This is a genomic window from Streptomyces sp. NPDC055749 (genome assembly GCF_053617235.1).
The window spans coordinates 1-57,671 of record NZ_JBSHFH010000025.1 but is presented as its reverse complement, the minus strand read 5'-3'; the positions used below and the strand labels follow the sequence as shown (position 1 = coordinate 57,671).

Genomic DNA, 57,671 nt, shown 5'->3' with positions numbered 1-57,671 from the left:
AAGATCCGGTCGTAGTCCAGCCGCTCCAGGGTGTACGTCCGGCGGGCGCCGTCCTGGGCCGACGGCAGCGTGGAGACCAGGTCGGGGCGGATCGTGACGGGGATGTCGTGCCGGTGGTTCCACTCGTCGCGGGCGCGCAGGAACGGGAGCCAGCGGCCGGAGCGGAGCGGCAGCGTCCCGTCGTACGCGGGCATGGCGTCGGGTGTGAGGCGGGCGGTGAAGCGTCCGTTCCCGAACTCGGCGGGCAGCGGCTTGTCCTCGTTGCGGCCACTGTGGCGCAGGACGAACTTCATCGTCTCGGCCGGGCCCGTGTACGTACCGGAGAGGAGCAGTTCGCCGTTCTCGGACCATTCGGTCCGGTCGACGACCGGCTGGGTGGTGCGCAGCTGCGGGGTGAAGTTGCCCGCGCCGTCGGTGACCACGGCGAATTCGAGGTTGCCGGGCAGCTGCTGGACGGCGGTGCGCAGGGACTGGCCGATGGTGGCGCGACGGGTCTTGCCGTCCGCGAACACGATCTGTGCGCGGTACTTGCGGGACTTGCCCGGGACGACGCCCGCGACGGGGAGGTCACCGAAGGGGAGGCGTGCGGTGTACCGGTTCCAGCCGTCGATGCCCGGGTCGCCGGCCTCCATCGGGAGGTCCGTCGAGAATCCGCTGCCCTCGTGGTCGATGCGCAGGGCCGTCGGCGTCCTGCCCGCGCTCGCGGTCCCACGGGAGCGGAACGTCACCGTGAGGCCGTTGTCGTCCATCTCCTGGGACTCGGCCTCGGCCGGCACGATGTCGACGGAGAGCTTCAGACGGTTGCGGTCGTAGCCGGCGACGAGCCGTACGCCGTCGTCCAGCACGTGCACCTGGCTGTGGCCGGCGGCGCCGCTGTTGCTCTTGAGTACGCTGCCGACGGACATGCCGCCGGGTCGCGGGATACCGACGCCGAGGCGCCAGGTGCCCGCCTGCCACTGGCCGCGGGTCCGCAGGCGCGACGGGTCGATGGCGAGCTCGAAGCCGGACCAGTCGTAGGAGTGCAGGGCGCCCTTGGCCTCCGCCGTCGCCCTGGGCTCCAGGACGGTGCGCAGCCGCAGCGGGATGGTGCTCCTGCTGCCCTGGCGCCGCAGGACGGCCACGCGCAGAGAGCGCTTGCCCGTCGCAGAGGGAACGTTGGGGATGTACGCGTAGCCGCGGACGACCAGTCGCCCGTCCTGCCAGGCCAGGTCGGTCAGCTTGCCGCGTACGGGGAGCTCGCTGCGGGTGAAGTTGCGCACCGTGGGGGGCAGAGAGGAGCTCTCGACGCCGGGCAGCTCGATGCGGGCCCGCCGCAGGCCCTTGACCGCGAAGACGCCCGGGTTCTCGCGCTCGTAGTGCAGTACGTCGACGAGTTCGTCCCCGCGCCCGCTGGCCGCCAGATGCCACTTGACCCGGGCCATCGGGGAGAACTGCCGGACCAGCTTGGGTGCCGCCTGCGCCAGGAAGTCCTTGGCGGCCGTATGGAAGGCTGTGCGCTCCTCGACCGGTGTCTCGGGGAAGTACTTCATGAGACGGCTGAGCTCTGCGGGGATGGTTTCGACAGGTCGGGACGCCACGGCGAGAGGGCCTTTCCGGGGGGACTTTCAGACGTGAACCCCAGGAAGACGGGGCGTGAATGAGACTCTCACCAAGGTCTCATGGTTGCCCCACAGCATGGAGTGACGCCCGTCACAATTCCCTTGACGCGGCGGGTGTTTCACGGCACGTGCGTGCGGTTAGGGGCTCTTTGTTCGCTCCGCCCGAGCACGGAGCGCGCGAAGGTTCCGGAGCGCCGTTCTGCGGATCCTGCGCACCGCTCGGCGGACGAGGGAGACATACGGCCTCGGCTCCGGCGCCTCGATCCGCCGGCCGCCGATCCACTCGGTGACCGTCACCTCGTACGCCTCGTCGGGCAGTCCCGAACCGTCCCTGAAGTGCGGATACGCAAGGTACAACCGGCTCGGGCGGCTCGCGCGGACGAGCGCGGGCTCGCTCTTGGCCTTCATGAACCGCACGACGTCGAGGAGCAGATCGAGCCTGCCCTTCGCCACACAGAGCAGCCTGAGCCGCTCGTTCGCCTTCAGCCCGCGAGCCAGTCCGGGCGTCCAGTACGCCTTCATGAGCGGCGCCGCCAGCGCCATCTTCTTGTCGCGCACGGCCTCCGACTGCTTCAGCAGATTGGGTCCGAATTGTGGCAGCAATGTGATGACGAACGGCCGGACCATCAGCGAGTCGCGCCGCGGCCCCGGGGGTACGTGGGTGGCGATGAGGCGCATCAGCGCACGCGCCGAGTCGAACCGCAGTACGTAGCCGCCGCTCTTCGTCACGTGCTTGCCGTCGTCCCGGCCCACGAGGTAGTAGCAGGTGTAGTCCGCGACGACGGAGACGCCGGCGCCCCGCAGGTACGCCTCCATGGTGAACAGCGCGTCCTCACCGGTCTTCAGCTTCTCGTCGAAGGACATCCCGAGCCGCTGGAGAAGCGCGCGCCGGAAGAGCTTCTGGGCGCTCAAAGTGAACTTGACGTTGGACACGTACAGGTCGGCGCGCTCGACGGTCTCCTTCCACATCGACTTCGCCGCACCGCGGTTGACCCCGACGACCTTGCCGAGCACCACGTCCGTACCGGCGCGGTCGCCCATCGCGACCATCCGCTCCAGCGCTTCCGGGCCGAAATAGTCGTCCGCGTCGAGGAAGAACACGTAACGCCCGCGCGCCATACCGAGGCCGACGTTGCGCGGCCCGCTGGGTCCGCCGGAGTTGGCCTGGTGGACGACCCGCACAGGAATGTCCGTACGGGCGGCGAAGGCGTCCAGGTACTCCCCCGTGCCGTCCGTGGAGCCGTCGTCGACAGCGACGATCTCCATGCGTCCGGCCGGCAGCGTCTGCTCCTCGACGGACTCCAGGCAGCGGATCAGGTACGGCATGGCCTGGTAGGCCCCGATGACGACACTGACATCGGGTACGTCGACCTCGCTTTCGCTGGTCTCCCTCGACACCCGGAACTCACCCATCTCGTCAATTCTCATCACAAATGAGACAGAATGCCGATCAAGGGTGTCTTTTATGTATCAACACGCCGAACGGTCCGTACGTCCCTCTCCTGGAGAGACGTACGGACCGTCGGATGGGTTGCCTGGCCGCCGCAACGGCCGGATCACCGGATCACCGGATCACCGGATCACTCGGGAAGGTCAGCGGACCGCCGAGGGTCCGGTGCCGACCTCGGCATCGGCGTCGGCCGCCGCCACGGCGTCGGCGACGATCTGCTCCTCGCCGTCCCCCGCGCCGCTGGACTCGTCCTCCAGGTCGGGCGACGCCACGCTCTGCTCCCCGATCCGCTGGCTGACCCCGGCGTTGCGGGCCTCGGCCTTGGCGGCGAGCGCGCGCACCGCGGAGTTGAACTGCTCCAGGGAGGTCGGCTCGTCCGGGCCGAGCAGGTAACTCTTCAGCTCGTACCGGGCGTTCGCCAGCGGGTCGGCCGCGCTGTCGGTGACCGCGTCCAGCAGCTCGCCGATCTCCTCGGCGCTGTTGGAGAGGATGACCGCGGCCCGTACGGCGGTGTTCTGCCGCTTGAACTCCTCGGCGCCGAGGACCGCAGAGTCGGTGACCGCGTACGGCTTGCCGCTCGCGATGAAGTCGGACACCACGCTGGAGATGTCCGAGACCATGGCGTCGGACTCGTTGAAGCAGTCGTACAGCTTGGGCTCGGCGCCCGTCACCGTCTTGTGCTCCCACCAGCCGAAGGAACGCCAGTAGGCGTCGTTCCACTCGGCCCGCAGCGCCTCGACGTGCTCCTGGCGCGACGGGTCGGCGAGCGAGACGCGCGACTCCTCGGCGTCGTCACCACCGGACCGGCCGGACTTCACCAGGCCGGCGAGTGCCGCCTCGATCCGTGCGAGCTCGGCCTTCGCCGCCTGCTGCCCTGCGGCAGCGGCGGCTGCCTGCTCGGCCCAGTGCGGCTCGGCGGCACGCTCCGCGGCCGCCTTGCTGAGCAGGTTCTGGATCCGCGCGTGGACGGCCTTGGCCTTGGCGCTGCGGATGCCGGTGAAGGGGTGCGGCTTGTAGATGACCCGTACCGGCTTCTCGGCCTTCAGCAGGCGGCGCACGATGTTCTCGCCGGCCAGCAGCAGGGAGGTGTTGCCGGGGTTGTCGTCCCAGCCCTCCCAGGTGGGGGCGTAGAGCACGGTCGGGATGGGGTTCTTCGCGGTGCCGGTCCAGGTCTTGATCGGCGCGAGCTGCGGCCGTCCGACCTCGACGATGTCCTCGTCGCGGATGCCGACGTCGGCGAGCGCGTAGCGGTCGCGGCCCGCGCGGCCCGCCGTCCACACCTCGTCGTACACCTTGGAGTACGGGTTGACGCTGGCGAGCTTGTCGCTGTCGCCGTGCCCGATGAAGACGTGCTTCATCGTCGGGACGCGCAGCATGTGGATGTTCTTGCCGACGTTGGCCGGGTAGAGGCAGACCCGGACGCTGGCGAGGTCCAGATTCATCAGGTGCGTACCAGCGGGGACGCAGAGCACCGGCACGGAGGTCTCGGCGAGCTGGGGCACGAGACCGCGCTCACGCATGATGATCAGCGGGCGGCCTTCGGCCTTCGCCATGGTGTCGAGCCACATGTTGCCCTGGTACGCCGACTCGTTGGAGCCGGAGAAGTAGAGCACGACGGTCGGCTGGTAGTCCCGCAGCCAGCCGTCCACGGCCTTGAGCACGGCGGCGGCCGGGGGCGCCAGCCGGCCGCGGCGCAGATACGGGACGAGCGCCGCGTTGAAGGCGAGCGCCAGCAGCAGGGTGAGCGCGGCGCCGGCGTAGCCGATGACGTCCACCCCGGTCCCGGCGGCGATCAGGATGCCGACCACCGCGGGGATGTCGAGGTGGAGCATCTTCTCGGCCGAGCGGTGCAGCAGCGCGCGCGGCGGCGCGTCGGGAATGCGCACGGCGTGCAGGTCCACGTTGCGGGTGACGACCGGCATGGTGCGGCGCATCCGGACCAGGGTGGTCATGGCGCCGTGCGGGGCCTGAAGACTGTAGAAGAGCAGGAAGCAGGCGACCGCCGTGTAGAAGAGCGGTTCCGACGCGAGGTCCAGCCGGGCGAGCAGCAGGATGACCATCAACTGGCGGAGCAGGAAGCGGATGGACAGTCCCGCCCGCACCTTTCCGAGCCGGTTGACGAGATAGCTGCCGCGCTGATGCAGATACCAGTCCGCGATATACGTGACAGCCGTGGCCGCCGCGAAGAACCAGATATTGGGCACGAGCGCGGCCAGCATGATGAGGGGATATCCCAGCAGCATCAGTACGGCCGCCGCCAGTTCTGACCGGCTGCCCACTCGGGCCAGGCGAATGGCTGTCGAAATCACGAAGAACCTGCTCCAGGGGGGGGTGCCGGTTGATTCACGTATTGAGGGAAATGTGAAGGCGGGGCTTCACGCATTCGGGCCTTTGTGTTCGCGCAATGCGATCACAAAGGCCCGAGAAGAACATTTGCCGAGAATTATTACACATCTTCCTGGCGGTCGAGCACGGACGCCAGGGCCTGCTCGAAACCGGAGGATTCGGACACGTCACTGGTCGGGTCCTGCTGCCGGACGTCGATGACGTGACCGGTCATCGCGGACAGCAGCACGTCCAGCGAGGTACGGGCCACGGCCTCCGAGGAGAGCAGCGAACCCTCCGGCTCCTGACCGAACGCCTTGGTACGCATCGGGGTCGCCGTGCGCTCCGGGTTCACGCAGTTCACGCGGATGCCTTCGCCCGCCCACTCGTCGGCGAGCGCCTGGGTGAGGTTCACCATCGCGGCCTTGGTGGAGGAGTAGAGGCTGTACTCGGCGCGACCGCGCGTGTAGCTGCTGGAGGTGTAGAGCAGCAGCTGACCCTTGGTCTCCGCCAGGTACTTGTACGAGGCGCGGGCGATCTGGACCGGCGCCAGGTAGTTGACGTTCAGCGCTTCCTGGATCGTCGCGGTGTCGGTCTCCGCAAGCTTGCCGATGCGCAGCACGCCCGCGGTGTTGATGACGTAGTCGATCCGGCCGGTCTCCGCGTACGCCTTGGAGAGCGCCTCGTCGACATGCTCGGGATTCTCGACGTGCGTACCGGTGGTGGAGCGGCCCAGCGCGTAGACAGTCGCGCCGTACTGCTCGGCCAGCGTGGCGATGTCGGCGCCGATGCCGTACGAACCGCCGAAGACCACCAGCGTCTTGCCCGAGAGCAACTCGCGGTAGGCGGCCTCGTCGGCCTGGCGGGGGGCGGCGGTGGAGGCCAGCTGGAAGAGCTTGTCGGTGATGAAGACGTCGACCGGCTGGGTCACCTTCATGTTGTACTCGTCGCCCGCGACCACGTAGATCGGCACATCGGGGAGGTACCGCAGGACCACCGAACAGTCGTCGGTGGCCTGGAAGTTGGGGTCACCGGCCGCGATCCTGTACGCCTTGCGGATCGTCGACAGCTTGAACGCCTGCGGAGTCTGGCCGCGGCGCAGCCGGGACCTGTCCGGGACCTCGGTGATGAACTCGCCGTCCTCGCCGTGGGTGCGGGTCACGATGATCGTGTCCGCGGACGGGATGGCGACATCGACGGCCTGGTAGCGGTCGAGGGCGTCGACGCAGTCCTTGATGACGCGCTGTGACAGCAGCGGTCGGACGGCGTCGTGGAAGAGGACGTTGCGGTCCTCGCCCTCGGCAAGGCCCTCGCCGAGGGCCGCGATGGCGCGCTCGGTGGTCTCGTTACGGGTGCTGCCACCCTCGATGACCTTGATGACCTTGGTCAGTCCGGCCTTGGCGACGATCTTCTCGACGTCGGGCACGAATCCGGGGGCCATCAGCACGATCACATCGTCGATGTCCTCGGCGTTCTGGAAGATGGTCAGCGTGTGCTCGATGACTGCCTTGCCGGCGATCTTCAGCAGCTGCTTGGGGATCGACAGTCCGACGCGCTGACCGGTACCACCGGCGAGTACGACAGCAGTGGTCCGGGGCTTGGCGTGGTGCGGCACAGACACAGACGACCTACCTTGCGATGACGAGGGAACAGTGTGATGGTCGCACTCTCCGTGACCGTCTCGCAAGGCGGACGTCGGTCGGTGCATGCCCCCCGGAAACCCGTAGTTCACCGCCTGGCCAGGGAGGTTGGGCTCCGGTGGAGCCGTACGGGGGTGACCGACTCCACAGACGCGTCACCCGATCCGCACACCTCGGGCGCCCGACAGGGGCCGCCACCAGGCAATTGTGGCGAGTGTGACGGTGAGTGGCCGCTGCGACACGGTTGACGCGATGCCTGCGTGGTGCGCGCGAGGCCCGCCGAGCACCGCTTTCGACGGCACTGCGACGGGCCTCAGTCACTCACTCAGGAAATCAACTCGCCCGGTCCTAGAAGGGATCGAACTCGTCGTACTCGCGCTGCGGGTCGTCGCGCTCGCCCTCCCGGTCCCGGCGGCGCTGCGCGGCGGGCCGCGGCGCCTCAAGGCGGTGGTCCTCGCCACGACGGCCCAGCATCTCGGCACCGGCCATCATGGTCGGCTCCCAGTCGAAGACGACCGCGTTCTCCGCGGAGCCGATGGCCACGGCGTCGCCGGCGTGGGCACCCGCCTTCCGCAGCGCCTCCTCGACACCGAGGCGGCTGAGCCGGTCGGCGAGGTAGCCGACGGCCTCGTCGTTGTTGAAGTCGGTCTGCTGGATCCAGCGCTCGGGCTTCTCGCCGCGCACCCGGTAGATGCCCTCGTCGTCGAGCTTGACGGTGAAGCCGGAGTCGTCGACGGCCTTCGGGCGGATGACCACGCGGGTCGACTCCTCGGCCGGCTTGGTGGCGCGCGCCTCGGCGATGATCCCGCCGAGGGCGTACGAGAGCTCGTTCAGGCCCTTGTGCGCGATCGCCGAGACCTCGAAGACGCGGTATCCGCGCGCCTCCAGGTCCGGGCGGATGATGTCGGCGAGGTCCTGGCCGTCCGGGATGTCGACCTTGTTGAGGGCGACGATGCGCGGCCGGTCCTCCAGACCGCCGTACAGCCGGAGCTCCTCCTCGATCATGTCGAGGTCGGAGAGCGGGTCACGGTCGGACTCGAGAGTCGCGGTGTCGAGTACGTGCACGAGCACCGAGCACCGCTCGACGTGACGCAGGAACTCGAGCCCGAGCCCCTTGCCCTGGCTGGCACCGGGAATGAGCCCCGGCACATCGGCGATGGTGTAGACGGTCGACCCGGCGGTGACGACACCCAGGTTCGGCACAAGGGTCGTGAACGGATAGTCCGCGATCTTCGGCTTGGCGGCCGAGAGCACCGAGATCAGCGAGGACTTGCCGGCGCTCGGATAGCCCACGAGTGCGACGTCCGCGACGGTCTTGAGCTCCAGGACGATGTCCCGGCTCACGCCCGCCTCGCCCAGCAGGGCGAAGCCGGGGGCCTTGCGGCGGGCGGAGGCCAGCGCGGCGTTGCCGAGGCCGCCACGGCCGCCCTGGCCCGCGACGAAGGTGGTCCCCTGGCCGATCAGGTCGGCCAGCACGTTGCCTTCCGTGTCGAGGACGACCGTGCCGTCGGGCACCGGCAGCACGAGGTCCTGACCGTCCTTGCCGGAACGGTTGTCACCCGCACCGGGCTGGCCGTTGGTGGCCTTGCGGTGAGGGCTGTGGTGATAGTCCAGCAGCGTGGTGACGGCCTGCTCGACGACCAGGATCACGTCGCCGCCACGGCCGCCGTTGCCCCCGTCGGGGCCTCCCAGCGGCTTGAACTTCTCACGGTGGACGGAGGCGCAGCCGTGGCCCCCGTTACCCGCGGCGGCATGCAGCTCGACGCGGTCCACGAAGGTGGTCATGGTTGGTGCCTCCAGGTAAATACGGGAATGTCTCTCTACGTAACACGCCGAGGGCGGACCCGCTTCCCCGATTACCGGGAAAGCTGAGATCCGCCCTCGGAAGGTGCTGTGTGTCGTTCTGCGCGTGCCTGAATCAGACGGCGAGCGGAACGATGTTCACGACCTTGCGGCCACGGTGCGTACCGAACTCCACCGCACCGGCGGTAAGCGCGAACAGCGTGTCGTCGCCGCCACGGCCGACGCCCGTGCCCGGGTGGAAGTGGGTGCCGCGCTGGCGGACCAGGATCTCACCGGCGTTGACGGCCTGACCGCCGAAGCGCTTCACGCCGAGCCGCTGAGCATTGGAATCGCGCCCGTTCCGAGTGGACGATGCGCCCTTCTTATGTGCCATGTCTCCTCAGTCCCTTACTTCGCAGCCGCGGGGATACCGGTGACCTTGATCGCCGTGTACTGCTGGCGGTGACCCTGGCGACGGCGGTAGCCGGTCTTGTTCTTGTAGCGAAGGATGTCGATCTTCGCGCCCTTGTGGTGGTCCACGATCTCGGCCTGAACCTTGATCCCGGCAAGCACCCACGGGTCGCTGGTGACGGCGTCGCCGTCGACCACGAGCAGCGTAGAGAGCTCTACGGTGTCGCCGACCTGGGCGGTGGGAATCTTGTCAACCTCAACGATGTCGCCGACAGCTACCTTGTGCTGGCGACCACCGCTGCGCACGATGGCGTACACGCGGATCTCTCTTTCGCTCGGAACGGATCCCCTGATGCCAGCCGCTCGCACAGGCCGAAGCCCGCGACGATCCGGAAGGATGAGCGGCCTCTCCGCGACGTACGGCGCGAACGCCGTGGCCGGGAGGGATGTGCTCAGGGGTAGGCGCACAGAAACACGCCGAGGGTCAAGGTTACGGGGCGGGGTGCGGGGGGTCAAACCGGGTGGGGCGGGGCGGGCGGGGGCGTCGACTCGTACGCCGTCCTGAGGTGCGCCACCGGCGGACCCACCGGCCGGCCGGGATCGTAAGCTCTCCGGGCAAGTCCGCTCTTCGGAAGGCGCACCACGTGAACTACAGAGTCCAGCCCACCGCCCAGGTCGACGAGAGCGCCGAGATCGGCGACGGCAGCAGTGTCTGGGAGCTCGCGCAGATCCGCGAAGGTGCCCGGCTCGGCGAGGGCTGTGTGGTCGGCCGCGGTGCGTACGTCGGTACCGGTGTGCAGATCGGCGACAACGTCAAGATCCAGAACTACGCGCTGGTGTACGAGCCGGCCGAGCTCGGCGACGGCGTCTTCATCGGCCCCGCCGTGGTGCTCACCAACGACCACAACCCGCGCTCCGTGGACCCCGAGGGCAAGCAGAAGCGCGGCGGGGACTGGGAGGCCGTCGGAGTGAAGGTCGCCGAGGGTGCTTCGCTCGGGGCCCGTTCCGTCTGCGTCGCGCCGGTACGGATCGGGCGCTGGGCCATGGTCGCCGCGGGTGCCGTGGTGACCAAGGACGTACCGGACTTCGGTCTGGTCGTCGGTGTCCCGGCCCGTCGGATCGGCTGGGTCGGGCGCGTCGGCGTGAAGCTCGTCGAGCGCGCGGGCGAGGCCGGAGTGTGGGAGTGCCCGCAGACGGGTGCCGTGTACGAGGAGCAGGACGGGGTCCTCAACGAACGCGCGGCCTGAACCGGCAGCCATGTCTCACGGCCAGATGCCTTCCGACCCGTACTTCGAAGATGGTGACACCCATGCCGGCCAGCCAGACAGCCGTTCCGGACACACGTGCCCGGCTGGATTCCCTCACGGGGCTGCGCTTCTGGGCGGCTCTGGTCGTCGTCCTGTACCACCTGTCGCGGCTGACGGGAAAGCTCCCGTGGATCAGTGACATCACCTGGTACGGGCGCAGCGGGGTGACCTTCTTCTTCGTACTCTCGGGCTTCGTTCTGGCCTGGACGTACGACGGGAAGTCGGTGCCGACGAAGGTCTTCCTCTGGCGTCGGTTCGCCAGGATCTGGCCTCTGCTGGCCGCCTCCGTCATGACGTCCGTCGCGGTGTGGTGGGCGCTGGGCACGGATATTTCCCTCCGAGGTGTCGCCGCCACTCTGGGGCTCGTCAACGCCTGGATACCCGAGCGCGCATACCTGGTGGGCGGGAACCCGGCCGCCTGGTCGCTCAGCGACGAAGCCTGGTTCTACCTGATTTTCCCGCTCCTGCTGATGCTGCCGATGATGCGGACGGCACGAGCAAGGGGCTGGAGTGCGGCTGGCCTGTGTGTCGCTTCGGTGGCCGTCTGGGTGGCAGGAGCACTGATTGCCGAGCCGGCTCTCCGCCTCTGGGCCCTCGACTACTTCCCGCCGACGCGCACGCTGCAGTTCGTCCTGGGAGTGGTGGCTGGTCTGGCCGTGAAGCGGGGATGGCGGCCACCGGTGGGCCTGCCCGTCACTGTCGCCCTCGTAGTGGCGTGGCACGTGGCTCTCATCCCTTGGTCCGGGGCCGTCCCCGACAGCCTCTGGTACAGCCCCTACAGCGCCTCCCACCTGCTGTCGGCCCCGCTCTTCGCCCTGCTGGTAGCTGCGGCGGCAACCGCCGATCTCGAACGCCGCCGGACCTACCTCTCAGGTACCTGGATGGTCCGGCTCGGGCAGTGGTCGTTCGCCTGGTACCTGTTCCACGAGATTGTCATCAGAGCCGCACTGAGAGTGTTCGGCCGGCCGGACACTCATGAAGAGACCGCGGCACTCTGGCTGGCAGTGATCGTCGTGAGTCTGGTCCTGGCCGCAATTGCCTACCACTACGTGGAACATCCGCTCGAACACCTGCTTCGCCGTATCGGTCCGAGTGCCTCCGGCCGCAGATTGCCGGGCGGCCTCCAGACGAATTCCCCGCACCGAGGGGAATTCGAATCGCATACGACCAATCCGTCACGCCCCATGACCGAAAAGAAGAGTGTTCGATGAAAGTCGTCAGCATCGTCGGTGCCCGTCCCCAGCTGGTAAAGCTCGCGCCTGTCGCGGCAGCGTTCGCCCAGACCGACCACCAGCACGTCATCGTCCACACGGGACAGCACTACGACGCGGACCTGTCGGATGTCTTCTTCTCCGGGCTCGGCATCCCCGACCCGGACGTGCACCTGGGCGTCGGTTCCGGGAGCCACGGTGCGCAGACCGGCTCCGTACTCACCGCGCTCGACCCGGTGCTCGAGGCCGAGCAGCCCGACTGGGTCCTCGTGTACGGCGACACCAACTCGACGATTGCCGGGGCACTGTCCGCGGTCAAGCAGCACCTGCCGGTCGCCCACCTCGAAGCCGGTCTGCGGTCCTTCAACCGCCGGATGCCGGAGGAGCACAACCGTGTGCTCACCGACCACTGCGCGGACCTCCTGCTGGCCCCGACCGAGGAGGCCATGCGCCACCTCGCCAACGAGGGCCTCGGCCACCGGGCCGAGCTGGCCGGTGACGTGATGGTCGACATCTGCCTGCGCATCCGCGATGCCGTACTGGCCGGGGAGCACCCGGCCCCGGCGCTTCCCGCGGGTATCAACCCCTCGCAGCCGTTCCTGCTGGCCACCCTGCACCGCCCGGACAACACGGACGACCCGGCCAGGCTGGCGGCCGTCATCGAGGCGCTGGCCGCGCTGCCCCTGCCGGTCGCCCTGCTGGCTCACCCCCGTCTGACCGCGCGGGCCGAGCACCACGGCATCGACCTGGCCCAGGGTTCGGTCCATGTGGGCCGCCCTCTTCCGTACGCCGGGCTGATCGCCGCCGTACTGGCGTCCTCCGGTGTGGTCACCGACTCCGGTGGTCTGCAGAAGGAGGCATACCTGCTCGACCGTGTCTGCACGACCATCCGGCCGGAGACCGAGTGGATCGAGACCCTCGAGGACGGCTGGAACCACCTCGTTCCCGACCCGCACAAGATGGACGCCGCCGAGTGGGCCGCCCTCGTCACCCGGCCCGTCCCGGCAGCGCCGCACGGTGCGCCGTACGGTGACGGCACCGCCGCCCGACGTGTGGTCAAGCTGATGGAAGCGGCGGCCAGCCGTAACGGCTGACCTCTGCCCCGCACATGACGAAGGGCGCACTCCGGATACCGGGTGAGCCCTTCGTCATGTCTGCCTGCCGAACCGTCAGACGACGTCCTTCAGCAGCCGCTCGTAGAGAACGACGTACTTCTCCGCCTGAGCTTCCCAGCTCCACTCGTCGAGCATGCCGGGCTGCTCGTACGGCGCCGTGTATCGCGCACGATCCTTGAGGATCAGCGCCATCGCCCTGGCCAGATCCTTGCTGTCCTCCGACCGGAAGATCTCCCCGTTGCCGACCCGGGTGATCTCGTCCGACATGGCCTTCACATCGCTGACGACCACGGGCAGCCGGGCCTGCATGAACTCGAAGAACTTCGTGCTCAGCGCGACTTCGTGGTTGACCGGTCCCTTGCACAGCGGGTGGACGCCCACGTCCGCGGTCGACAGGAAGCTCACGAGAACGTCGTACGGCACGTAGGGCATGAGGTGAATCCGGTCTGCGGCCCCCAGACCTTCCGCGAGCTTACGGAGCGATTTCACATAAGCACCGTCGAGATTGTTGATCACGAAGGCGACATGCAGGTCTGTCGCGTACTCCAGCGACTCGACGATGGTGTGCAGCCCGCGCTGCGGGCCGGCGGCACCGCAATAGACCGCAAGCGGAGTTCCGTCGTCCAGTCCGCACGCCTCCCGCACGTGCTTCGCACCGCTCTCCGACGCCCACGCACCGCGTTGGCTGGGGATCAGCTTGGGCGGAGCGTTCAGCGTGACTTCCGGGCGTTCCGTGAGACCGTGCGACTCCTCGAGCATCTCGGCCAGCGCCGGTGACACGGTGACTATCGCGTCCGCGTAGCCGATGTGCTCGCGCTCGTAGCCGACCTGGGCCGCCAGCCACTTCTTGCCGGGGGCGTTGAGACCCGGCACGAACTCGTGGGCGTCGTAGACCAGCCGGATGGTCCGCCCCGCCCGGCGGGCACGGGCGACGTAGCGCGCCGCCACCCCGATCATGCGGTAGTCATGGGCATGGATCAGATCGGGCTTCAGCCGGTCGATCTCGGCGCTGAAGCTGATCTCGTACCGGAACGGGAGCGGATCCAGCCGGCGCCATGCCCGGTCCCCCATGACCGCCCGCCAGAACCTGGCCTCGATGTCTTCGAGCACACCATCGTGCTTCACCCGGGCATCGAGTGCAGCCGGCGTCTGCCTGGACCGTGCGGCGATGAACGAACGACGTGCCTTGGCCATCACACGCTGTACTGCGTGGGGGACCCTGCGCGCCGTGGGGCGCCTGCGGGAAATGCCGGTACGCGCCGCGTCGCCGATACTTCCGACCTGCAGTTCGGCACGGTCGACCTCGACCTGGTTCTGCTTGAACTCGATCCGGTTCTTCGCGGTGTACGCCAGCGGGTAGCGCAACCGGTGGAGCCGGAGCCGCAGCGTCTTCTTCACGATGAGGTGCTTCAGCGGGACACGCAGCACCCGTGCGGGACCTATGCCGTACTCGTCCCTGCCGGTCTTCGGCGCCTTCCCCACAAGGTGGACTTCCCAACCGGCCTCGGCCATGGCCCGGGCACTCTTCTGCACCCGGGAATCGCCGTCGATCGTGTTGTCCACCAGCATGACCACGCGCCCTGGGCGCTTCACTGCAGTCATTTCATTTCCAATCGGAGAAGGCGCCGGAAGCGGTCAGCCGCCGATGACGACTCGGCGGACACCCGCCCAGTTGGCCGGGTCCGTCGTACGACGCCCGTCGACCAGCACACGGACGTCCGGCAGATCGGCCGCGGAAAGCTCACGGTACTCGGCGTGGTCCGCCTGGAGGACGGCCGCAGTGACGGCCTGGCCCTCGTGCGGGACGAGGCCGTGCGCGGTCAGTTCCTCGGGGGTGTACATCGGGTCCGAGACGAACGGCATCGCGCCGCGCGCCTTCAGTGCCTCGACGACGCCGAAGACGCCGGAGAAGGCCGTCTCCTTGACGCCGCCGCGGTAAGCAGCGCCCAGCACCAGTACACCGGCGCCGGACAGGTCGCCGTAGGCGGCGGCCAGCAGGTCCACGGCGTACTCGGGCATCGCGGCGTTGGCCTCGCGGGCCGAGCGCACGACGGTCGCCTCCGGGTCGTTCCACAGGTACATCCGCGGGTAGATCGGGATGCAGTGGCCACCGACGGCGATGCCGGGCTGGTGGATGTGGCTGTACGGCTGGCTGTTGCAGGCCTCGATGACCTTCTTGACGTCGATACCGGTCTTGTCGGCGAACCGGGCGAACTGGTTGGCCAGACCGATGTTGACGTCGCGGTACGTGGTCTCGGCGAGCTTCGCGAGCTCCGAGGCTTCGGCCGTGCCCAGGTCCCACACGCCGTTCGGGCGCGGCAGGTCCTCGCGGTCGTCGAAGTCGAGCACGGCCTCGTAGAACTCGACACCGCGCTGCGCCGACGCCTCGTCGATGCCGCCGACGAGCTTGGGGTAGCGGCGCAGGTCCGCGAAGACGCGGCCGGTGAGCACACGCTCCGGGGAGAAGACGAGGTGGAAGTCCTCGCCCGCGGTGAGGCCGGAGCCCTCGGCGAGCATCGGCGCCCAGCGGGTGCGGGTCGTGCCGACCGGCAGGGTGGTCTCGTACGAGACGAGGGTGCCGGGCTTCAGGCCCGCGGCGATCGCCTTCGTCGCCGAGTCCATCCAGCCGAAGTCGGGGGTGCCCTCGGCGTCCACGAAGAGCGGTACGACGACCACGACGGCGTCGGACGCGGCGACCGCGGCCGTCGTGTCCGTCGTCGCGGAGAGCAGGCCGGCGGCCACCGTCTCCTTGAGCTTGACGTCGAGGTCGTACTCGCCGGGGAACGGCTCGGTGGCCGCGTTGACCAGCTCGACGACCTTCTCGTTGACGTCCGCGCCGATGACCTTGTGGCCCTTGGCGGCGAACTGCACGGCGAGCGGAAGACCGATCTTGCCGAGCGCGACTACACAGATGTTCATCGGGGTTACTTCCTCTTCAGCCTGGACAGCATGCGGCGCAGCCGCGGGCCCGCGCCTGGCTTGGTCTCCCACAGCGGAGCGGTGGTGATCACAAGCCGGCCCTTGGTATTCGGGCTTGCCGAGACGCGGAACGGGTTGGTCTGCCCCCACCGGCGTGCCAGCGGCATCGGCAGACCATCGGTCCGCACGGGAATCTCATACGTCGAGCCTGCCACGTCGGCGTAGACGCGGACGCCTCGCTTGGCCGCGGCGGGCTGGATGGGGATACGGGCGGTCAGCCGCGTACGCGTACCGTCGCGCACCGTCTCCCTGGTGAACTCGCCGACGACTCGCGGGCGCAGGGCGTCCGCGGGCATCTTGCGGGCGCCGGGCTTGTCGGCGCTCTTGGGCATCGCGCCCTGCGCCAGAGCGGCCACCGCGGTGTCCGTGTCGCCGATGACACCGAGCCGCAGGCGCAGGACGAGCGAGAGATCCGAGCCGTCCTGATCCCAGTCGGCCGACTCCAGTTCCGTACCGGACGAGAGCCTGCCGGTAACCGCTTCGCCGAGCACTTCGTAGAAGTGGTCGGGCAGGCCGACGGCGGGGTCGCGGAAGCCGGGATAGGCGGCGTAGGCCCGGTCGCCCTCCAGGAGGAAAGGCGGGGCTCCGTGCTCCGTCTCGTCCTGGATCGCACGGGTGAGTTCGTCTACGGCACCGCGCTGGGCGAGGCCGAAGCGCACCCGGCGCTTCACACCCGTGCCCACGCGCAGGGCGTCGGTGTAGTAGGCGTCGATCAGGACGGCGAGGCCCTCGCACACCTGGCGTCTGGTGTCGGCGTCGAGGGCGGGGAAGTCCTCCTGGAGGAGCTTGGAGAGCTCCCAGTCGAAGTGCCGCTTGAACACGGCGTCGCGCTTCGGGCCCGGCTCGATGAGACCGGCCGTGTGCTCCATGATCCTCGCGGTGCAGCGCAGCCGTGCCAGGTGGTTGGCGCGATAGGTGATGTTGCTCGCGTCACCGCGCTTGACCGCGTAGTAGTACGTGTAGTCGGAGAGCACGGAGATCTTGCGGGCCCGGACGCACGCCTCGATGGTGAACGGCTGATCGCTGCCGACCGGCAGGTCCTCGGGGAAGCGCAGCCCGTGCTCCTCGACCAGGGACCGGCGGAACAGCTTGGTGTTGGCCAGGGTGAAAGGAAGCACCGAATCGTAGAGGCTGATGTCGGGGTTGTTCCCGGTGTACAGCTTCTGGTGGACGTACCTGCCGTTCGTCCCGACCATCTTGCCGATGACCACATCGGAATCGTGCTCGTCGGCGCAGGCCACCATCCGTTCCAGCGCCTCTTCGCCGAGGTAGTCGTCGGAACCGATGAAATAGACGAAACGTCCGGTGGCGATCTCCAGGGCCCTGTTGCTCGGGGCCGCGGGGCCACCCGAATTCGCCTGATGAATCACCTTGACGGTGTCGGGATATTTCTCGGCGAAACGGTCGAGTTCAGCGCTGCTCTCGTCCGTCGAACCGTCGTCGACCGCGACAACCTCAAGACGATCGAGGCCGATGCTCTGCCCGACAAGGGAATTCAGACAATCCGTCAGGTAAGGCATCGTGTTGTAAACAGCGACGACGACAGTGACGTCAGGTCTGACGGTCATGCCACCACCTGCGAAGCCGTCTTGGCGGACTTGCTGCGCGAACCACCGAGCACGCGGGTGTACACACCGTCGAGCACCTCTGCCTGCGCCTCCCAGGTCCACTCGTCGAGCAGCCCCGCGGAGTCGTAGACCTTGCGGTACTTCGCCGGGTCTGCCAGCACGGACTTGACGGCGCGGACGTAGTCCGACACGTCCTCGGCCGTGAAGACCTCGCCCTGCCCTGTGCGGGCAACCATCTCGCCCATCGTCTTGACGTCACTGACGACAAACGGCAGCCGGGCGTGCGAGTACTCGAAGAACTTCGTGATCAGGGCGATCTCGTGGTTCGGCCAGTGGTGGATCGGAATGACCCCCACGTCCGCCGAGGCCAGGAACGGGACGACCTGGTAGTGGGGAACGTACGGCAGGATGTGCAGCCGGTCCGCCACTCCCAGGGCCGCTGCCCGTGCAGTCAGCTTGTTCATGTACTCCGACGTCGGCTTCAGCACAACGAACGCGACGTGAGTGCCGGGCAGCTGGGGCAGTGACTCGACCATGATGTCGAGGCCACGCTGCGGGGCCGCAGCACCGCTGTACACGGCGAGTGGTACGTCGGGGCCGATGCCGCACAGCTCGCGCAGGTCCGGTACGGGCTCCGATGCCTGCTCGGGCGAGATCTCCGCGTCGGGTGCGTTCAGCACCACCTCGGGCTTGGTCTTCAGGCCGTGGCGCTCGGCCAGCATGTCGGCGAGCGTTTCGGAGACCGTCGTCACAGCATCGGCGTACCGGGAGAACTCCCGCTCGTAGGCACACTGTGCGACATGCCAGCGCGGATGGGAGTTCCACGGCTTGATGCCCGGCAGGAACTCATGCGCGTCCCACACCAGTTTGACGGGACGGCCCTTGGCCTCCGCCCGCAGTTTGGCGCGGGCGCCCACGCCGAGCATGCGGAAGTCGTTGGCATGGATCAGGTCCGGCTGAAGGCGATCGATGACCTTGGCGTAGGCCAGCTCCATGTCCCACAGCGCCGGGTCGAGCCGACGCCAGGACCTGTCGCCCATCGTGCGCAGCCAGAACGCTGTCGTGAAGCGGTCGAGCGGGGAATTCATGTCCTTGCGGCGCTGCTCCAGGGCAGTCGTCTGCTTCACACGCAGCTTCACCCACTTGTTCATCGCCTTGGCGACGCCACGCGGAGGCATCAGCTTCACCTTGCCGAGCGCAGAGCCTTCGCGACTTGCCTGGATGAGCTGAATGTTCAGCTCGGTCCGCCACGCCTTCATCCGCTGCTGGCGGTAGGCAGCAAGCGGTCCCGGCCGGTACGCGAGCGGCGAGCGCAGTACGGCCCGCCGGTACTCGTGCCGCCTGCGGTGCATGGGCGTCGGAACGTGCAGCAGCCGCACCTGGGCGGCACCGAGCTGCCAGCGCTGGTCCTTCTTCGTCGGCGACTTCCCCACCAGGACCACGTCCCAGCCGGCCTCGGCCATGGAGCGTGCTTCCTTCTGGACACGGGAATCGCCGTTCACACCGTTGTCGACGAGCATGACAACTTTGCCTCGGGAGCTGCGCTGCAGCTCCGCCATCAAACTCTCAACCGCCATGGTTAGCGGGCTCTCCTGTCTCAAGAACGAGCGTCCGGCCGCTCCTGGCCGACTCCAGGACCGAAGCTGCCACCTCAACCGTACGCAAACCCTGCCGCAACGTGCAGATATCGGCGGGCTCACCCAGCACCGCGTCCCGGAAGAGCTCGTGCTCGACGAGGAGCGGCTCGCGCTTCGGGATCGCGTAGCGGATCATGTCGCCCTCGGAGACACCGCGGAACGCGCGGAGCGCCTCCCACTCCGTGGTCACCGCGGCGTTGGAGTGGAACGTGAGGTCGCCGGTGAGGGTGTCGGCGATGTAGCAGCCGCGCTCGCCGGTGACCGAGGTGAACCGCTCCTTGAGCGGGCTCAGCCAGTTGACCAGGTGGTTCACCATCGTGCCGTCGGAGAGCTGGCCGACGGCGGAGACCATGTCCTCGTGCGTGCGGCCGGACTTCGACACCGTGTGGGCGGCGATCGAGGTGTACGTCTGACCGGTCACCCAGCCCGTCAGGTCGATGTCGTGCGTGGCGAGGTCCTTGACCACGCCGACGTCGGCGATGCGGTGCGGGAACGGGCCCTGGCGGCGGGTGACGACCTGGTACACGTCGCCGAGTTCGCCCGCCGCGAGACGGGCGCGCAGGGAGAGCAGGGCCGGGTTGCAGCGCTCGATGTGGCCGACGCCTGCCACCAGGTCACGCGACTCGAAGGCGTCCACGAGACGGCGTGCGCCCTCGACGGTGTCCGCGAGCGGCTTCTCGATCAGGGCGCAGACACCGGCGTCGGCCAGTTGCAGACCGACTTCCTCGTGCAGCCCGGTGGGGCACGCGACGACCGCGTAGTCGACGCCTGCGGCGATGAGTTCCTCGACGGTCGACAGGACGGGGGCGCCCTGCGCCCAGCCGTTCTTGTCCCCCATCGGGTCGACGACGCCGACCAGCTTCACGCCGTCGAGCCCGGCGAGCACGCGGGCGTGGTGACGGCCCATGGAGCCCAGGCCGATCAGCCCGGCCCTGAGTACGGCGGCGGTGCTCACAGGTTCGCTCCCATGGCGTTCACGGCGTTCGCGATGCGTTCCAGTTCACCCTCGCTGAGCGACGGGTGGACGGGCAGCGAGACGACCTCGGCGGCGGCCCGCTCGGTCTCCGGCAGGTCCCAGGTGCGGCCGGCCTTCTGGTCCGGCTCCCAGTAGGGCTTGAGCCGGTGGATCGGCGTCGGGTAGTACACGGCGTTGCCGACGCCCGCCTCGGTGAGCGCGGCCATCGCGGCGTCGCGGTCGCCCTGGATACGGATCGTGTACTGGTGGTAGACGTGGCGCGCGCCCTCGGCGACCGGCGGGGTGATCACGGCCGGGGTGGTGATGTGCGCGTCGAGGTACGCGGCGTTGGCGCGGCGCTGCTCGGTCCAGCCGTTGAGCTTGGTCAGCTGTACGCGGCCGACGGCGGCGGCCACATCCGTCATACGCATGTTGGCGCCGACGATCTCGTTGGCGTACCGCTGCTCCATGCCCTGGTTGCGCAGGAGGCGCAGGGTGCGGGCGAGCTCGGCGTCGGCCGTGGTGACCATGCCGCCCTCGAGGGAGTGCATGTTCTTCGTCGGGTAGAAGCTGAAGGTTCCGCCGGCTCCGAAGGCACCCACCGGGGTTCCGTTCAGGGCGGCGGCGTGCGCCTGGCAGGCGTCCTCGACGACGGCGAGCTTGTGCTTCTCGGCGATGGGCATGAGCTTGTCCATGGCCGCCGGGTGACCGTAGAGGTGCACCGGCATGATCGCGGCGGTGCGCGGCGTGATCGCCGCCTCGACGGCTGCCGGGTCCAGGCCGAAGCTGCCGGGCTCGATGTCGGCGAAGACGACGTCGGCGCCGACCAGGCGTACGGCGTTGGCGGAAGCGGCGAAGGAGAACGAGGGGACGATCACCTCGTCGCCCGGGCCGATGCCCAGGGCGAGCAGCAGGAGGTGGAGCGCGGAGGTACCCGAGTTGACGGCGACGCACTGACGGCCGTCGACCAGCTCCGAGAAGCCCTCCTCGAAAGCCGCTACTTCCGGCCCCTGTACGACGCGTCCGCTGCGCAGTACGCGTACGGCGGCCTCGATCTCTTCTTCACCGATGACCGGGCGGGCAGCAGGAATCGGCTGCTCGTTGATGCTCGTCATGGACGTCCTCCTTGAACACCGCAAGAGCTCTTTACTGGCAGAGATCTGGGGTGCGGGACGTCTTACGAGGCCGCGCTTAACCCCACCGGCGGAATGCCGACGCCCTGCCGAGGAATCCGGAACCGGCCTGTCCTCCACCGGCGCCCGGTCACTGTCCGTGGTTTCCGGAAGAGAAACCCTTACAGGACAACGACCGCCGTCACATTATCAGGGATTTCTCAGGCCATTTCGGGCCCGTTAACCCGTGGGTGCATCAGTTCTGAAACAAAGCACGTGCCCTGCCCCGAGAGCCTCGGGGCAGGGCACGTGTTGTTGAACAACCGGTTACGGAATGCTCAGCCGGCCGACGGCGCGGAGTCCGACGACGTTGCCGAGGCCGTCACGGAGGGCGACGACTGCTCTGCGGCCACCGTCTTCTTCGAGGCGGTCTTCTTGGCGGTCGTCTTCTTCGCGGCGGTCTTCTTGGCGACCGTCTTCTTGGCGGCTGCCTTCTTGGCCGGGGCCTTCTTGGCGGCGGCCTTGCGGGCCGTCTTCTTGGCCGGCGCCGCCTCTGCCTCTGCCTCCGCCTCCGCGGTTTCGACGGGCGCGTCGGAAGCGGGTGCGGCCGTCACCACGACGACCTCCGCCTCTTCCGTACCCGCGGGCGAGCCCGCGGGGGCCGTGGCCTTACGGGTGGCCCGGCGCCGCGCACGCGGCGCCGCGACCGGAGCGGGGGCCTCGGCCTCGGGGGCGTGCGGCGCCTCCACGACCGGGTCCTCCATCGCGACGGGCTCGGCCGCCGGCCGGACGGCCTCCGGGGCCTCGACGACCACCGGCTCCACCGTCTCGGCCGCCTTCGGCGAACCCGCCGGAGCGGTCGCCTTGCGGGTCGCCCGGCGACGCGTACGGCCCTGGACGGGCGCCTCGGCCTCGGGGGCCGGAGCGGCCACCGGGGTCTCGACGACCGGCTCGGGCTCCACGACCGGAGCGGACTCGACGACCGGCTCGATCACCGGTTCGGCGACGGGCGCCTGCTCGGCCGCACGTGTCGGCTCGGCCGCGGCCCTCGGGGCGCCGGCCGGAGCCGACACCTTGCGGGTCGCACGACGACGGCCACGGCCACGCCCTGCTGCCGCCTCGGCCTCGGCCGGGCTGCTGTAGAGCTCCTCGTCGGGGACGAACTCCGGCTCGGGCAGCGCCACCGGGGCGGCGACCTCCGCCGCCACCTCGGCCTCGCTCTCGATCTCGTGCTCGTCGGCCTGCTCGTGGTCGTGCTCGTGCACCTGGTCCTGGCCGACGCCACCGCGGCCACGCTTCTTGGCGCGCTTGCCGCCACCGCCGCCGCCCGCCGAGGCCGGCTGCTCCATGTGGACGATGACACCGCGTCCGTTGCAGTGGACACAGGTCTCGGAGAAGGACTCCAGCAGACCCTGGCCGACCCGCTTGCGGGTCATCTGGACCAGGCCGAGCGAGGTGACCTCGGCGACCTGGTGCTTCGTACGGTCCCGGCCCAGGCACTCCAGCAGACGCCGCAGCACGAGGTCCCGGTTGGACTCCAGCACCATGTCGATGAAGTCGACGACGACGATGCCACCGAGGTCGCGCAGCCGCAGCTGACGCACGATCTCCTCGGCCGCCTCCAGGTTGTTCTTGGTGACGGTCTCCTCGAGGTTTCCGCCCTGACCCGTGAACTTGCCGGTGTTGACGTCGACGACGACCATCGCCTCGGTCTTGTCGATGACCAGCGAACCGCCGCTCGGCAGATAGACCTTGCGGTCCAGCGCCTTCATCAGCTGCTCGTCGATGCGGTACGTCGCGAAGACGTCGACCTCGGAGGTCCAGCGGGACAGCCGGTCCGTCAGGTCGGGCGCCACGTGCGAGACATAGCCGTGGATCGTGTCCCACGCGTCTTCACCACTGACGATGACCTTCGAGAAGTCCTCGTTGAAGATGTCGCGGACGACACGGACGGTCATGTCCGGCTCGCCGTAGAGCAGCGTCGGCGCGTTGGTGCTGCCGCTGCTCTTGGACTTCTTCTGGATGTCCTCCCACTGCTCCTGCAGCCGCTCGACGTCGCGGCGCAGCTCGTCCTCGCTCGCGCCCTCGGCAGCGGTGCGCACGATGACGCCCGCGTCCTCGGGGACGATCTTCTTGAGGATGGTCTTCAGCCGGGACCGCTCGGTGTCGGGCAGCTTGCGGCTGATACCGGTCATCGAGCCCTCGGGCACGTAGACGAGGTAGCGGCCGGGCAGCGAGACCTGGCTGGTCAGGCGGGCGCCCTTGTGGCCGATCGGGTCCTTCGTCACCTGGACGAGGACCGACTGGCCGGACTTCAGCGCGGTCTCGATACGGCGCGGCCCATGAGCCATGCCGAGCGCCTCGAAGTTCACCTCACCGGCGTACAGGACGGCGTTGCGGCCCTTGCCGATGTCGACGAACGCGGCCTCCATGGACGGCAGTACGTTCTGCACCTTGCCCAGGTAGACGTTGCCGACGTAGCTGCTGGCCTGCTCCTTGTTGACGTAGTGCTCGACGAGCACGTTGTCCTCGAGGACGCCGATCTGGGTGCGCTCGCCGCTCTGGCGGACGACCATCACACGCTCGACGGCCTCGCGGCGCGCCAGGAACTCCGCCTCGGTGATGATCGGGACGCGACGGCGGCCCTGCTCACGGCCTTCGCGGCGGCGCTGCTTCTTCGCCTCCATACGGGTCGAGCCCTTGATGGACTGGACCTCGTCGAAACCGGTGCCGGGCTCGCGCTCCACTTCCTTCTTGCGGGGCTCGCGGACCTTGACGACCGTACGCTCCGGGTCGTCCGTGCCGTTGTCGGCCTCGCCCGCGGCCTCGCCGCTGCGACGACGACGGCGACGGCGACGGCGGCTGCTGCTGGAGCCGGAGGCCGAGTCGTCCTCGTCCTCGTCCTGCTCCTCGACCCGCTCCCGCTCGGTCTCGTCCTCGGTACGGTCCGCGGGGGCCTCGTCGCCGTGCTCGGCGTCGTCCAGGTCGTTGCTCTCACCGCGACGACGGCGACGGCCGCCACGACGACGGCGGCGCGAGGGCCTGTCCCCGTACTCGTCCGTCTCCTCGCCCTCGTGCTCGGCGTCCGTCTCGGCCTCGGCCTCGTGCTCGTCCTCCACGGCCTCCTCCACCGGAGCGGCCACGGGGGCGGCGGCCGGCTCGGCCTCGGCGGCCTCACCGCGGCGGCGGCGGCGACGGCGCGAACCGCCCTGCGGCGCGGCCTCGGCGGGCTCGGCGACGGTCTCCACGGCCTCGGCCGCGGGCTCGGTCACGGGGGCCTGCTCGACCTCTTCGGTCTCGTCCGCCTGCGTCTCGGGACCGGCTGCGGCAGCAGCGGCAGCCGCGGTCTCCGGGGTCTGGAACATCGGCTCGGAGAAGACCGGGGCCTGGAACACGGCGACGGCCGGGCGCGTCGCGCGACGGCTCTTGCGGGCGGGCTCCTCGACCTTGCCGGTGAACTCCGGCCTGCCTGCCGGCGCGCCGGCCCGACGGCGCTGACGGCCGCGCGGGGCGGCCTCCGCGACCTCTTCGGTCTCGGCGGCGAGCTCCTCGGCCACGGCTGCGGGAAGGCTCTCGCCGGTCTCGACGACGTCCTCCGCGACAGTAGGGGTCACGGTGCTCTCGGCGGACTGGGGTGCGGCCGCAGGAGCGGTCGCCTTGCGTACGGCACGGCGGCGGGTGCGCGCCGGCGGGGCGGCGTCGGCCTGGGGCGCTTCGACGGCCTCGGCCGTCTCCGTGACCTCGGCCTCGGCGGCCGGCTCGACGACAGCTGCGGGCTCGGCGGCGGCCTCGGCCTGCGGCGTGCCGGCCGGTGCCGACGCACGGCGCCGGGTACGGGCGCGGGGGGCCTCGGCGACGGGTGCCGCTTCCGGCTCCTCGACAGCGGCGACGGCCGCGGGGGCCGGTGCCTCGGGTGCCTCGGCGATGTCCTCGGTGGGCTGCGGAGCGCCCGCCGGAGCGGTCGCCTTGCGGACCGCACGGCGGCGGCCACGCGGCGCAGGTGCCTCGGGTGCCTCGGTGACGTCCGGGACGGGCTCGGCGGCCGGCTCCGCGGCGGGCTCCGCCACGCGTTCGGTCGCGGCCTGCGGCGCACCGGCCGGAGCCGTGGCCTTACGGACCGCACGACGGCGGGCACGCGGCGGCGCGGCCGGGGCCTCGGCCTCGGCGGGCTCAGCGGCCTCGACAGTCGCAGGGGTCTCGGCAGCCACAGGGCTCTCTACGGCCTCAGCGGTCTCGGCGGACGGCGCGGGGGCACCCGCCGGAGCGGTCGCCTTGCGGACCGCACGACGGCGCGTACGCGCCGGAGGCGCGGCATCGTCGGTGTCGGCCGGCGCGGCGTCATCGGCCGGTATGGCCGGCGCTACGTCCTCGGCGGCAGCCGCTCCCGGCGTACCCGCCGACGGCGGGCCTGCGGGGCGGGAGGCTGCGCGGCGCCTGCGGCGCGGCGGCAGCTTGTCACCGGGGCTGTTGTTGTCTTCGGTGTTCCCGTTGGTTCCGGGTTCGGTCGGCTCAAGCATGCGGGCGGTTCTCCCGTCACGCTCCCGGGCGCCGCGCCTGATTCCGGTCCGGCACGGTTCGCGTGTTGTGCGCGATACCGCCGTCCGGGGCGCGGGCGCCGCACGGGAGCTGATGTCTGGCTCGCCGGTTCCGTACGCGGTATGCGTACGGCCTGGCGAAAGTCTTCTGGTCAGTTCGCGGCCCGACCCAGGTGGCTCCCGAGTCCAAGGGCTGCGCTACAACGACCGCCTTACGCGGAACCTGCACCTTCCGGCGCCGTCGCGACGGCGGCCGGGGCGACCGCTGAAGAAGCGGTCGGGGCTGCCTCGCGGTCGGGCGCGAGCGGGTCGGTCACCGTGCCGGACTCCTCGTCGAAGAGCCCCTGCGCCAGCCTGGTCACCGCTGCGGCAACCGGCGGCGCGAGGTCGGCCACAACGCGGAGACCGGACAGGACGTCGTCGGGTCGCACGGCAGGTGTCACGTGCCGAACAACCAGCCGCAGTATCGCACAGGGCTTGTCCCCGGGCCTATCAGCCAGTGGATCAAGAGCCTGCAGGTCGGCGACGGCGGCGCGGGCGTCGAAGGTGCGCATGCCGTTCTTCGCGCGGCGCTGGACCTCGACGGTCTCGGCACCCATGAAGGCGGTAACGGCCTTCGCCGCGTCCTCGACGGCCACACCGTCGAGGCGCATCTCCCATACGGAGGCGGTCAGCCGGTCGGCGAGACCTGACGTACGGGCCTCCACCGCGTCGGTGATGTCGAGGCCGTCCGGCAGCGACTCGTTGAGCAGCTCGCGCAGGGTGTCCGGGTCACGCGCCTCGGTGAGGGCGATCTCCAGGAATTCGGCCTCGCTGCCGGTGCCGGTGGGTGCGGCATTGGCGTAGGAGACCTTCGGGTGGGGGGTGAAGCCCGCCGAGTAGGCCATGGGCACCTCGGAGCGGCGCAGCGCCCGCTCGAAGGCACGCTGGAAGTCTCGGTGGCTGGTGAACCGGAGGCGGCCCCGCTTCGTATAGCGCAGTCGGATGCGCTGCACTGCCGGTGCGGGCGGCGGGCCTTCGGGCTGTCGCTTGCCCAGTGGTTCTTCTCCTAGGTGCGGGGCGGACGCGGTGGCGTACCGCCCACGAAGTATGGGGTGCCCCGGGGTGTCCGCTCCGGCTCACCCCCGCTTGAGGGTTCCTTCTGCAAGCGGGGAGATCTCGGGTGCGGGCGCCGCGCTGGGGTCAGTCGTTGCATGGTGCTCACTACCCAGCCTACGCGCAGCGGACCCATTGAGTTCCCGGGGCTCGGCCACCCGCGGCTCTCCGACCAGCGCCCTCCACGCGTCACGGCGGGCCTGGCGCACGGTTTCGCGCGCCGTGCGCAGAGCGCTTCGCGCCGTGCGTCCCGCCTCCACGGCCGCACGCCGGGCGGGAGCCAGGACCTGATCCCGTACGAAATGGCCGACCGGAGTGCACACCGTGCGATACGCCCAGGTCACCGGCGCGCCGATCAGATGCCAGGCCAGCCAGGCCAGGGCGCGGCCCACGGCGCGCGAGATGAAGCCGGCGATCCGCCAGGCCACGCCGAGCGCGGCGACGATCTCGCGGCCGACCGGGGCGAGAATCCGGCGGTACACCCAGGCGACGGGGGCGACGAGCAGCGTCATGAGCAGCCAGAGAAAAGCGGTCCGGAGACCGATGCCAACGGCGGCGACGCCCCGCGCCAGCAGCTCGGTCAGCCACACGATGCCGTGGCCGATCGGGGTCAGCAGCTGCCGGTACACCCAGGCCAGCGGGAGCACGATCAGGTTCGACACCAGCCAGACGGCGGCGAGTGCGAGCGGGGTCAGGATGTAGCGCCACACTCCGGCCACCGGCCAGACGAACAGCGCTGTCAGAACCCAGCCGAGCACGGTGGCGATACCGCGTCCGGCCGGTGCGAGCAGCGTGCGGTGCAGCCAGGCCAGTCCGTGCCCGATGGGGGTGAGGACGGCTTCGTACAGCCACACCAGCGGGACGACGATGCCGTAGCGGACCACGGGGACGACGACGTAGCGCCACAGCCCGACGAAGGGCCATACGAAGAGGGCTTTCGCGAGCCGAAGCAGCGCGTGGCCGAGCGGAGTGAGGACGGACGCGTACAGCCGGCCCAATGCCCGCCCCAGCGGGCGCAGAAGGATGCGGTGGGCGGCGCGGCCACCGGCGACGAGGACGTCCCAGACCATGCGTACGGGAAGGACGAGCACCAGCACCACGATCCGTACCGGAATCCTGATGAGGGTGGTCAGACAGCCCTCGCCAGGTTCGTACCGCGCGGGCGCCTGGTGCTTGCCGTACGGGCTGGGCTGCGATTCCGGGTCCATGCCGGAGATGACGCAAAGGCCCGGTCCAGGGTTTCCCGGACCGGGCCTTCGTCACTGACCTGTCACTCGGACAGAGCCTGCGGCGCTACTTCACGACCGTGAGCGGCAGCAGCTTCTTGCCCGTCGGGCCGATCTGGATACTCGTGTCCATCTGGGGGCACACACCGCAGTCGAAGCACGGCGTCCAGCGGCAGTCCTCGACCTCGGTCTCGTCGAGCGAGTCCTGCCAGTCCTCCCAGAGCCAGTCCTTGTCGAGGCCGGAGTCCAGGTGGTCCCAGGGCAGGACCTCCTCGTACGTACGCTCCCGGGTGGTGTACCAGTCGACGTCCACGCCGAAGTCGGGCAGCGTCTTCTCGGCGCTCTTCATCCACAGGTCGTAGCTGAAGTGCTCGCGCCAGCCGTCGAAACGGCCGCCGGCCTCGTAGACGGCGCGGATGACTGAGCCGACCCGGCGGTCGCCGCGGGAGAGAAGTCCCTCGACGATGCCGGGCTTGCCGTCGTGGTAGCGGAAGCCGATCGAGCGGCCGTACTTCTTGTCGTCGCGGATCTTGTCCCGGAGCTTCTTCAGCCGGGCGTCGGTCTCCTCGGCGCTGAGCTGCGGGGCCCACTGGAACGGGGTGTGCGGCTTGGGCACGAAGCCGCCGATGGAGACGGTGCAGCGGATGTCGTTCTGCCCGGACACCTCGCGGCCCTTGGCGATCACCTTGACCGCCATGTCGCCGATCTGGAGGACGTCCTCGTCGGTCTCGGTGGGCAGGCCGCACATGAAGTACAGCTTCACCTGGCGCCAGCCGTTGCCGTACGCGGTGGAGACCGTACGGATCAGGTCCTCCTCCGAGACCATCTTGTTGATGACCTTGCGCAGACGCTCGGAACCGCCCTCGGGGGCGAACGTGAGACCGGAGCGGCGGCCGTTACGGGTCAGCTCGTTGGCCAGGTCGACGTTGAATGCGTCGACGCGGGTCGAGGGCAGCGAGAGGCCGATCTTGTCCTCGGTGTACCGGTCGGCGAGGCCCTTGGCGATCTCGCCGATCTCCGAGTGGTCCGCGGAGGAGAGCGAGAGCAGGCCGACCTCCTCGAAGCCGGTCGCCTTGAGGCCCTTCTCGACCATTTCGCCGATGCCGGTGATGCTTCGCTCCCGCACGGGGCGCGTGATCATGCCGGCCTGGCAGAAACGGCAGCCGCGGGTGCAGCCGCGGAAGATCTCGACGGACATCCGCTCGTGGACGGTCTCGGCGAGGGGCACGAGGGGCTGCTTCGGGTACGGCCACTCGTCGAGGTCCATGACGGTGTGCTTGGAAACCCGCCACGGCACACCCGACTTGTTGGGCACGACGCGGCCGATGCGGCCGTCGGGGAGGTACTCGACGTCGTAGAAGCGGGGGACGTACACGCCACCGGTCTTCGCGAGGCGGAACAGCACCTCTTCGCGTCCGCCGGGGCGGCCCTCGGCCTTCCAGGCGCGGACGATCTCGGTGATCTCCAGGACCGCCTGTTCGCCGTCGCCGATGACCGCGCAGTCGATGAACTCCGCGATCGGCTCGGGGTTGAAGGCCGCGTGGCCGCCCGCGAGCACGATCGGGTCGTCCAGGCCGCGGTCCTTGGCCTCCAGCGGGATGCCGGCGAGGTCCAGGGCGGTGAGCATGTTGGTGTAGCCGAGCTCGGTGGAGAAGCTCAGCCCGAAGACGTCGAAGGCGCCGACGGGCCGGTGGCTGTCCACGGTGAACTGCGGCACCTTGTGCTCACGCATCAGCTCTTCGAGGTCCGGCCAGACGCTGTACGTGCGCTCGGCAAGGACGCCTTCGCGCTCGTTGAGCACCTCGTACAGGATCATGACGCCCTGGTTGGGGAGCCCGACCTCGTACGCGTCCGGGTACATCAGGGCCCAGCGGACGTCGCATTCGTCCCACGGCTTGACGGTGGAGTTGAGCTCACCGCCGACGTACTGGATGGGCTTCTGCACATGCGGGAGCAGAGCTTCGAGCTGTGGGAAGACCGACTCGGCAGACATCTGGGGACCTTCGTGAGCTGGCAGGGGTGACCATCAAGCGTAACCCGGGGCTCAGCCCTTCAACGCCGACCGCAATTCCGGCTCCGCGGCCCTGGCCCACACCTCCGGCAGCTCCCGCTCCCGCTCGGCGGCGGTCGCCTGCTCCTTTCCGTACAGGAGTCCCCAGGTGAACGCGGTCTCCCCCGCCGCGTGCGCCTGGATCGCCAGACCGCGCAGCGCGTCGCGGGCGACCACGCTGTCCTGGTGGACGCCCAGGACCGTCTGCACGGCCTTCATCCGTTTGGCGAACCTCTTGGCGGGCTTGCCCAGCGCGGGCCTCGCCGCCTCGCCCGCGTACCGTGCGCGCTTCGCCGCCTTGCGGGCCTCGTGCATCGCCAGGTCGCGGTCGTGGCCGGGGGGCTGGTCCAGGGCGTGGCCGATGCGGGTGGCGAGGCGTTCGTAGTCCTTGAGTACGGCGCGGGGCAGCGCGTCCCGCGGTGGGCGGGCGGCGGCCGGCAGCAGGGGCGGGGCGGCGAGGAGCGCGTCGAGGGTGTCCAGGAGGGCCAGGTAGCGCTTGCTGTCGAGTACGGCCACGATGTGGCGCCTGGAGCCGCTGCGCCTGGCCACCGACCAGAGGCGCAGGCGGCTGCGCACGGGGCCGAGGAGCAGGGTGCGGGGCAGGGCGGCGGTGAGGGCGTGGAAGCGGGCGTCGAGGACTTCCTGGTCACGGTCGACGCCGAGCTCGGCGGCCAGCCATTTCAGCTCGTCGCCGATGGGGTCGGTGACCGTCCGGTCGAGGATCTTCCGGTACGTCTTGAAGGCGCTGCGCAGCCGGCGGGTGGCCACGCGCATCTGGTGCACGGAGTCGGGGAGGTCGCGGCGCACGGCGGGGTCGTAGGCGATGACTGCCTCGATCTGGGCGCGTACGTAGTCGAGCACGTGGTCGCCGGCTGTGGGGGGCGGCTGCTTGCGCTGCTTCTTCTCCGGCGGGTGCTGTTTCTCCGGGGGCCCCGTCTCCGTGAGCGCCCTGGCCAGCTTGGAGGCGGAAGAGGACGGCTTCACCCCGGCCTTGCGCAGCCGTCGCTCGACGGCGTCGAGGAAGACCGGGTCGCCGTCGTCCGCGAGTTCGACCTCGATCTCGGTCCACTCGGCGGTGGCGCCGGCGCCCTGTTCGAGGAGCCGTTCGGCGACGACCTCGTCGACGCTCAGCTCGGCGAGGAAGGTGCCGTCCCCGGCGACCAGGTGGTGGACGTCCCGGGCGGAGAGCAGCCGGACGACGGGGGTCACCTGCGCGTCCCGGACCCTGGAGCGGAGGAGTCCGGCGAGGCTGTGCGGCAGGGTGTCGGCGAGCGGGGCCCGGATCTCGTCGCGGATTCCGGAGGAGACGGGGAACTTGAGGTGCCAGCCCTCGTCGGCCCCGCCGGTCCTGCGCCGCAGGGTGAGCGAGTCGGCCGCGAGCCGGAAGTCCGCGGTGTCGTAGTAGACGGCGTCGAGCTCGGTGACGCCGTGGTGGGTGACGGCCGAGACCCCGGCCACCTTGGTCAGGTCGGGCAGCCGGGTGTCGGGAGTCGCTTCGTACTTCCGCTCGATCTCACGCTTCGAGTCCGCCATGTACCGAATCTAGACGCGTTGTACGCAGATGGGCAGGGGGCGTCGGGCGCTCGGCCGTGGTTCAGGCGGTTATCGGCCGCTGGACCCTGATCGACTGGAGCAGTCCGACCGCCACCCAGACGGCGAACATCGATGATCCTCCGTACGAGACGAACGGCAGCGGAAGTCCGGCCACCGGCATGATGCCGAGCGTCATTCCGATGTTCTCGAAGGACTGGAAGGCGAACCAGGCGATGATCCCGGCGGCGACGATCGTGCCGTACAGCTCGGTCGTCTCGCGGGCGATCCGGCAGGCGCGCCACAGGACGACGCCGAGCAGGACGATGATCAGCCCTGCGCCGAGGAAGCCCAGTTCCTCTCCCGCGACGGTGAAGACGAAGTCGGTCTGCTGCTCGGGGACGAACTGGCCGGTGGTCTGGGAGCCCTTGAAGAGGCCGGTCCCCGAGAGGCCGCCGGAGCCGATGGCGATGCGGGCCTGGTTGGTGTTGTAGCCGACGCCGGCCGGGTCGAGTGCCGGGTTGGCGAAGGCCGCGAACCGGGCGATCTGGTAGTCGTCGAGGAGCCCGAGCTGCCAGATCGAGACGGCGCCGGCGGTACCCGCGCCGAGCAGTCCGAAGACCCAGCGGTTGGACGCGCCGGAGGCGAGGAGCACCCCGAGGACGATGACGGCCATGACCATGACCGAGCCGAGGTCGGGCATCAGCATGACGATCGCTATCGGGATGAGCGCCAGGCCGAGCGATTTGGCGACGGTCCGGTGGTCGGGGTGCAGCTGGTCGCCCGCGTCGACGCGGGCGGCGAGCAGCATCGCCATGCCGAGAATGATCGTGATCTTGGTGAACTCGGAGGGCTGGAGGGAGAAGCCCGCACCGATCTTGATCCAGGCATGGGCACCGTTGACGGTGGCGCCGAGCGGGCTGAGGACCGCCAGGACCAGGACGACCGAGAGGCCGTAGAGGATCGGGACGGCGCCGCGCAGGGTGCGGTGGCCGAGCCAGATCGTCCCGATCATCAGGGCGACGCCGATACCGGTGTTGAGCGCGTGCCGGAAGAGGAAGAAATACGGGTCGCCCTGGGTGAGCGAGTCACGGTTGCGGGTCGCCGACCAGACGAGCAGCGCGCCGATGAAGGAGAGCGCGATCGCCGAGCCGAGCAGCGGCCAGTCGAGCCGCCGTACGAGGGAGTCGCGGGCGGTGAGCCGGGCCCAGGAGGACCGCTCGGGGGCGTACCGGGAGACGGAGAAGCCGGCCATCAGTCGCGCCTTCCCGGGGCTCCGGCGAGCGCCGCCTGTACCTCTTCGACGGGCTTCTGCGAGTCCGGGTCGTAGGGCTTGATCTTCGGTGCGTCGATCGAGCCGTCGGCCTGGATCTTGGGCAGGTCCTTCTGCGGCTTGAGCAGGAGTGCCTTCTTGGGGTCCTGCTTGCCCGCGGCGTCGAGGCCGTAGAGCGCGTTGTAGATGTTGCGCACGGCGGGTCCTGAGGCACCGGAACCCGTACCGCCCTGGGAGATCGTCATGACGATCGAGTAGTCCTCGGTGTACGTGGCGAACCAGGAGGTCGTCTGCTTGCCGTAGACCTCGGCCGTGCCCGTCTTGGCGTGCATCGGGATCTTGTCCTGGGGCCAGCCGCCGAATCGCCAGGCGGCGCTGCCCCGGGTCGCGACACCCGCGAGGGCTTCGTCTATTTCGTCGCGCGTGTCTCCCTTGAAGGGGAGCTTGCCGTGCGCCTTCGGCGCGATCTCCTGGACGGTCTTGCCGTCGCCGCTGACGATGGCCTTGCCCACGGTCGGGTTGTAGAGCGTGCCGCCGTTGGAGATGGCCGCGTAGATCGTCGCCATCTGGATCGGGGTGACGAGGGTGTCTCCCTGGCCGATCGAGTAGTTGACGGAGTCACCGGCGCGCATCTTGTTGCCTTCGAGGCAGTTCTCGTAGGCGATGATCTCGACGTACGTGCCGTTCTTCTTGCCCTGCTTGCACCAGGCGTCCTTGTTGAGCCGGAAGAAGTTCTCCTTCCACTGGCGGTCGGGGACGCGGCCCGTGACCTCGTTGGGGAGGTCGATGCCGGTCTCCTTGCCGAGACCGAACTGGTGGGCCGTCTTGTAGAACCAGTCGTTGGCCTTCTTCTTCGGCAGGGTTCCGCCGTCCCGCTGCCACTCCTTGTGCGCGAGGCCGTAGTACACGGTGTCGCAGGAGACTTCGAGGGCGCGGCCGAGGCTGATGCTGCCGTAGCCCTGGGACTCGAAGTTCTTGAAGACCTGACCGCCGATGGAGTACGAGCTGGGGCAGGGGTAGTTGCCGTCGAAGGGGTATCCGGCGTTGACCGCGGCGGTCGAGGAGACCACCTTGAAGATGGATCCGGGGGCGGCCTGGCCCTGGATGGCGCGGTTCAGCAGCGGGAAGTTGGAGTTCTTCCCGGTGAGCTTCGCGTAGTCCTTGCCGGAGATGCCGCCGACCCAGGCGTTGGGGTCGTAGGTGGGCAGGGAGGCCATCGAGACGATGCGGCCGGTCTTGGACTCCATGACGACGACGGCGCCGGAGTCGGCCTTGTAGAGCTCGTTGGTGTTGCGGTCCATCTCCTTGCGGGCCGTCTCCATGGCCTTGTTCAGCTCGTACTCGGCGACGGCCTGGACCCGCGCGTCGATGGAGGTGACGACGCTCGCGCCGGGCTCCGCCTTGTCGTTCTCCGCCTCGCCGATGACGCGGCCGAGGTTGTCGACCTCGTAGCGGGTGACGCCGGCCTTGCCGCGGAGCTCCTTGTCGTAGGTGCGCTCCAGGCCGGAGCGGCCGACCTGGTCGGAGCGGAGGTACGGGGAGTCGCTGTCCTGGGCCTTGGTGATCTCTTCGTCGGTGACCGGCGAGAGGTAGCCGAGGACCTGGGCGGTGTTGGCCTTGCCGGGCGCGGCGTAGCGGCGTACGGCGGTGGGTTCGGCGGTGATGCCGGGGAAGTCCTCGGCGCGCTCACGGATCTGGAGGGCCTGCTGCGTGGTGGCCTCGTCCGTCACCGGGATGGGCTGGTAGGGCGAGCCGTTCCAGCAGGGCTGCGGGGTCTTGGAGTCGCAGAGCCGGACCTTGTCGAGGACGTCCTTGGGCTTCATGTCCAGGACTTCGGCGAGCCGGGTGAGGACACCGACGCCGTCGTCCTTCGCCTTCATCAGCTCGGTGCGGCTGGCGGAGACGACGAGGCGGGTCTCGTTGTCGGCGAGGGGTACGCCCCGCGCGTCGAGGATGGCGCCGCGGACGGCGGGCTGGACGACCTGCTGGACGTGGTTGTTCTTCGCCTCGTCGGTGTACTCCTGGCCGTTGCGGATCTGGAGGTACCAGAGACGGCCGCCGAGCGTCAGCAGCAGGGAGAAGACGAGGACCTGAATGACGATGAGGCGGATCTGGACCCGCTGGGTCCGTCCCGTCTCGGGAATGTTGCTCACGCGGCGCCCCCGTGGGTGGTCCGGCCGGGGGTTCGGGGGTTGTCCCCCGGGAAGAACGGCCTCACGCGGCGCCCCCGTGGGTGAACAGGTACTGGTCCGGCCTCACAGTCGTTTGACCCCCTTGATCCTTCCTGCGCGTGCGGCGCGGTTACGGGCGGCCTTGACGCGCAGCCCGCCCCTCTGGCTGCCGATCCGCAGCCCGGTGCCCGAGGAGAGCCAGCCCGCGGCGACGTCGCCGCCGCTCGAACTCTCGGCGAGCGGGTCGTTCTCGGTACGTCTGGCGAGCGCCATGATCAGCGGCACGGTGAACGGCGCGAGGAGCAGGTCGTAGACCGCGGCGGTGAACAGCAGGCTGCCCAGGCCCACATGGCGGGCGGCCGTGTCACCGACGAGGGCGCCGACCCCCGCGTACAGCAAGGTCGATCCGACGGCCGCGGCGACGACGACGGCCATCGGGACGAACGCCGACTTGAGCTGCCCGTTGTCCGGCTTGGCCAGGCCCACGAGGTAGCCGATGACGCAGAGCACCAGGGCGTAGCGCCCGGCGGCGTGGTCGGCCGGAGGCGCCAGGTCGGCGAGGAGGCCCGCGCCGAAGCCGATGAGGGCGCCGCTGACGTGTCCGTAGACGAGGGCGAGCGCGACCACGACGAGCAGCAGCAGGTCGGGGACGGCGCCGGGGAGCTGGAGCCGGGCGAGTACGGAGACCTGGACGACGAGGGCGACCACGACCAGGGCGACGGAGAGCAGTGTCCGGTTGAGTCGCATGGGGATCAGCTCTACTCCTGGTCGTTTGCCGCGTTGCCGGCGTTGTCAGCGTTGTCGGCGGGGTTCGCGTCGCCCGGCGGGTCGGCGACGCCGTTCTCCTCGGGCTTCTCGGTCTCGTTGACGTTCCCGACGACCTTTCCGCTGCCGTCGACGAGGTCGCCGTTGGGCTGGAGGGTGACCGTGACCGTCGGGGTGGGCTTCGGCTTCTCGGGCTTCTTGGGCTGCTTGGGCAGGACCAGGTCGCGGGGGTCCTCGCGCGGCGCCTGGACGACGACTCCGACGATGTCGAGCTTGGTGAAGCCGACGTACGGCTTCACATAGACCGTCCGGGTGAGCGCACCGCCGGACGGGTCGACGCGGACCACTTCGCCGACGGGGACTCCGGGCACGAACGGCTTGTCCTTGCTGGACCCGAAGGTGACGAGACGGTCGCCGTTCTTCACCTTGGCCTTGCCGTTGAGGAACTGTACGGAGAGCGGCCGGGAGCCCTGGCCGGTGGCGAAGCCGAGCTCGTCGGTCTTCTCCATCCGGGTGCCGACGGTGAAGTCGGGGTCGTTGGCGAGGAGAACGGTCGCGGTGTTCGGTCCGACGGTGGTGACCCGGCCGACCAGTCCCTCACCGTTGAGGACGGTCATGTCGCGCTTGAGACCGTCGTTGGCCCCCGCGTCGATGGTGATCGTCCAGGAGAAGCCCTGGGCCGCTCCTATGGCGATGACCTCCGCGGCCTTGATGCCGTACTGCCCGGCGCCCGCGTTCTTCATCATGGCGTCGAGCTGACGGACCCGGCTGCGGTTGCGGTCGTCGCTGCCCAGTTTCGCCTTCAGCGCCGCGTTCTCGTGTTCGAGGACTGCGATCCGGTCGTGCCGGTCGCCGGAGTCCCGTACGGCTCCTATGGCGTTGCCCACCGGGTCCACCGCCGCCGCGACGCCGTTCTCGACCGGTCCGAAGACCGTTGCGGCGGCCTGCCGGGCGCCGTCCACCGGTGACTCCTCGCCGCCGCGGATGTCCACCGTGATCAAAGCGAACGCGGTGGCGATCAGCAGCACCAGGAGCAGCCGGCTCTCTCGTGTGTCCCTCACGTGCGGCGGCCGTGCCTTCCTCGTCGGAATGTTCGTGCCTGTATATCAACGATCCGCCGTACGGGGCCGCAGCGCCCATACGGCCGGATCGTCGTGTTGTCTACCTGCGCGGCTGGGCGTCCAGCACCTGCTGGAGCGCCTCGAACTCCTCGACGCACTTGCCGGAACCGAGCGCCACGGAGTCCAGCGGGTCCTCGGCGATGTGGATCGGCATGCCGGTCTCCCGGCGGAGCCGCTCGTCGAGACCGCGCAGCAGCGCGCCGCCGCCGGTGAGGACGATGCCGCGGTCCATGACGTCGCCGGAGAGCTCCGGCGGGCACTTGTCCAGGGTCGTCTTCACCGCGTCGACGATCGCGTTGACCGGCTCCTCGATCGCCTTGCGGACCTCGGCGGCCGAGATGACAACGGTCTTGGGTAGCCCGGACACGAGGTCGCGGCCCCGGATCTCGGTGTGCTCGTCCTTGTCCATGTCGTACGCGGAACCGATCGTGATCTTGATCTGTTCGGCGGTCCGCTCACCGAGGAGGAGCGAGTACTCCTTCTTGATGTGCTGGATGATCGCGTTGTCCAGCTCGTCACCGGCGACCCGGATCGACTGGGCAGTGACGATTCCGCCGAGCGAGATCACCGCGACCTCGGTGGTGCCGCCACCGATGTCGACGACCATGTTCCCGGTGGCCTCGTGGACCGGCAGACCCGAGCCGATGGCCGCCGCCATGGGCTCCTCGATGATGTGCACCTGACGGGCGCCGGCCTGCGTCGATGCTTCGATGACGGCGCGTCGCTCGACCCCTGTGATGCCCGAGGGCACACAGACGACGACGCGCGGGCGGGCCAGGTAGCGGCGCTTGTGGATCTTGAGGATGAAGTAGCGGAGCATGCGCTCCGTGATCTCGAAGTCGGCGATCACGCCGTCCTTCAGTGGCCGCACGGCAACGATGTTGCCCGGTGTGCGGCCGATCATCTTCTTGGCCTCGGAGCCGACCGCGAGAATGCCACCCGTGTTGGTGTTGATGGCCACGACGGACGGCTCGTTCAGAACGATGCCGCGCCCCCTGACGTACACCAGCGTGTTGGCAGTCCCGAGGTCGATAGCCATGTCACGGCCGATGAACGACATTGAGTTCCCCTTGTTCCCCATGAGGATGCGTCGGGCCTTCCCAATTGAAGCGATTGGCTTGTTTTTGGTAGGCGAGGTTGGCGCTGTGGGCGTGGAAGCTTCCATCGTAGTGCCGTGAGCACGGACACAGCGCGACGGTCCTTCGCCAATGCGAGTGGAACGGGTGCCCGCTCCACTCATGGTGACGATACGTCGGAAGGATGCGTTCCCGCGATCGCAGACCCTATGCAGAAGGGCGACCGAATTACTTCGGTCGCCCCAGGTCATGAGCGCTGTTTGGCTGATCCGAGGTCAGGAAAGTCCGGGAAAGAACAGCTTCAGTTCTCGCTCTGCGGACTCCTCGGAGTCCGAGGCGTGGATGAGGTTCTCCCTGGTGATCGAACCGAAGTCGCCACGGATCGAACCGGGCGCGGCGGCGATCGGGTCGGTCGGTCCGGCGAGGGCGCGGACGCCCTCGATGACACGCTCGCCCTCGGCCACAAGAGCGACGACAGGGCCGGATGCCATGAACTCGACGAGCGGCTCGTAGAACGGACGGCCCTTGTGCTCGCCGTAGTGCTGCTCCAGCGTCTCCTGGTCGAGCGTGCGCAGCTCCAGCGCGGTGATCTGCCAGCCGGCCTTGCGCTCGATGCGGCCGACGATCTCGCCGATCAGCCCACGCCTGACGGCGTCGGGCTTGAGAAGGACGAGGGTGCGCTGAGTCATGTACGGCTCCTTGCAGGCATACGGGTGCGGTGAAGCGAGATTACAGGGGTACGCGGACGGGCCGACGGCCGGGTTTACGCGGTGCGGGCCACGGCCGACGCCACGGTGAACATTCAGCCGGCGGCCGGGGCCTGTGCGGTCTCCTGCGCGTCCTCCTGCGCCGCCCATCTGGCCTTCGCCTCGTCGATCTTGCGCCCGTAGTGCACCGAGGCCCACCACAGACCGCCGAATGCCAGGCCGAGGACGAACATCATCGGGACGAAGAAGCCGCTCAGCACCAGCGCGATCTGGAACGCCCAGCCGAGCTGTACGCCGCCGGGGCGGGTGATGAAGCCGCAGAGGAGGACGGACAGCAGCATGCCGATGCCGCAGACCGTCCACACCGTGGCCACGGAGAGACCGTCCGACTTCATCGCCACCAGGCCGGCGAAGCCGATGACGAAGAACTCGCCGATGAGCGTGGAAGCGCAGAGGGTACGCACAGGTCAGCCCCTTCCCAGAAGCAGCCGGGCCTCGCCGACCGTGATCACGGAACCGGTCACGAGGACCCCCGCCCCGGCATACTCGTCCTCTTCCTCCGCCAGAGTGATCGCCGCCTCCAGCGCGTCGTCGAGACGCGGCTCGACCTGCACCCGGTCGTTGCCGAAGACCTCGACGGCGACCGCTGCCAGCTCGTCCGCGTCCATCGCCCGGCCGCTGGAGTTCTGCGTGACGACGACCTCGGCGAAGATCGGCTCGAAGGCTTCGAGGAGCCCCCGGACGTCCTTGTCGCCGCTCGCGCCGACCACGCCGATGAGCCGGGAGAAGCTGAACGCCTCCGACAGACCGTCCGCGGCGGCTCGCGCGCCCGCCGGGTTGTGCGCCGCGTCCAGGACGACGGTCGGGCTGCTGCGTACGACTTCGAGACGGCCCGGCGAGACGACCGAGGCGAACGCCTTGCGGACCGCCTCGATGTCCAGCGAGCCGCTCTGCTCCGCGCCGATACCGAAGAACGCCTCGACCGCGGAGAGCGCGACCGCCGCGTTGTGCGCCTGGTGGGCGCCGTACAGCGGGAGGAAGATGCCGTCGTACTCCCCGCCGAGCCCGCGCAGGGTCAGGAACTGGCCGCCGACCGCGATCTCCCGGGAGACGATGCCGAACTCCATGCCCTCGCGGGCGACGGTGGCGTCCACCTCGACGGCCTTCTTCAGCATCACCTGCGCGGCGTCGACGGGCTGCTGCGCCAGGATGACCGTCGCGCCCTGCTTGATGACACCGGCCTTCTCCCCCGCGATCTCCGCGGGCGTCTCACCGAGCCGGTCCGTGTGGTCCAGCGAGATGGGGGTGACGACCGCGACCGTGGCGTCGATGACGTTGGTCGCGTCCCAGGTGCCGCCCATGCCGACCTCGACGACCGCCACGTCGACCGGCGCGTCGGCGAAGGCCGCGTACGCCATGCCCGTCAGCACCTCGAAGAACGACAGCCGGAAGTCCTGCTGGGAGTCGACCATCTCGACGTACGGCTTGATGTCCTCGTACGTCTCGACGAAGCGCTCGGCCTCGATCGGGGCGCCGTCCAGGCTGATCCGCTCGGTGATCGACTGGACGTGCGGGGAGGTGTAGCGGCCGGTGCGCAGATCGAAGGCGTTCAGCAGGGCCTCGATCATGCGGGCCGTGCTTGTCTTGCCGTTCGTCCCGGTGATGTGGATGGAGGGGTACGCGCGCTGCGGCTCACCGAGCACGTCCATCAGTGCCGCGATGCGCGTCACCGAAGGTTCGAGCTTGGTCTCGCCCCAGCGGCCCGCGAGCTCCTGCTCCACGGCACGCAGTGCTTTGTCGGTCTCCGGATCGGTGGGGCGGGTGGGAACCTCGGCGCCCTGCGGCGGTCCCGAATGGGTGCGCAGTGTGCGGCTCCCGGCCTCGATCACCGCCAGGTCGGGGTCGCGCTGGGTCTCGGCGTCGACGATCTCGTCGAAGCTGTTGTCGCTGGGGTCGGGCTGCTCGGTCACGGGTCCAGTCTACGGAGGACCACCGACACGGCCTGCTACCCGCCCTCCCCACGCTCCCCCGCTGAACGCGTGAGGCCCCGGACCGTGCGGTCCGGGGCCTCACGCGAGCGCACTGATCAGGCTGCGGGCAGGCTGTCCAGCTGGCCCTGGATCCGCGCGATGTCCGCCTCGGCCTTGGTCAGACGGCCACGGATCTTCTCGACGACGTGGTCCGGGGCCTTCGCCACGAACGCCTCGTTGCCGAGCTTGCCGTTGGCCTGCGCGACCTCCGACCGGGCGGCGACGAGGTCCTTCGTCAGACGCTTGCGCTCGGCCTCGACATCGATCGTGCCGGAGAGGTCGAGCGCCACCGTGGCACCCGCGACCGGCAGCGTCGCCGTGGCGTGGAAGCCGTCCTCGGCCGGCTGGAGACGCAGCAGCTGCCGGATGGCCGCCTCGTGCGGGGCGAGCGCCGTGCCGGTCAGGGTGAGCCGCGCCGGAACCTTCTGACCCGGCTGGAGGCCCTGGTCGGAGCGGAACCTGCGGACCTCTGTGACGACCTGCTGGACGAGCTCGATCTCCTTCTCCGCGGCGTCGTCGCGGAAGCCGGAGTCGGTGGGCCAGTCGGCGATGACGACGGACTCACGACCGGTGAGGGCCGTCCACAGCGTCTCCGTGACGAACGGGACGACCGGGTGCAGCAGACGCAGCATCACGTCGAGGACCTCGCCGAGGACCCGGCCCGAGACCTCGGCGGGCTTGCCGCCCGCGAAGAACGTGGTCTTGGACAGCTCGACGTACCAGTCGAAGACCTCGTCCCAGGCGAAGTGCCGGAGCGCCTCGCTGAGCTTGGAGAACTGGTAGTCCTCGTAGTACGCGTCGACTTCGGCGACCGTCTTGTTGAGCCGGGAGAGGATCCACCGGTCCGTGACCGACATCTCCTCGGCGGACGGGAGTTCGCCCTCGATCGTGGCGCCGTTCATCAGCGCGAAGCGCGTGGCGTTCCAGATCTTGTTGGCGAACTTCGCGGAACCCTGGACCCACTCCTCGCCGATCGGGACGTCGGTACCCGGGTTGGCGCCGCGCGCGAGGGTGAAGCGCAGGGCGTCGGAGCCGTACTTGTCCATCCAGTCCAGCGGGTTGACCACGTTGCCGAAGGACTTCGACATCTTCTTGCCGTGCTCGTCACGGACCATGCCGTGCAGGACGATGGTCCCGAACGGCGGGACGCCGTCGTTGACGTACAGGCCGAACATCATCATCCGGGCGACCCAGAAGAAGAGGATGTCGTAGCCGGTGACCAGGACGGAATTCGGATAGAACTTCGCGAGGCTGTCGGTCTGTTCGGGCCAGCCCAGCGTGGAGAACGGCCACAGCCCCGAGGAGAACCAGGTGTCCAGGACATCGCTGTCCTGCGTCCAGCCCTCGCCCGTGGGGACCGCGTCGTCCGGTCCGACGCAGACGACCTCGCCGTTCGGGCCGTACCAGACGGGGATGCGGTGGCCCCACCAGAGCTGGCGCGAGATCGTCCAGTCGTGGAGGTTGTCGACCCAGTCGAAGTAGCGCTTCTCCATCTCCTGCGGGTGGATCTTGACGCTGCCGTCGCGGACGGCGTCACCGGCCGCCTTGGCGAGCGGGGCGACCTTGACCCACCACTGGAGGGACAGGCGCGGCTCGATCGTGGTCTTGCAGCGCGAGCAGTGGCCGACGGAGTGGACGTACGGGCGCTTCTCGGCGACGATCCGGCCGTCGGCGCGCAGTGCGGCGACGATGGCGGAGCGGGCCTCCAGGCGGTCGAGGCCCTCGAAGGGGCCGGGGACCGTGATGACCGCGCGCTCGTCCATGACCGTGAGGAACGGCAGGTCGTGACGCTTGCCGATCTCGAAGTCGTTCGGGTCGTGGGCCGGGGTCACCTTGACGGCGCCGGTGCCGAACTCCGGGTCGACGTGGTGGTCGGCGACGACGGGGATCGTGCGCTCGGTGAGCGGCAGCCTGATCTGCTTGCCGATCAGGTGCTTGTAGCGCTCGTCGTCGGGGTGGACGGCGACGGCGGTGTCACCGAGCATCGTCTCGGCGCGGGTCGTGGCGACGACGATGGTCTCGTCGCCCTCGCCGTACTTCATGGAGACGAGCTCGCCGTCGTCCTCCTGGTACTCGACCTCGATGTCGGAGATCGCGGTCAGGCAGCGCGGGCACCAGTTGATGATGCGCTCGGCGCGGTAGATCAGCCCGTCGTCGAACATCCGCTTGAAGACGGTCTGGACGGCCTTGGACAGGCCCTCGTCCATGGTGAAGCGCTCACGGGACCAGGCGACGCCCTCACCGAGGCGGCGCATCTGGCCGGAGATCTGGCCGCCGGACTCGTTCTTCCACTGCCAGACACGCTCGACGAAGGCCTCGCGGCCCAGGTCGTGGCGGGACTTGCCCTCCTTGCCGAGCTCGCGCTCGACGACGTTCTGGGTGGCGATGCCGGCGTGGTCCATGCCCGGCTGGTAGAGCGCCTCGAAGCCCTGCATGCGCTTGCGGCGGACGAGGGCGTCGATCAGCGTGTGCTCGAAGGCGTGCCCGAGGTGAAGGCTTCCGGTGACGTTCGGCGGGGGGATGACGATGCTGTACGGGGGCTTGTCGCTGTGCTCGTCGGCTTCGAAATACCCGCGTTCTACCCAGCGCTCATACAGCTTCCCCTCTACCTCGGCCGGCGCGTACTGGGTCGGCAGTTCGGGGTTGCTGGCTGTCTGCTGCTGAGTGTTCTCGGTCACGGGGGACAGTTTAGGGCCGTCACAGTCCTGCACTGAAACCGGTTAGTTGAGTAACGGTGTGCCGCCCGATGCCCCACGTCAGGGCCACGTCAGCCAGGATGTTCGGAACGCATAAGCATTCTGGAGGGGACAGCAGCATGAGCTACAACCAGCCGGGCCCGTACGGTGGGCAGCAGCCGCAGGGCCAGCCCGGACCGTACGGACAGCAGCCGGGCCCGTACGGCGGCCAGCCGCCGCAGGGTCCGCCGCAGGGCCAGCCCGGTTACGGGTACCCGCAGCAGGCCCCCCAGGGCGTACCGCCGCAGCAGCCCCCGCAGGGCTACGGCTACCCGCAGGGCCAGCAGCCGGGCCCGTACGGCCAGCAGCCGCCCACTCCCCCGTACGGCGGCCAGCCCGCCTACGGCGGCCAGGTGCCGATGCCGCCGGCCGCACCGAAGAAGAAGACCGGTCTGATCGTGGCGGGCGTCGTCGTGGCGCTGGCCGTCATCGGTGGCGGCGTGTACTTCATGACATCGGGCGGCGCCAGCAACAGTGACGTCGCGGACTCCACGAAGGGCTACAAGCTGACGCCCGCGAAGTCCGTCGACGACTACAAGTCCGACCCGTCGTCGAAGGCCCCGGCGGGCCCGCTGACCGGCAAGGACAAGACCGAGGCGGAGGCTCTGGGGATCAACAACCCCCAGCAGGCGGGCTCCACGTACGTCTCCGGCACCGAGATCTCGACGAAGTCACTTACCCTCCAGGGCATCTGGGGCGACGTCACCGACCCGGCGAAGGTCATCGACGGTTCCTTCGTCGGCGCCGGGGAGGACTTCAAGGACTCCAAGATGGAGGTCTCGCTCATCGGCAGCCCCAGGGCCGTCACACCGGACGGATTCAAGGGCGCACTGATGAAGTGCCAGGACATGAAGATGATCAACAAGGAGGGCGACGGTACCGCCGCGAAGGGACCCAAGGAGTTCCAGGTCCCCATCTGCGTCTGGGCCGACTACAGCACCGTCGGTGTGGTCGTCGGCGTCGACATCGCCCTCTCCATGGCAGGCAAGGGCATGGCCCAGGACGACGTGGCCGCCCTGGCCGCGAAGCTCTACAACACCTCCCGCACCAAGGTCTGATCCCGCACAACAGCGAAGGGGCGCCCCGCCGTTCGGCGGGGCGCCCCTTGCGCTTGCTTACCGCTACGCGGACTTCTCGTGCCTGCCGCCGTCGTTCTTGCCGATCGTGCGCGGTTCGCGCGGGACCAGGGTCGGGTTGACGTTGTTGCGGACGACGTCCGGTGTGATGACTACGCGGGCCACGTCCTTGCGGGACGGCACCTCGTACATCACGGACTGGAGGACTTCCTCCATGATGGCGCGCAGACCGCGGGCGCCCGTCTGGCGCAGGATCGCCTGGTCGGCGATGGCCTCCAGTGCCTCGCGCTCGAACTCCAGCTCCACGCCGTCGAGTTCGAACAGCTTCTGGTACTGCTTCACCAGTGCGTTGCGCGGCTCGACCAGGATCTGGAGCAGGGCCTCGCGGTCCAGGTTGTGGACCGAGGTCAGCACCGGGAGGCGGCCGATGAACTCGGGGATCATCCCGAACTTCACCAGGTCCTCCGGCATGACCTCCTGGAACTGGTCGCTCGCCTGGATCTCCAGCTTGGAACGGATCGTCGCGCCGAAGCCGATGCCCTTGGCGCCGGCCCGCGACTCGATGATCTTCTCCAGGCCGGAGAAGGCACCGCCCACGATGAACAGCACGTTCGTCGTGTCGATCTGGATGAACTCCTGGTGCGGGTGCTTCCGGCCGCCCTGCGGCGGTACGGAGGCGGTGGTGCCCTCCAGGATCTTCAGCAGGGCCTGCTGGACGCCCTCGCCCGAGACATCGCGGGTGATCGACGGGTTTTCGCTCTTGCGGGCGACCTTGTCGATCTCGTCGATGTAGATGATCCCCGTCTCGGCCTTCTTGACGTCGTAGTCAGCGGCCTGGATCAGCTTCAGCAGGATGTTCTCGACGTCCTCGCCGACATAGCCGGCCTCCGTCAGCGCCGTCGCGTCGGCGATGGCGAACGGGACGTTGAGCATGCGGGCCAGCGTCTGCGCGAGGAGTGTCTTGCCCGAGCCCGTGGGGCCGAGCAGCAGGATGTTGGACTTGGCGAGTTCGATCGCGTCGTCGCGGTTGGCGCCGCCGCTGTTCTCGCCGGCCTGGACCCGCTTGTAGTGGTTGTACACAGCGACCGAGAGGGCCTTCTTCGCGGGCTCCTGCCCTACGACGTACCCCTCGAGGAACTCGTAGATCTCGCGCGGCTTGGGAAGCTCTTCCCACCGCACCTCGGAGGTCTCGGCGAGCTCCTCCTCGATGATCTCGTTGCAGAGATCGATGCACTCATCGCAGATGTACACACCGGGTCCCGCGATGAGCTTCTTCACCTGCTTCTGGCTCTTTCCGCAGAACGAGCACTTGAGCAAGTCGCCGCCATCACCGATGCGTGCCACGAGGTGCTTCCCCTTCGCCTGGGAGACGCCTGGTTCAGCGGCTCCTGGTGCCTCTATCCGACGGTACCTTGCCTGACCCCCCGTACGGGCCCCCCTTGGCACGGTTCACACGGCCGAGACCGTGCAAACGGAATGTGCCAAGGGGAAAGACCGGCTCAGACGGAAGCGCCGGCCGTGGTCTTACGGGTGGAGACGATCTGGTCCACCAGACCGTACGCGAGGGCGTCCTCCGCGGTAAGGATCTTGTCGCGCTCGATGTCCTCGCTGATCTTCTCCAGCGGGGTGGTGGAGTGCTTCGCCAGCATCTCCTCGAGCTGGGTGCGCATCCGGAGGATCTCGTTGGCCGCGATCTCCAGGTCGGAGAGCTGCTCACGGCCGGTCTGCGAGGACGGCTGGTGGATCAGCACACGGGCGTGCGGGAGCGCCATGCGCTTGCCCGGCGTGCCCGCCGCCAGCAGGACGGCGGCGGCGGAGGCCGCCTGGCCCATGCAGACCGTCTGGATGTCCGGCTTCACGAACTGCATCGTGTCGTAGATCGCGGTGAGCGCGGTGAACGAGCCGCCGGGGCTGTTGATGTAGATCGAGATGTCGCGGTCCGGGTCCATCGACTCCAGGCACAGGAGCTGCGCCATGACGTCGTTGGCCGAGGCGTCGTCGATCTGGACGCCGAGGAAGATCACGCGCTCCTCGAAGAGCTTCGCGTACGGGTCGTACTCACGCACGCCCTGCGAGGTGCGCTCCACGAAGCGCGGGATGACGTAGCGGTTATCCACCTGCGGGCCGGTGTAGAGACCGTTCGCGGATGCGCCGGGGAAGTTGTTCATGTGGGTGTTCACCATCCTGGTGGCGTTCTGTGGGCTGGGTTCTCGGCGTACGAGAGGTGCGGAAGGCGGTGCCGGTCCGGTGGAAGCCGGATCAGGCGCCGGTGCCGCCGCCGCCCGGGATGCCCGACGCGGCCGAGATGATCTCGTCGATGAGGCCGTACTCCTTGGCCTCCTCCGCGGTGTACCAGCGGTCACGGTCGCCGTCGCGGATGATCGTCTCCACGGTCTGACCGGAGTGGTGGGCGGTGATCTCCGCCATACGCGTCTTCGTCCGGAGCAGGTACTGGGCCTGGATCTTGATGTCCGAGGCGGTACCGCCGATGCCGGCCGAACCCTGGTGCATGAGGATGTCGGTGTTCGGGAGCGCGAAGCGCTTGCCCGCCGCGCCACCGGTCAGCAGGAACTGGCCCATGGAGGCCGCCATGCCCATACCGATGGTGACGACGTCGTTCGGGATGTACTGCATGGTGTCGTAGACCGCCATGCCTGCGGTCACCGAGCCACCGGGGCTGTTGATGTAGAGGTAGATGTCCTTGTCCGGCTCGGCGGCAAGGAGCAGCAGCTGTGCGGTGATCTTGTTGGCGATGTCATCGTCGACCTGCTGACCGAGGAAGATGATGCGCTCGCCGAGCAGTCGGCTGTAGACCTGGTCGCCGAGGCCACCACCGAGGGACGGCTCTCCGGCGGCGTAGGGCATCAGATTCGTCACGTATCCACCTGCTCGTCTCTGACGGCTCCGGCCGTCTCAGCGTCTTCGTACCGGGTGGGCGGGGACTCCCCCACCCTTCCTTCATGGACCCTAACGCGCAGGTAGGACAACGCCATCCCGCTTCCCCAACTGTTCGCTGGGAGCGCAAGGTAAGCAGTCCGCACAAGGGTTCCGACGGTCGCACGCCGATACGACGACGGGCCCCGGACGCACAGCGTCCGGAGCCCGTCGAACGGATCGGTTACGAGGCTCAGGCCTCGGGCTTCTCCTCGGCGGCGGCCTCGGTGGTGCCCTCGACGGCCTCGACCGTCTCGACGGCCTCTTCCTCGTCGTCCTCGAGGTCGACGACCTCACCGTTGGTGTCGACGACCTTGGCGGCCTCGACGACGACGGCGAGCGCCTTGCCGCGGGCGACCTCGCCGACGAGCATCGGCACCTGGCCACCCTCGACGACGGCCTGGGCGAACTGGTCCGGGCTCATGCCGGAGGAAGCGGCGCGCCGCATGAGGTGCTCGGTGAGCTCCTCCTGGTTGACGTTCAGCTTCTCCTTGTTGACGAGCTCGTCAAGGATGAACTGGGTCTTGATGCCCTTGATCGCCTGCTCGGCGGTCTCGGCCTCGAACTCCTCGAGGGTCTTGCCCTGGATCTCCAGGTACTTCTCGAGGTCGAGACCCATCTGGCCGAGCTGGTGGTGCTCGAGGTTGTGCTTGCGGGTCTGGACCTCGTCCGCGAGAAGCTTCTCGGGGATCGGGACCTCGGCCAGCTTCAGGAGCTCGTCGAGGACGCGCTCCTGGGCCTGGGTGGCCTGGTCGTACTGCTTGGTGTTCTCGAGGCGCTTGCGGCTGTCCGCCTTCAGCTCGTCGAGCGTGTCGAACTCGCTCGCCATCTGGGCGAACTCGTCGTCCAGTTCGGGAAGCTCACGGGCGGCAACGGTGGTGACCTTGACGGTGACCTCCGCGTCCTTGCCCTCGGCGGAGCCGCCCTTCAGCTGAGAGGTGAAGGTGGCCTCGCCACCGGCCTCCAGGCCGGTCACGGCCTCGTCGATGCCTTCGAGGAGCTCGCCGGAACCGATGGTGTACGAGACACCGGCGGCCACGCCGTCCTCAAGGACCTCGCCCTCGACCTTGGCCTCCAGGTCGATCGTGACGACGTCGCCTTCGGCGGCGGCGCGCTCGACCGGGTTGGTGGAGGCGAAGCGCTCGCGGAGCTGCTCCACGGCCTTCTCGACGTCCTCGTCGGTGACCTCGAGGGCGTCCACTGTGACCTCGATGCCGGAGTAGTCCGGAATCACGATCTCGGGGCGCACGTCAACCTCGGCAGTGAAGGACAGCAGCTCGCCGTCCTTCAGCTCGGTGATGTCGACCTCGGGCTGGCCCAGAACGTTGAGCTCACCCTCGTTGACAGCCTCGGTGTAGAACTTCGGAAGGGCGTCGTTGACGGCCTCCTCCAGCACAGCACCACGGCCGAACCGCTGGTCGATGACCCGGTTGGGGATCTTGCCCTTACGGAAGCCCTTCACCGTGACCTGCTGGTTGATCTTCTTGTACGCCGCGTCGAGGCTGTCCTTGAGCTCCTCGAAGGGCACCTCAATGCTGAGCCGAACCCGGGTCGGGTTCAGGGTCTCCACGGCGCTCTTCACGGTTCGGTCTCCTTGGGGGCTGACTTCTTGGGGTTCTGCTGGACCGCCAGCGGCGGCTTCGCGGATCGGGCCCGGTTCATCGGACACACGGGCACGCAATTTGCATAGTAACGGCAAGGGGGATGACTCCCCCAATGCGATCTTGTCTGGTCGGGGTGGCCGGATTCGAACCGACGACCTTCCGCTCCCAAAGCGGACGCGCTACCAAGCTGCGCCACACCCCGTCGGTGCGACACGTAGGGTACATGCAGCGAGGCAGTGCATCGGACGCTTTGCACCGGAGGCTTCACCGTGGGTGTCCGGCGGCGAGGCCGACCGGTGCCGCGACGGGTGTGCGAAGCACGCCGCCGACCCGCTACGATGCTGTTCGTGCCGAGGTCCGCGGACCTGCGGTGCGGTGCATGCGGGCGTAGCTCAATGGTAGAGCACTAGTCTTCCAAACTAGCTACGCGGGTTCGATTCCCGTCGCCCGCTCCACGCCTGGGCCCGGTTCGGCAGTCACTGCCGAACCGGGCCCTTTGCGTTGACCCTGTAGTTGACCCTCTACGGGCCTACGGGTCAGAAGCTGATCTGGTTGATGGTGTCCGCCAGCGAGTTCATGAACCTGTTGATCGACGGCGCCATGCCGGTCGATGCCAGGAAGAAGCCGAAGAGCACTGCGACGATCGCGGGCCCGGCCTTGATGGACCCACCGCGGATCAGCACCACCAGGATGATCGCCAACAGAAGCACCACAGACAGTGAGATGGCCACGACTGATCACACCCTTGGTCGGTCCGCCTTGCCGGCCCGGCAGCGCGCACTCCAGCACGCTCCGTCGCGTCCATCGTGCCACCAACTCCCGTGTGGTTGCTGCCAGGTGACGAATCGACCTGTCCGGATCGCGCCATACTCGCGCCCGCGCACACCCCGGGGCGGACAGCGCGGGACGGGCGCCCCCGGCGGGCCCGGCCGTGCCACGCACGGGCAGCGGGCCCCAGCCGTGAATCGGCTGTGAGTCAACTGTGCGCCACACAGGGGGAATTTAAATGAATGTGATCGTTTCCATACCCCCACACTTCATTCACAGCCTATTCCCAGGAATCAGTGGGACGAAATTCACGTCCCACAACTTCCCTCCGCTATGCACCATTTAAGCGGGATTAAATGGTGCATAGCGGGCGGAAGTCGGGGGTTTCACTTCCGATTGAGCGGGAACACGCGATAACTCTTGAGAGTTTTACGAATTGCAATCGACGGGTCTAAGGTGCCTTAGATGTTCCAAGCTCCGAGCGTATTCCAGAGGGCCCCACTCCCCCCTGACACCCGGGAGTCGGAGCCCAGACACGAGCAGACCCCGACGGTCACCGGCACTCCCCCCACCACCGTGCCGACCGCTCATGCCGCTCCTGCACCGGCCAAAAAGCGTGACGCGTACTTCGACAACGTGAAGTTCCTCGCGATCGTGCTCGTCGCCGTCGCGCACGCGTGGGAGCCGGTGATGGACGGGAGCAGGGCCGCCCGGGCGCTGTACATGGTCGTGTACACGTTCCACATGCCGGCCTTCATCCTCATCTCCGGTTACTTCTCCCGTTCGTTCGAGATGAGCCCGGGCAAGGTGAAGCGTCTGATCACCGGCGTCGCCGTGCCCTACGTGCTGTTCGAGACCGCGTACTCGCTGTTCAAGCGGTACGCCGGCGGAGCGCCCGGGCAGGAGATCAGCCTGCTCGACCCGATGTTCCTCACCTGGTTCCTGATCGCGCTGTTCGTCTGGCGGGTCACCACTCCCGTATGGAAGGCCCTGCGTCACCCGCTGCCGGTCGCGCTCGCGATCGCCGTACTCGCCTCGGTGACCCCGGCGATCGGTGACGACCTCGATCTCCAGCGCGTCCTGCAGTTCCTGCCCTTCTTCGTGCTCGGCCTGGTGCTGAAGCCCGAGCACTTCCAGCTGGTGCGGCGGCGTGAAGTCCGGCTGCTCAGCCTGCCGTTGGTCGCCGGCGCCCTGCTGTTCGCCTACTGGGCCGTGCCGCGCATGCGGCTCGGCTGGTTCTACCGCAGCAACAGCGCGCAGGAGATGGACACGCCCTGGTGGTCGGGGGCCGTGATGACGCTGGCGATGTTCGGCTGCGCACTGGTCCTGACCGCCGCGTTCCTGGCCTGGGTGCCGCGCCGGCACATGTGGTTCACGGTGCTCGGCGCCGGGACGATCTGCGGCTATCTGCTGCACGGCTTCCTGGTGAAGGGCGCCGGATACGCCGGACTGTACGACCGGTTCGAGTGGCTGGGCTCGCCCGGTGGCCTTGTGCTCGTCTCGCTCACCGCCGCGGCGGTGGTGACCCTCTTCTGCACGCCGCCGGTACGGCGCCTGCTGCGGTTCGCCACGGAGCCGGACATGGACTGGGCGTTCCGGCGGCGGGACGCCGCCAAGCTCTGAGTCAGCGCGACGACGGGTTGGCTTGAACCCGTCGTTCGGTGGGCGGTTCGCCGTCCGTGAGCCCCAACAGCCTTCGTACCTGCGCATATTTCGCGGTCAGACGGGTACGCGTCGCCGGTTCCAGCACCGCGAGACGGACCGGGTCGGCGTTGTGGGCGAGATCCGACTCCTTGATGAGCAGCGCTCCGGGAGTCGCGAGAATCCGCTCGGTGTACGAGGAGAGGTCCTCGCCGTCCCTCTTGGTGACGGCGAGGACCATGTCTTTGACGGGCTGCGGCAGGGCCGCCCCGTCCAGCCACTGCAGGGTGAGCGCGTCGTCCTCGACGGCGTCGTGCAGCCATGCGGCGGCGATCTGTTCGTCGCTCCCGCCCCGCTCCCGTACGCCGTCGGCGACCGCCGCGAGATGTTCCGCGTACGGGCGTCCCGCCTTGTCGGTCTGGTCCGCGTGGGCCTCGCGGGCGATCGCCTCGACCTCGGCCAGGGTCAGTTGGGGAGTGGTCACGCCCTCGACCCTACGGGCAGACACCGGGGCGCGGCAGGGCTCGGCGGGGTCCGAACCGGTTCGAACACTTGCAACGTCAATCGTTCGGTAAACTAATTACTGACGATTCCTTGACGCTCTCTTGACCGACCGGAGAAACAGGCTCATCGGACACGCAGACACACTCATCGCCATGGGCGGCGCCTTCCTCGCCGCCGCAGTCCTCGCCCGCGTCGGCGGCCGGATCGGACTGCCGACCATCCCCCTGTTCATCCTGGCCGGGATCCTGCTCGGCCCGCACACCCCGGGCATCGTCCTCGTCGCCGACCCGCACGACCTCGAAATGCTCTCCGCGCTCGGGTTGGTGCTGCTGCTCTTCTATCTGGGACTCGAGTTCCATCTCGACGACCTCAAGGCGGGCGGGCGCAAGATGGCGCTCGCCGGTGGCGCGTATCTCGCCCTGAACGTCGGCGCCGGGCTCGGCTTCGGTTTCGCCCTCGGCTGGGGCACCTCGGAGGCGCTGGTCCTCGCCGGTGTCCTCGGTATCTCGTCCTCCGCCATCGTCACCAAGGTCCTGGTCGACCTGGGACGCATCGGGAATCCCGAGACCAAGCCGATCCTCGGCATCATCGTCGTCGAGGACGTCTTCCTCGCCCTCTACCTCGCCGCGCTCCAGCCGATCCTGTCCGGCGCGGACAGCCTCGGCGCGGCGGTCCTGGACGGGGGCAAGGCGTTCGGCTTCCTGCTGCTGCTCGCGCTGGTCGCCCGCTTCGGCACGAAGGCCGTCTCCCGGCTCATCGACACCAAGGACGACGAACTCCTCGTCATCTCCTTCCTCGGCGCCGCGGTGTTCGTCGCCGGTGTCTCGGAGTGGTTCGGAGTCGCGGACGCGATCGGTGCCTTCATGGTCGGTCTGATGCTCGGGAGCACGACGTCGGGCGCCCGCATCCTCAAGCTGGTCCACCCGTTGCGGGACGCGTTCGGTGCGATCTTCTTCTTCGCCTTCGGTCTCTCGATCAACCCGGGCGATCTGCCGAGCGTGGTGTGGCCGGTGCTGGCGGCCGTCGCGGTGACGATGGCGATGAACGTGTTCGCGGGGCTGACCGCCGCCAAGGTGTACTCCTTCGGGCCGCAGGCCACGGCGAACATCTCCACGACGCTGCTGGCGCGCGGTGAGTTCGCGCTGATCCTCGCCACGATGGCGGCGGGCGCGGGGCTGGACGAACGGCTTTCCCCGTTCATCGCCGGATATGTGCTCGTACTCGCGGTCCTGGCACCGCTGGCCGCCGGGCGCTCGCATCTGCTGGCCCGGATTCTGCCCGGCGGACGGGACAGCGGGCGGGACAGCGGGCGGGACAAGGAGTACGAGGCTCTGCCCGGTTGACGCGGGTGCCGTTTCGACCGCTTCCGTACGGTTCAGGTGCGGCGGGACAGCAGCAGCAGCGCCCGGTCGTCGTTGACGTCCTTCGCGCATGCCTCGATCAGGTGCCAGGCGGCGCCTTCGAAGCCCGTGGCGACATAGCGGTCGGCCTCGCCCGTCAGCCGGTCGATGCCCTCGGCGATGTCCCGGTCCGAGGTCTCGACGAGGCCGTCGGTGAAGAGCATCAGCACGTCGCCGGGTCCGAGGGAGCCCTTCACCGCGTCGAACTGCGCTCCGTCGTAGACGCCGAGCAGCGGGCCCTCCGCCGCCTTCTCCTCCCACGTGCCGCTGCCGGCATGGAGCTGGAGGGCCGGCGGGTGGCCCGCCGAGAGCAGCTCGTAGTCGCCCGACTCCAGGTCCAGTACGAGGTGGATGGAGGTGGCGAAGCCCTCGTCCCAGTCCTGGCGCAGGAGATAGCCGTTGGCGGCGGGCAGGAAGCCGTGCGGGGGCAGTGAGCCGAGCAGGCCGCCGAAGGCGCCGGACAGCAGCAGGGCGCGGGAGCCCGCGTCCATGCCCTTGCCGGAGACATCGGTGAGGACGGCTTCCAGGGTCCGGCCGCCGTTGGTGCGGGCGGCGACGACGAAGTCGCCGGAGAAGGACTGGCCGCCCGCGGGGCGCAGGGCCATCTCCCGGTGCCAGCCCTGCGGCAGTCTCGGCAGGGCGCTCTGGACACGGATGCGTTCGCGCAGGTCGAAGAGCATCGTGCCGCCGCGGCGCCACGGGACGCCGACCCTGGCCCTGAACTGGGCGAGGACCAGGCCGAAGAAGCCGCAGGCCGCGACGACCAGGACGGTGCCGGGGGTGACCCGGGCCGGCTCCGCCGCGTACGGGCCGAGCGCGATGGATTCCACGATCAGCGCGGCGGCCGCGGTCGCGTACAGACCCAGCAGGCTGGCCGGTCGCAGCAGGAGGCCGCCCGCGACGATGGGGAGGACGAGTGCGGCGGGCGAGCACCACACGGGGTTCAGGAGGGTGGCACAAGTGATGGCGGGGATGGTGAGCAGCAGGCCGACGAGAGCGATCCAGTCGGAGCCGTCACCGCGGAAGTAGTCCACGCCGGATTTGCGCAGGGCGATGCGGGCCCGGTGCGCGGATCTTCGCCACCGGGCCGCGTACGAGTCTGGTCCTCCGCGACGTGCCATTGCGGGGACCTTATCCACCCGGAGGGCTTCGGTGCAGGGGGACCCCGGTGACGATGTGTTCGAAATCGGGTCAGCGGGGTTGGCAGGCGGGGCACCAGAAGAGGTTGCGGGCTGCCAGGTCCGCCGTTCGGATCTCTGTCGCGCAGATGTGGCACGGCTGGTGCGTGCGCCGGTAGACATAGACCTCGCCACCGTGGTCGTCGACCCGTGGGGGGCGGCCCATCGCCTCGGGCAGGTGTTCGGGGCGGACCGTGTCGATGCGGTTGTTGCGTACGCCTTCACGCATCAGCATCCCCAGGTCGGCCCAGATCGCGTCCCACTCGGTGCGCGTGAGGTCCTTGCCGGGGCGGTACGGATCGATGCCGTGCCGGAACAGGACCTCGGCCCGGTAGACGTTGCCGACGCCCGCGATGACCTTCTGGTCCATGAGGAGCGCTCCGACGGTGACGCGGCTGCGGGAGATCCGCTGCCAGGCCCGCTCGCCGTCCTCGTCCGTCCGCAGCGGGTCCGGGCCGAGGCGGTCGTGTATCGCGCGCTTCTCGGCCTCCGTGATCAGGGCGCAGGTGGTCGGGCCACGCAGATCCGCGTGGTGGCCCGCGTTCGCCAGGCGCAGCCGGACCGTGTCGGTGGGCGGCGGGGCCGGGGTCGTACCGAAACCGAGCTTGCCGAAGAGGCCGAGGTGGATGTGGACCCAGCCGATGTCCCCGAAGCCGAGGAAGAGGTGCTTGCCGTGGGCGTCCACGCCCGTGAAGGTGCGGCCGTCGAGCAGGGCGGCGCTGCCGGAGAACTTGCCCTGCGGGCTGCTGACCCGTACCGGGGCGCCCGCGAACCGCTCGCGGTGGTCGGCGGCGAGGCGGTGGATCGTGTGTCCCTCGGGCACGTCGGCTCCCGTACAGGTGTGGGGTTGCTGTGACATGACCGTGCCGCCGGGACCGAAGCCCCGGCGGCACGGTGAAGCGGGTGCGGGCTCGGTCAGCCCTGCTGCGGGTGGTGCGCCGGGATCGGGGGGAGCTCGCCGGTCGTCTCGTACGCCGCGAGCATCTCGATGCGGCGGGTGTGACGCTCCTCACCCGAGTAAGGGGTGTTGAGGAAGATCTCGACGAACTTGGTGGACTCCTCCACCGAGTGCATGCGGCCACCGATGGCCACCACGTTGGCGTCGTTGTGCTCGCGCCCGAGTGCGGCGGTCTGCTCGCTCCAGGCCAGTGCGGCGCGGACGCCCTTGACCTTGTTCGCGGCGATCTGCTCGCCGTTGCCGGAGCCGCCGATGACGATGCCCAGGCTGTCGGCGTCCGCTGCCGTCTTCCCGGCGGCGCGGAGGCAGAACGGCGGGTAGTCGTCCTGGGCGTCATAGATGTGGGGACCACAGTCGACGGCCTCGTGGCCATGGGCCGTCAGCCACTCGACGAGGTGGTTCTTGAGTTCGTAGCCGGCATGGTCGGAGCCGAGGTACACGCGCATGTTCTGAGTGTGGCACGAACATCGCGGGGTAGCCGTCAGCGGGGTCGGGGCACCCGGGGCAGGTTCCCGGGACCGTGTGCTCAACGCCACACGGGCAACGATCCGGTGAACGAAACGGAATAGGGGGTTCCCATTCCGGCATCTGTCGGGCTTGAATGCGTGACTTGCCGTCGCACCACCCCCCACCCCCACATAACGGCAACGCCTACGAGGCGACCCGAACACGTAAGGACTCCATCCATGACGTCGCAGACGACTCTGGCGGAGCCCGGCGAGAAGCCGGGCACGCCGGACCAGCCTGGTTCCCCCGACGGGCTTCAGGCCGGCCTCAAGAACCGTCATCTCTCGATGATCGCGATCGGCGGTGTCATCGGCGCCGGCCTGTTCGTGGGTTCGAGTGCCGGTATCGCCGCCGCGGGACCGGCCATTCTCCTGTCGTACGCGTTGGTCGGCCTGATGGTCGTCTTCGTCATGCGAATGCTGGGCGAGATGGCCGTCGCCCGCCCGAGCTCCGGCTCGTTCTCCGCCTACGCCGACCAGGCCCTGGGCCGCTGGGCCGGCTTCTCGATCGGCTGGCTCTACTGGTTCTTCTGGGTCGTGGTGCTCGCCGTCGAGGCGACCGCGGGCGCGAAGATCCTGGAGGGCTGGATCCCCGGCGTACCGCAGTGGGCCTGGGCGCTCATCGTGATGGTGGTACTGACGTTGACGAACCTGGTCTCGGTCGGTTCGTACGGCGAGTTCGAGTTCTGGTTCGCCGGAATCAAGGTCGTGGCCATCGGCGCCTTCGTCGTCATCGGCTTCCTCGCCGTCTTCGGCTTCCTGCCGGGTTCGGACAACCCCGGCTCGGGAATCGCCCATCTCACCGACAGCGGCGGGTTCTTCCCCGAAGGACCAGGAGCCATCCTCACCGGTGTGCTGATGGTCGTCTTCTCCTTCATGGGCAGTGAGATCGTGACCCTGGCGGCCGGCGAGTCCGAGGACCCGCAGCGCGCCGTTTCCAAGGCCACGAACAGCGTCATCTGGCGTATCGCGATCTTCTACCTCGGCTCGATCTTCGTCGTCCTGACGCTGCTGCCGTGGAACGACCCGTCGATCGTCGCCGACGGCTCGTACGTCGCCGCGCTCAACTCCATCGGCATCCCGCACGCCGGCCAGGTCATGGACGTCATCGTGCTGACCGCGGTGCTGTCCTGCCTCAACTCGGGCCTCTACACGGCCTCGCGGATGGCGTTCTCGCTCGGCCAGCGCGGTGACGCTCCCAAGGCGTTCGCCAAGGTGAACAAGCGTGGCGTGCCGACGGCGGCCATCCTGTCCTCGGTGGTCTTCGGCTTCGTCGCCGTCTTCTTCAACTACCAGTGGCCCGACACCGTCTTCGCGTTCCTGCTGAACTCCTCCGGTGCGGTCGCGCTGTTCGTCTGGCTGGTCATCTGCTTCACCCAGCTGCGGATGCGCGGCATCATCCTGCGCGAGTCGCCGGAGAAGCTGGTCGTACGGATGTGGCTCTTCCCGTACCTGACCTGGGCGACGATCGCGATGATCTCGTTCGTGCTGGTCTACATGCTGACCGACGACACCGGGCGCGAGCAGGTCATCCTCTCGCTGCTGGTGGCGGCGCTGGTGGTGGCGATCTCGCTGGTACGTGAGTTCCGCGGCCGGAAGCCGGCCGCCGACGCCCAGGTCCCGGAGAACTCCGCGAAGTAGTCCTTGCCTGACGGCTGATGCCGGATATACGAAGAGGCTCGCCGGGTGTCGTGTGAC

General features: G+C 68.9%; 43 protein-coding genes and 2 tRNA genes (1 of these 45 running past the window's edge). 8 read left to right on the top strand and 37 right to left on the bottom strand.

Annotation, left to right across the window (positions count from 1 at the left end):
* The 7 genes from ACWGO0_RS20120 to rplU all read right to left on the bottom strand — a co-directional run.
* Positions 1–1,529 carry the 5' portion of a CDP-glycerol glycerophosphotransferase family protein gene (locus ACWGO0_RS20120; protein WP_453536530.1) on the bottom strand. Its footprint begins 1,189 nt before the window's first position, so the window shows 1,529 of its 2,718 coding nt (coding positions 1–1,529); its start codon is at positions 1,527–1,529; its stop codon lies beyond the left edge, outside the window.
* Positions 1,530–1,736: 207 nt separating this feature from the next.
* Positions 1,737–3,011 (bottom strand): glycosyltransferase family 2 protein, encoded by a 1,275-nt coding sequence (locus tag ACWGO0_RS20115; protein ID WP_453536398.1) that lies wholly within the window; start codon positions 3,009–3,011, stop codon positions 1,737–1,739.
* Positions 3,012–3,191: 180 nt separating this feature from the next.
* Positions 3,192–5,267: a hypothetical protein gene (locus tag ACWGO0_RS20110; protein ID WP_453536527.1), complete on the bottom strand. Its 2,076-nt coding sequence runs from the start codon at positions 5,265–5,267 to the stop codon at positions 3,192–3,194.
* 227 nt (positions 5,268–5,494) lie between these two features.
* Entirely contained in the window at positions 5,495–6,994 is a 1,500-nt protein-coding gene (locus ACWGO0_RS20105) for a D-ribitol-5-phosphate cytidylyltransferase (protein WP_453536395.1), read from the bottom strand.
* Positions 6,995–7,361: 367 nt separating this feature from the next.
* On the bottom strand, positions 7,362–8,798 hold the full coding sequence (gene obgE, locus ACWGO0_RS20100; RefSeq protein WP_453536392.1) for a GTPase ObgE: 1,437 nt from the start codon (positions 8,796–8,798) through the stop codon (positions 7,362–7,364).
* A gap of 133 nt (positions 8,799–8,931) precedes the next feature.
* Positions 8,932–9,189, bottom strand: a complete 258-nt coding sequence (rpmA, locus tag ACWGO0_RS20095) for a 50S ribosomal protein L27 (RefSeq protein ID WP_015608479.1) — start codon at positions 9,187–9,189, stop codon at positions 8,932–8,934.
* 14 nt (positions 9,190–9,203) lie between these two features.
* Entirely contained in the window at positions 9,204–9,524 is a 321-nt protein-coding gene (gene rplU / locus ACWGO0_RS20090) for a 50S ribosomal protein L21 (protein WP_073723125.1), read from the bottom strand.
* Between the two features lie 326 nt (positions 9,525–9,850).
* On the opposite strand from rplU, the gene ACWGO0_RS20085 reads away from it, so the two are divergent.
* From ACWGO0_RS20085 to wecB, 3 genes are all read left to right on the top strand, one after another.
* Positions 9,851–10,453 (top strand): acyltransferase, encoded by a 603-nt coding sequence (locus tag ACWGO0_RS20085; RefSeq protein ID WP_453536389.1) that lies wholly within the window; start codon positions 9,851–9,853, stop codon positions 10,451–10,453.
* Positions 10,454–10,515: 62 nt separating this feature from the next.
* Positions 10,516–11,724: an acyltransferase family protein gene (locus ACWGO0_RS20080; RefSeq protein WP_453536386.1), complete on the top strand. Its 1,209-nt coding sequence runs from the start codon at positions 10,516–10,518 to the stop codon at positions 11,722–11,724.
* Positions 11,721–12,818: a non-hydrolyzing UDP-N-acetylglucosamine 2-epimerase gene (gene wecB, locus ACWGO0_RS20075; RefSeq protein WP_453536383.1), complete on the top strand. Its 1,098-nt coding sequence runs from the start codon at positions 11,721–11,723 to the stop codon at positions 12,816–12,818. The genes ACWGO0_RS20080 and wecB overlap by 4 nt, the downstream gene beginning before the upstream one ends.
* A gap of 75 nt (positions 12,819–12,893) precedes the next feature.
* On the opposite strand, the gene ACWGO0_RS20070 is transcribed toward wecB, so the two are convergent.
* The 20 genes from ACWGO0_RS20070 to ACWGO0_RS19975 form a co-directional block, all read right to left on the bottom strand.
* Positions 12,894–14,441: a glycosyltransferase family 4 protein gene (locus ACWGO0_RS20070; protein WP_453536380.1), complete on the bottom strand. Its 1,548-nt coding sequence runs from the start codon at positions 14,439–14,441 to the stop codon at positions 12,894–12,896.
* 33 nt (positions 14,442–14,474) lie between these two features.
* Entirely contained in the window at positions 14,475–15,758 is a 1,284-nt protein-coding gene (locus ACWGO0_RS20065; protein WP_453536377.1) for a nucleotide sugar dehydrogenase, read from the bottom strand.
* Positions 15,759–15,763: 5 nt separating this feature from the next.
* Positions 15,764–17,386: a glycosyltransferase family 2 protein gene (locus ACWGO0_RS20060; protein ID WP_453536374.1), complete on the bottom strand. Its 1,623-nt coding sequence runs from the start codon at positions 17,384–17,386 to the stop codon at positions 15,764–15,766.
* The gene (locus tag ACWGO0_RS20055; protein ID WP_453536371.1) at positions 17,383–18,963 is read right to left on the bottom strand and encodes a glycosyltransferase family 4 protein; all 1,581 of its coding nucleotides are present in this window, start codon (positions 18,961–18,963) and stop codon (positions 17,383–17,385) included. Before ACWGO0_RS20055 ends, ACWGO0_RS20060 begins: the two co-directional genes overlap by 4 nt.
* Positions 18,953–19,978, bottom strand: coding sequence for a Gfo/Idh/MocA family protein (locus ACWGO0_RS20050; protein ID WP_453536369.1), 1,026 nt, complete (start codon positions 19,976–19,978; stop codon positions 18,953–18,955). The genes ACWGO0_RS20055 and ACWGO0_RS20050 overlap by 11 nt, the downstream gene beginning before the upstream one ends.
* Complete coding sequence (locus ACWGO0_RS20045) at positions 19,975–21,093, bottom strand: DegT/DnrJ/EryC1/StrS family aminotransferase (protein ID WP_453536366.1); 1,119 nt, start codon at positions 21,091–21,093, stop codon at positions 19,975–19,977. Before ACWGO0_RS20045 ends, ACWGO0_RS20050 begins: the two co-directional genes overlap by 4 nt.
* 335 nt (positions 21,094–21,428) lie before the next feature.
* Entirely contained in the window at positions 21,429–25,607 is a 4,179-nt protein-coding gene (locus ACWGO0_RS20040; protein WP_453536363.1) for an Rne/Rng family ribonuclease, read from the bottom strand.
* 230 nt (positions 25,608–25,837) lie between these two features.
* A complete protein-coding gene (locus ACWGO0_RS20035; RefSeq protein WP_453536360.1) occupies positions 25,838–26,620 on the bottom strand; it encodes a TIGR03936 family radical SAM-associated protein in 783 nt (260 codons plus the stop codon).
* A 123-nt stretch (positions 26,621–26,743) separates the two neighbouring features.
* Positions 26,744–27,928: a hypothetical protein gene (locus ACWGO0_RS20030; protein WP_453536357.1), complete on the bottom strand. Its 1,185-nt coding sequence runs from the start codon at positions 27,926–27,928 to the stop codon at positions 26,744–26,746.
* 85 nt (positions 27,929–28,013) lie between these two features.
* Complete coding sequence (locus ACWGO0_RS20025; RefSeq protein WP_453536355.1) at positions 28,014–29,939, bottom strand: TIGR03960 family B12-binding radical SAM protein; 1,926 nt, start codon at positions 29,937–29,939, stop codon at positions 28,014–28,016.
* A 51-nt stretch (positions 29,940–29,990) separates the two neighbouring features.
* Positions 29,991–31,529: a CYTH and CHAD domain-containing protein gene (locus ACWGO0_RS20020; RefSeq protein WP_453536352.1), complete on the bottom strand. Its 1,539-nt coding sequence runs from the start codon at positions 31,527–31,529 to the stop codon at positions 29,991–29,993.
* Positions 31,530–31,590: 61 nt separating this feature from the next.
* Positions 31,591–32,781 carry a rod shape-determining protein RodA gene (gene rodA / locus ACWGO0_RS20015; protein WP_453536349.1) on the bottom strand — a complete coding sequence of 397 codons (1,191 nt, stop codon included), beginning with the start codon at positions 32,779–32,781 and terminating at the stop codon, positions 31,591–31,593.
* Positions 32,781–34,952, bottom strand: a complete 2,172-nt coding sequence (mrdA, locus tag ACWGO0_RS20010) for a penicillin-binding protein 2 (protein WP_453536347.1) — start codon at positions 34,950–34,952, stop codon at positions 32,781–32,783. The genes rodA and mrdA overlap by 1 nt, the downstream gene beginning before the upstream one ends.
* Before the next feature lie 102 nt (positions 34,953–35,054).
* Complete coding sequence (gene mreD, locus ACWGO0_RS20005; RefSeq protein ID WP_453536344.1) at positions 35,055–35,717, bottom strand: rod shape-determining protein MreD; 663 nt, start codon at positions 35,715–35,717, stop codon at positions 35,055–35,057.
* A gap of 11 nt (positions 35,718–35,728) precedes the next feature.
* Entirely contained in the window at positions 35,729–36,796 is a 1,068-nt protein-coding gene (gene mreC, locus ACWGO0_RS20000; protein ID WP_453536341.1) for a rod shape-determining protein MreC, read from the bottom strand.
* A gap of 100 nt (positions 36,797–36,896) precedes the next feature.
* Positions 36,897–37,916, bottom strand: a complete 1,020-nt coding sequence (locus ACWGO0_RS19995; protein WP_124268240.1) for a rod shape-determining protein — start codon at positions 37,914–37,916, stop codon at positions 36,897–36,899.
* 291 nt (positions 37,917–38,207) lie between these two features.
* Entirely contained in the window at positions 38,208–38,621 is a 414-nt protein-coding gene (gene ndk, locus ACWGO0_RS19990; protein WP_328910146.1) for a nucleoside-diphosphate kinase, read from the bottom strand.
* A 113-nt stretch (positions 38,622–38,734) separates the two neighbouring features.
* Complete coding sequence (locus ACWGO0_RS19985; RefSeq protein ID WP_453536337.1) at positions 38,735–39,103, bottom strand: DUF4233 domain-containing protein; 369 nt, start codon at positions 39,101–39,103, stop codon at positions 38,735–38,737.
* A 3-nt stretch (positions 39,104–39,106) separates the two neighbouring features.
* Positions 39,107–40,609 carry a bifunctional tetrahydrofolate synthase/dihydrofolate synthase gene (gene folC / locus ACWGO0_RS19980; protein ID WP_453536334.1) on the bottom strand — a complete coding sequence of 501 codons (1,503 nt, stop codon included), beginning with the start codon at positions 40,607–40,609 and terminating at the stop codon, positions 39,107–39,109.
* 116 nt (positions 40,610–40,725) lie between these two features.
* Positions 40,726–43,347 carry a valine--tRNA ligase gene (locus ACWGO0_RS19975; protein ID WP_453536332.1) on the bottom strand — a complete coding sequence of 874 codons (2,622 nt, stop codon included), beginning with the start codon at positions 43,345–43,347 and terminating at the stop codon, positions 40,726–40,728.
* A gap of 137 nt (positions 43,348–43,484) precedes the next feature.
* On the opposite strand from ACWGO0_RS19975, the gene ACWGO0_RS19970 reads away from it, so the two are divergent.
* Positions 43,485–44,462: a hypothetical protein gene (locus tag ACWGO0_RS19970; protein ID WP_453536329.1), complete on the top strand. Its 978-nt coding sequence runs from the start codon at positions 43,485–43,487 to the stop codon at positions 44,460–44,462.
* Between the two features lie 63 nt (positions 44,463–44,525).
* Here the strand turns inward: ACWGO0_RS19970 and clpX are convergent, their stop codons facing one another.
* The 5 genes from clpX to ACWGO0_RS19945 all read right to left on the bottom strand — a co-directional run bounded on the left by clpX (position 44,526) and on the right by ACWGO0_RS19945 (position 49,220).
* Complete coding sequence (gene clpX / locus ACWGO0_RS19965; protein WP_453536326.1) at positions 44,526–45,824, bottom strand: ATP-dependent Clp protease ATP-binding subunit ClpX; 1,299 nt, start codon at positions 45,822–45,824, stop codon at positions 44,526–44,528.
* A gap of 155 nt (positions 45,825–45,979) precedes the next feature.
* Positions 45,980–46,663 carry an ATP-dependent Clp protease proteolytic subunit gene (locus tag ACWGO0_RS19960; RefSeq protein ID WP_453536324.1) on the bottom strand — a complete coding sequence of 228 codons (684 nt, stop codon included), beginning with the start codon at positions 46,661–46,663 and terminating at the stop codon, positions 45,980–45,982.
* Positions 46,664–46,739: 76 nt separating this feature from the next.
* On the bottom strand, positions 46,740–47,345 hold the full coding sequence (locus ACWGO0_RS19955; RefSeq protein WP_453536524.1) for an ATP-dependent Clp protease proteolytic subunit: 606 nt from the start codon (positions 47,343–47,345) through the stop codon (positions 46,740–46,742).
* A gap of 262 nt (positions 47,346–47,607) precedes the next feature.
* A complete protein-coding gene (tig, locus tag ACWGO0_RS19950; RefSeq protein WP_453536322.1) occupies positions 47,608–48,996 on the bottom strand; it encodes a trigger factor in 1,389 nt (462 codons plus the stop codon).
* Between the two features lie 147 nt (positions 48,997–49,143).
* Positions 49,144–49,220, bottom strand: a tRNA-Pro gene (locus tag ACWGO0_RS19945).
* A 179-nt stretch (positions 49,221–49,399) separates the two neighbouring features.
* Here ACWGO0_RS19945 and ACWGO0_RS19940 point away from each other — a divergent pair.
* A tRNA-Gly gene (locus ACWGO0_RS19940) sits at positions 49,400–49,473 on the top strand.
* Between the two features lie 81 nt (positions 49,474–49,554).
* Here ACWGO0_RS19940 and ACWGO0_RS19935 read toward each other — a convergent pair.
* Complete coding sequence (locus ACWGO0_RS19935; RefSeq protein ID WP_173313276.1) at positions 49,555–49,749, bottom strand: hypothetical protein; 195 nt, start codon at positions 49,747–49,749, stop codon at positions 49,555–49,557.
* A 502-nt stretch (positions 49,750–50,251) separates the two neighbouring features.
* On the opposite strand from ACWGO0_RS19935, the gene ACWGO0_RS19930 reads away from it, so the two are divergent.
* Positions 50,252–51,409 carry an acyltransferase family protein gene (locus tag ACWGO0_RS19930; RefSeq protein WP_453536319.1) on the top strand — a complete coding sequence of 386 codons (1,158 nt, stop codon included), beginning with the start codon at positions 50,252–50,254 and terminating at the stop codon, positions 51,407–51,409.
* Between the two features lies 1 nt (position 51,410).
* Here the strand turns inward: ACWGO0_RS19930 and ACWGO0_RS19925 are convergent, their stop codons facing one another.
* Entirely contained in the window at positions 51,411–51,911 is a 501-nt protein-coding gene (locus ACWGO0_RS19925; RefSeq protein WP_453536316.1) for an HD domain-containing protein, read from the bottom strand.
* Positions 51,912–52,083: 172 nt separating this feature from the next.
* On the opposite strand from ACWGO0_RS19925, the gene ACWGO0_RS19920 reads away from it, so the two are divergent.
* Entirely contained in the window at positions 52,084–53,274 is a 1,191-nt protein-coding gene (locus ACWGO0_RS19920) for a cation:proton antiporter (protein ID WP_453536313.1), read from the top strand.
* A gap of 32 nt (positions 53,275–53,306) precedes the next feature.
* Here the strand turns inward: ACWGO0_RS19920 and ACWGO0_RS19915 are convergent, their stop codons facing one another.
* From ACWGO0_RS19915 to ACWGO0_RS19905, 3 genes are all read right to left on the bottom strand, one after another.
* A complete protein-coding gene (locus tag ACWGO0_RS19915) occupies positions 53,307–54,452 on the bottom strand; it encodes a PP2C family protein-serine/threonine phosphatase (RefSeq protein WP_453536311.1) in 1,146 nt (381 codons plus the stop codon).
* A 70-nt stretch (positions 54,453–54,522) separates the two neighbouring features.
* The gene (locus ACWGO0_RS19910; protein WP_453536309.1) at positions 54,523–55,332 is read right to left on the bottom strand and encodes an Fpg/Nei family DNA glycosylase; all 810 of its coding nucleotides are present in this window, start codon (positions 55,330–55,332) and stop codon (positions 54,523–54,525) included.
* 92 nt (positions 55,333–55,424) lie between these two features.
* The gene (locus tag ACWGO0_RS19905) at positions 55,425–55,913 is read right to left on the bottom strand and encodes a ribose-5-phosphate isomerase (RefSeq protein WP_453536306.1); all 489 of its coding nucleotides are present in this window, start codon (positions 55,911–55,913) and stop codon (positions 55,425–55,427) included.
* 240 nt (positions 55,914–56,153) lie between these two features.
* Here ACWGO0_RS19905 and ACWGO0_RS19900 point away from each other — a divergent pair, with 240 nt between their 5' ends.
* Positions 56,154–57,614, top strand: coding sequence for an amino acid permease (locus ACWGO0_RS19900; protein ID WP_453536303.1), 1,461 nt, complete (start codon positions 56,154–56,156; stop codon positions 57,612–57,614).
* Positions 57,615–57,671: the final 57 nt, after the last annotated feature.

Bases quoted from the DNA above. Each gene is read 5' to 3' on its own strand.
- ACWGO0_RS19930 (WP_453536319.1), top strand. From the start codon at position 50,252: ATGTTCCAAGCTCCGAGCGTATTCCAGAGGGCCCCACTCCCCCCTGAC.
- ACWGO0_RS20055 (WP_453536371.1), bottom strand. From the start codon at position 18,963: ATGGCGGTTGAGAGTTTGATGGCGGAGCTGCAGCGCAGCTCCCGAGGC.
- ACWGO0_RS20060 (WP_453536374.1), bottom strand. From the start codon at position 17,386: ATGACCGTCAGACCTGACGTCACTGTCGTCGTCGCTGTTTACAACACG.
- ACWGO0_RS20110 (WP_453536527.1), bottom strand. From the start codon at position 5,267: ATGCTGGCCGCGCTCGTGCCCAATATCTGGTTCTTCGCGGCGGCCACG.
- ndk (WP_328910146.1), bottom strand. From the start codon at position 38,621: ATGACTCAGCGCACCCTCGTCCTTCTCAAGCCCGACGCCGTCAGGCGT.
- ACWGO0_RS20030 (WP_453536357.1), bottom strand. From the start codon at position 27,928: ATGGACCCGGAATCGCAGCCCAGCCCGTACGGCAAGCACCAGGCGCCC.
- ACWGO0_RS19900 (WP_453536303.1), top strand. From the start codon at position 56,154: ATGACGTCGCAGACGACTCTGGCGGAGCCCGGCGAGAAGCCGGGCACG.
- ACWGO0_RS20045 (WP_453536366.1), bottom strand. From the start codon at position 21,093: ATGACGAGCATCAACGAGCAGCCGATTCCTGCTGCCCGCCCGGTCATC.
- ACWGO0_RS19955 (WP_453536524.1), bottom strand. From the start codon at position 47,345: ATGCCCTACGCCGCCGGAGAGCCGTCCCTCGGTGGTGGCCTCGGCGAC.
- ACWGO0_RS20080 (WP_453536386.1), top strand. From the start codon at position 10,516: ATGCCGGCCAGCCAGACAGCCGTTCCGGACACACGTGCCCGGCTGGAT.
- rpmA (WP_015608479.1), bottom strand. From the start codon at position 9,189: ATGGCACATAAGAAGGGCGCATCGTCCACTCGGAACGGGCGCGATTCC.
- ACWGO0_RS19995 (WP_124268240.1), bottom strand. From the start codon at position 37,916: ATGTCGTTCATCGGCCGTGACATGGCTATCGACCTCGGGACTGCCAAC.
- ACWGO0_RS20115 (WP_453536398.1), bottom strand. From the start codon at position 3,011: ATGGGTGAGTTCCGGGTGTCGAGGGAGACCAGCGAAAGCGAGGTCGAC.
- ACWGO0_RS20020 (WP_453536352.1), bottom strand. From the start codon at position 31,529: ATGGCGGACTCGAAGCGTGAGATCGAGCGGAAGTACGAAGCGACTCCC.
- ACWGO0_RS19920 (WP_453536313.1), top strand. From the start codon at position 52,084: ATGGGCGGCGCCTTCCTCGCCGCCGCAGTCCTCGCCCGCGTCGGCGGC.
- ACWGO0_RS20070 (WP_453536380.1), bottom strand. From the start codon at position 14,441: ATGACTGCAGTGAAGCGCCCAGGGCGCGTGGTCATGCTGGTGGACAAC.
- ACWGO0_RS20025 (WP_453536355.1), bottom strand. From the start codon at position 29,939: ATGTCTGCCGAGTCGGTCTTCCCACAGCTCGAAGCTCTGCTCCCGCAT.
- wecB (WP_453536383.1), top strand. From the start codon at position 11,721: ATGAAAGTCGTCAGCATCGTCGGTGCCCGTCCCCAGCTGGTAAAGCTC.
- obgE (WP_453536392.1), bottom strand. From the start codon at position 8,798: ATGACCACCTTCGTGGACCGCGTCGAGCTGCATGCCGCCGCGGGTAAC.
- ACWGO0_RS19970 (WP_453536329.1), top strand. From the start codon at position 43,485: ATGAGCTACAACCAGCCGGGCCCGTACGGTGGGCAGCAGCCGCAGGGC.
- ACWGO0_RS20040 (WP_453536363.1), bottom strand. From the start codon at position 25,607: ATGCTTGAGCCGACCGAACCCGGAACCAACGGGAACACCGAAGACAAC.
- ACWGO0_RS20065 (WP_453536377.1), bottom strand. From the start codon at position 15,758: ATGAACATCTGTGTAGTCGCGCTCGGCAAGATCGGTCTTCCGCTCGCC.
- ACWGO0_RS19905 (WP_453536306.1), bottom strand. From the start codon at position 55,913: ATGCGCGTGTACCTCGGCTCCGACCATGCCGGCTACGAACTCAAGAAC.
- rodA (WP_453536349.1), bottom strand. From the start codon at position 32,781: ATGGCCGGCTTCTCCGTCTCCCGGTACGCCCCCGAGCGGTCCTCCTGG.
- ACWGO0_RS19960 (WP_453536324.1), bottom strand. From the start codon at position 46,663: ATGGTGAACACCCACATGAACAACTTCCCCGGCGCATCCGCGAACGGT.
- ACWGO0_RS19915 (WP_453536311.1), bottom strand. From the start codon at position 54,452: ATGGCACGTCGCGGAGGACCAGACTCGTACGCGGCCCGGTGGCGAAGA.
- mreD (WP_453536344.1), bottom strand. From the start codon at position 35,717: ATGCGACTCAACCGGACACTGCTCTCCGTCGCCCTGGTCGTGGTCGCC.